This is a genomic window from Streptomyces sp. NPDC050161 (genome assembly GCF_044460025.1).
Lineage (GTDB): Bacteria > Actinomycetota > Actinomycetes > Streptomycetales > Streptomycetaceae > Streptomyces.
The window spans coordinates 1-56,277 of the sequence record NZ_JBITJM010000018.1 but is presented as its reverse complement, the minus strand read 5'-3'; the positions used below and the strand labels follow the sequence as shown (position 1 = coordinate 56,277).

The following is a 56,277-nucleotide window of genomic DNA, read 5'->3' as shown; positions in this document are numbered from 1 at the left end:
CTGTACATCGAGGACGGCGACAAGGTGGCGGCTCACCGGGATGCCTGGCAGCGGCTCACCTCCGCTGCCGAGTCGGTCGAGGCGTCGACGGATCTGATCACAGAGATAAGGAAGAACTCATGAGCCATGTTGGCGACGCCTCCACCCTTCCCGTGACGTGGTGGAAGTCCTCCCGGTCCGACAGTGGGGCGCAGTGCGTGGAGTGCGGCATCGTCTCCGAGGGGGCCGTCGCTGTTCGGGACAGCAAGGTTCCGGAGGGGCCGGCGCTGCTTTTCACCCGTGGGCAGCTGAGCGCGTTCGTGTCCGCGGTGGTTTCGGGGCGGTTCGGCGGTCTTGAGTAGCGACTCACATTGCGAAGGGGATTCATGGACAGGATTGACCTGAGCGCGGCTCGCTGGCAGAAGTCGAGCTACAGCAACGCCAACCAGAACTGCGTCGAGGTGGCGCCGGGCTTCCCGGGTGCGCTGCCTGTGCGTGATTCGAAGCGTCCGGAGGGGGAGGTCCTGATCGTTCCAGCCGGTTCGTGGTCGGCGTTCGTCGGGGCTGTCAAGGGCGGCAAGTTCGACGCCTGATCCGGGAGTTACGACGCGAGTATGTGCCCCCGTACCGGTCTGCGGCCGGTGCAGGGGCGCGCCCCATGTGGCGCCAATGCCCCCTTGACGCCCCGCCCCGCCAGCGCGATGGTCGGCAATCGGGAGCAATTGCATCGGCAGGGGGAGGACGGCATGCAGTTACGCTTCTTAGGGATCATCCCCAACACGCCCGTTGACGACTCTCCGACCATCTGGCTGGACCAGGACAGCGGAGATCTGCTGATCCAGTCCTATAAGGCCACGGGCGACGAGGTCGCAGCGTGCCAGGAGATCGGTTCGATTCCCGGCCACTCCACGGATGTACCGGATCACGAGACGATCATTCGGCTGCCGGCCGTGATGCTCAAGTACATCCCCCGACCGGAGGACGGAGACGGTGAAGTACCCCGTACGTGAAGGGATCGCCAAGGCGCGGCACTCCGCGGTGCACTTGGAGATGCGCGACATCTACACTCCGGACGACCCGGAATTCGCGCGCTGGCGAGCAGGGCACCGGTACGACAACGATCCGGCGAAGCTGCCGGACTATTGGGGGTCGTGGGGTGACCTCGCGACGGAGACAGTCCTGCGCGGAGTCGCCATCCGGCGGGCCCGCATCGTCTCGGAGCCGGTGACCGACTACATCAGGTATGAGCACGACCTGACGTTCGCCAACGTTGCGGCAGGGGAGCAGGTCCGATGGCTACCCCGCCGCGAGGCTGCTGACCTTCCGCTGCCCGGGACCGACCTGTGGATGTTCGACAAGGCGTCCGTGCTGTTCACCTACTTCTCCGGTGTGGGAGAGGTGGTTGACCGAGAGTGGAGCACTGAGCCGGCGGTCATCGAGTTGGTGAGTTCGGCGTTCGAAGCAGTGTGGGAACGGGCCACGCCGCACGAGGAGTACAAGCTCGTCTGAGTCATGGCAGCCTCGTCATCGTCCAGTGTCCAGGCGGCTCGGAAGGTTCTTGCGGACCGTCTCCGCGAGATGTGCCGGGACGCCGGCCTGGAAGGCAAACAGCTGGCTGCGGCCTGTGGCTGGCACCCGTCGAAGGTGTCCAGGATCGCCACCGCCAAGACCTCACCGTCCGCTGACGACATTCTGGCCTGGTGCCGGGCATGCGGTGCGGAGGAACAAGCGCAGGACCTCATAGCCTCGCTGCGGGCTGTGGAAGGCATGTGGATCGACTGGCGCCGGATGGAGCGCACCGGTCTCAAGCGCGCGCAGGAAGAACGACTGCCGCTCTTCAAACGCACCCGCTGGTTCCGGTGCTACGCGTCATGGCTCGTCCCTGGGCTGCTCCAGACCTATGGCTACACGGAAGACGTGCTGTGCGCAGTTCAGCGAAGGCGGGTGGCGATCGATGACGTAGCCGATGCCGTCGCCGTCCGTATGGACCGTCAGCGCGTCCTCTACGAGGGACAGAAGCGGTTCGCCTTCATGGTCGAGGAGTCGGTGCTGTACAACGCCATCGGCAACGTCGAAACGCAGACGGAGCAGCTTGAGCATCTACTGACGATCGGCGCGTTGCCCAATGTGAGCCTCGGAGTGATCCCGGCCGGGACCGGCCGGACGCGTATGCCGGTAGAAGGGTTCTGGATCTTCGACAAGGCCCAGGTCAACGTAGAGCTGGTCTCGGGCTACCTCACGCTCACACAGCCCAGCGAGGTGGGCGCGTACGCCGACACCTTCACCATGCTCGCCGGTCTTGCGGTCCACGGCGACAAGGCTCGTGGACTGATCACATCGGCAATGGCCTCGCTCAGGTGATTCCCGTGCAATCGCCTGCAATTGACTGGGAGTTGGGGCGCGCGGGTTCCTAGCGTTGTCGTCATCGAGGTGGCGCGCGAGGTGAGTGGTGGGGCCTGAGCGGGCCGCTTCGGCACAGTCGGCACCTGAAGACTCCCGCCCCGGCGGCGGAACCTGGACAGTCGAGCGGCCGGGGCGGGTGACCAACCGCAGAGGGAATCCCCTGCGGCCCTATGGGCCATGCCTTCGACGGTACGGCGGCATGGCCCCTCGCGAAAGAGGAGGTTGGTAGATGACCGTTGCCGTTGAGACGTATGAGACGCGCACGGCCGACGCGGAAGGGTGGCGCGGCGTCCCGTTCCGGTACCCGGCGGATATGGAAGCGGACGGCGGCAAGCACGATGGCGGCCCCATGCCCCCGGAGGCTCCGCGCGAGCCGTCCCCGCAGGGTGGGGACGGTAAGTAGCCTCGCCAGGAACGTCGAAAGCGCCCCTGCTCCGGTACGTGACCGGAGTGGGGGCGCGGTGCGTTCAGCGAATCGGCGGCCATGCGGACGGCGCGAGGGCGGGGCCAGGGCGACCAGGGCGGCGATGCCGGCCGCAGGCGCCGCACACGGCACGCGCCCACACCACCCCGTCCGATTCCCGCCAGCCCCCCGCCCCCCGGCCGTCCACCCTGGACGCATGACGACAACGACCTACCTCCCCCTGCCCATCGCCCCCGCCACTCTCAAGGAACTGCGCGAACTCGACGACTCCGGGCGGCCGTTGCGGCCGTATACGGCGCGGGAGGACGGGGTGCCGATCGACTCCGTCGGCAGTCCGCTGCGCTGCTGTCTGCGGGGGATCGAGGCCGGTGAGCGGGTCGCGCTCGTCTCGTACGCGCCGCTGCGTCGTTGGGCGGCGGAGAGCGGGGCCGAGCCGGGTGCCTATGACGAGGCGGGGCCGGTGTTCATTCATGCCGAGTCCTGTGCGGGGCCCGCCGACGGTCAGGGGTATCCCTTCACGCGGCCGGGGGCGCTGCGTACGCTGCGCCGTTACGACGCGCAGGGGCACATCGTCGGCGGCGAGTTGTTCGAGATCCCGGACGAGATCGAGGCCGGGTTCGCGCGGGCGCTCGACGCGGCGTTCGGGGCGCCGGAGGTGGCGGTGGTGCACGTGCGGGCCGTGGAGTACGGCTGCTTCCATTTCGAGGTGCGGCGCCCGTAGTCTCCGTGGGGCGGGCCGACGGGCGGTTGCCGCCGGTAAGCGGTGAAGAACACATCGCAAGGGCGTGACATACCAATTGGTATGCGTTGAGAATCGCAGCACACGACTACCCGCCCGTAACAAGCGGAGGCACCCGGTGCTCAGCACGATGCAGGACGTACCGCTCACGGTCTCGCGAATCCTGACGCACGGCTCGACCGTCCATGGCGAGTCGGAGGTCATCACCTGGACCGGAGCGGACCCGCACCGGCGCACGTTCGCCGAGGTCGGCCGCCGGGCCGCGCAGCTCGCGCACGCGCTCGGCGGCCTCGGGGTGGGCGAGGGGAGCCCTACGGGAACCCTGATGTGGAACAACGCGGAGCACCTGGAGGCGTACCTCGCGATCCCCTCCATGGGCGCCGTGCTGCACACCCTGAACCTGCGGCTGCCCGCCGAGCAGTTGACGTGGATCGTCAACCACGCCGAGGACCGCGTCCTGCTGGTCAACGGCTCCCTGCTGCCGCTGCTCGCCCCGCTGCTGCCGCGGCTGCCCGCCGTGGAGCACATCGTCGTCGCGGGTCCTGGTGACCGTTCCGTACTGGACGGCGCGCGGGCCCGGGTGCACGACTACGAGGAACTGCTCGCCGGCCACCCCGAGCACTACGACTGGCCCGAGGTGGACGAGCGGGCGGCGGCGGCCCTCTGCTACACCTCCGGGACGACCGGCGACCCCAAGGGCGTGGTCTACAGCCACCGTTCGGTCTATCTGCACTCGCTCCAGGTCAACACCGCCGAGGCGTTCGCGCTCGCCTCCCACGACGTCGCGCTGCCGGTCGTGCCGATGTTCCACGTCAACGCCTGGGGCCTGCCGCACGCCGCGTTCATGGCCGGCGCGTCCCTCCTGATGCCGGACCGCTTCCTCCAGCCCGCCCCGCTCGCCGAGATGATCGAGACGGTACGTCCCACCATCGGCGCCGCCGTGCCCACCATCTGGCAGGGCCTGCTCGGCGAACTGGACGCCACCCGGCGCGATGTGGCGTGCCTGAAGACCGTCATCATCGGCGGCTCCGCGTGTCCGCCCGTCCTGATGCGCGGCTTCGAGGAGCGGCACGGCATCCGCGTCGTGCACGCCTGGGGCATGACGGAGACGTCCCCGCTGGGATCCGTCGCGCACCCGCCGGCCGGGGCCACCGGGGACGAGGAGTGGGCCTACCGCACCACCCAGGGCCGTTTCCCCGCGTCCGTCGAAGCCCGGCTGATCGGGCCCGGCGGCGAGACGCTGCCCTGGGACGGCGAGGCCGCCGGCGAGCTGGAGGTCCGCGGGCCTTGGATCGCGGGCGGGTACTTCGGCGGCGCGGACGGTGAAGTGCAGCGCCCCGATGACAAGTTCAGCCCGGACGGCTGGCTGCGCACCGGCGACGTCGGCACCATCACCCCGAACGGCTACCTGACGCTGACCGACCGGGCCAAGGACGTCATCAAGTCCGGCGGGGAGTGGATCTCTTCGGTCGAGCTGGAGAACCACCTGATGGCCCACCCGGGTGTCGCGGAGGCCGCGGTGGTCGCCGTGCCGGACGACAAGTGGGGTGAACGCCCGCTGGCCACCGTGGTCCTGGCCGATGGTGCGACGGCCGGGTACGAGGAGCTGAAGGCGTTCCTCGGCGAGCGGATCGCGCGCTGGCAGGTGCCGGAGCGGTGGGCGCTGATCCCGTCGGTGCCGAAGACCAGCGTCGGCAAGTTCGACAAGAAGGTGCTGCGCAGGCAGTACGCGGACGGGGAGTTGGACGTCACCCGCTTCGGGGCGTAGGGCGTGGCCGGACGCGGCGAGGAGTTCACCGACGAAGGGCCTCGCGAAGGGCCCGCCCCTGGTCGGCCAGGTTGCGCTCGCTGATCCGGGCCTTCGGGAACAGCAGGTCGAATCCGTGCACGGCACCCGGGACCTGGATCAGCTCGGTGGTGACTCCGGCGGCGCTGAGACGCTCGGCGTAGCGCCGGCCTTCGTCGCGCAGCGGGTCGGCCTCTGCCACGACGACGAAGGCGGGAGGCAGTCCGCCGAGGTCGGCAGCCTGCACCGGGGAGGCGTAGGGCGCGAGGCTGTGGCCCCCGGTGTAGTGGCGCCAGGCCAGCTCCGCCGCGGCCCGGTTGAGGACCGGCGTATCGGTGCTCTCCCGCATCGAGGCACTCGTCATGGAGCTGTCCAGCGCGGGGTAGAGCAGCACCTGGAAGATCACCTTCGGCCCTTCGAGGTCGCGGGCGCGCAGGGCGGTTGAGGCCGCGATGTTCCCGCCTGCGCTCACTCCCGCGACGGCGATGCGCTCCGGGTCGCCGCCGACCTGCGCGGCGTGTCCGGCGAGCCAGGTCAGCGCCGCGTAGGCGTCGTCGGCCGCCGCGGGGTAGGGGTGCTCGGGCGCGAGGCGGTAGTCGACGGAGACGACGACGGCTTCGGCGTCCAGGGCGTACCGCAGGGCGTGCTCCTCCTCGGCTTCCGGAGAGCCGTAGGTGAAGGCGCCGCCGTGCAGGTAGAGGACGACCGGCAGAACGCCGTCCGTGGCGGGACGGTGGACGCGCAGCCGCAGTTGCCCTCCGGGCCCCGGGATGAACAGGTCCCGCACCTTCACGCGGTCGTCGACGGGCGTTTCGGGGTGCTCCCGCAGGCGCTGGTACAGCTCGGGCACGGCCAGGACGGAATCCAGGTCGTAGAAGGGGAAAACCCCTGCGTCGGACGTGTCGAGCAGCGACTGGATCTCGGCGTCGACAGGGGGGACGGGCATGACGGGCCGCCACCTTTCGTGTGGGAGGGCGGAAAAGGAACGTCATCAGCTTCTCCGGCTTCCGAGCACCACAGAAGTGGCCCGAGGGCCAGCATGTGCAACTATCGGGCCATGACTGTCGCGGCTCCTCATCAGGTGGTGGTTCTCGCCATCGCACCGGTGGTCGCGTTCGACCTCAGCATTCCGGCCCAGATGCTGGCCACGGTCACCGCACGCGCGGGAGGCGCGGCGTATCACGTGCGGACCGTCACGCCGGACGGCTCTCCGGTGCCGACGGCGAACGGGTACGGCGTCACGCCCCAAGGGGACCTGTCCCTGCTGGAGCACGCCGACACCGTGATCGTCGCGGGCACCCGCTCCCCTGACCTGCTCGACGACGGAGTGCTGGACCCGCGCATCGCGGCGGCGTTGCGGGCGGCCCGGCGCCGAGCCCGCATGGTGTCCCTGTGCACCGGGTCGTTCGTTCTCGCGGCCGCCGGCCTTCTGGAGGGCCACCGGGCCGCGACGCACTGGCGCTACGCCGACCGGTTCACGCGCCTCTTCCCTGCGGTCGACCTCGACACCAACCCGCTGTACGTCGCCGATCGCGGGGTCCTGACGTCCGCCGGCGGTGCGGCGGCCATCGACCTGTGCCTGCACGTGATCAGGGAAGACCACGGCAGCTCGGTAGCGAACCAAGTGGCCAGGTACAACGTCGTCGCGCCCATGAGGGAAGGAGGGCAGGCGCAGTACATCGATCAGCCGGTCGCGGAGGACGCGGGGATGTCGACCGCCGGGGCGCGCACGCTGATGACGGAGCGCCTGGACAGCCGGCTGTCACTCAAAGACCTCGCCGCGCACTGCCACATGAGCGTGCGGACGTTCACCAGGCGGTTCCGGCAGGAGACGGGCCTTTCCCCGGCTGAATGGTTCACCGCCGCCCGCTTGAAGCACGCGCGCCACCTGCTGGAATCGACAGACCTGCCCGTCGACGACATCGCCGCCAGGACCGGTCTGGGAAGCGGCACGAACCTGCGGCAGCACATGCGGATCACCCTGGACACCACGCCGTCCGCCTACCGGCGGGCGTTCCGCTCGGCGACCGCCACCACGGAACACCGGCCCTGACGACCACCACCACGGAACACCGGCCCTGACGGCCGCCCTCCGGCCCCGGGACGCTCAACGCCCCGCGGCACACCGTCAGTTCGTGCCGATCTTGGCGAGCAGGTCGACGATGCGGGCCTGCACCTCGGCGCTGGTGGAGCGCTCCGAAAGGAACAGCACGGTCTCGCCCGATGCGAGGCCGGTGAGCTGGGCCTGGTCCATGTCGGGGGCGGTGTAGACGACCAGGGGGGTGTGGTCGAGCAGGCCGTTGGCGCGCAGCCAGTCGATGATGCCGGCCCGCCTGCGGCGCACCTGCATCAGGTCCATCACCACCAGATTCGGCCGCGCCTGCGTCGCCAGGGCGACCGCGTCGGCGTCCGCCCCGGCCCGCGCGACGTGCATGCCGCGCCGCTCAAGCGAGGTGGTCAGCGCGCCCGCGATGGCGTCGTTCTGCTCGATCAACAGCACGCGGGGCGGGTGCTGTTCGCTGTCCCGCGGCGCCAGCGCCTTGAGCAGCACCGCCGGGTCGGCGCCGTACGCCGCCTCGCGGGTGGCCTGCCCCAGACCCGCCGTCACCAGCACCGGGACCTCCGCCGCGCCCGCCGCCTGGCGCAGCGACTGGAGCGCGGTACGGGTGATCGGTCCGGTCAGCGGGTCGACGAAGAGCGCGGCCGGGTACGCGGCGATCTGCGCGTCCACCTCTTCGCGGGAGTTGACGATCACCGGGCGGTAGCCGCGGTCGCTCAGCGCCTGCTGGGTGGAGACGTCGGGCGCGGGCCAGACCAGCAGCCGACGCGGATTGTCGAGCGGCTCGGGCGGCAACTCGTCGTCCATCGGCTGCGGTTGGTGGTCCAGCACCTCGACCGCGCCGTTCGGCCCGTCCAGCGGCTCGGGGCCCTCGCTGCCCTCGTCCGGCGCGGAGATCGCGAAGGCGCGGCCCTCGCCTGCGCCCAGCAGATGCTGCTGGTGCGGCTGCGCGGACTGGCCCGGAGGCGGCGTGTGCGGCTGGGGGCGCCCGGGGTGCGGACGGGTGTCGGCGGGAGCGGTGTCGGCCGCGGCCCGCTCGTCGTCCTGCGGGGGCGCGGCGAGCTTGCGGCGGCGGCCCGAACCCGCGGACGTGCCACCGGGCGGCGTACCGCCGGGCGGGGTGGATCCCGGGGCGCCCGCCGGGCGCTGCTGCTGGTCGGCGATCTGCTGGGCGAACGGCGCGCCCTGCCCGAGCGTGCGCACGCGGAACGCCCGCCCGTGGGACTGCCCGGCCGCGGGGCCGCCGTCCTCCTCGGGGAGCGGCTGCGCGGCGGCCTGGTCCTGCGGCTGCGCGTGGCCGCCGGAGTGCCCTGGCTGCGGCGCGTCGGCCGGGCTGGGACGCCCGCGGCGGCGGCCGGTCGGGGCGGGCGCCGTGCCGTCCGCGGCGGTGTCGGGTGCGGCGTCGGGCGCGGCCGGATCCGCGTCGCCGGTGGGCTGCGCGACGAGACCTTCAGGGCCCGCGACGAAGGTGCCCGACGCCTCCGCGTCGGCCATCGCCGCCGCCGCCCGCTCCTCGGCCGCGGCCCGCCGCGCACGCCGCCTGCCGGTCGGCTCGTCGTGCCAATCGGCCTGCGGCACACCGGAGTTGACCGCGGGCTCCAGTTCGAGGCCGGGCTGTGCTCCGTCCGCACCGGCCGGTCCTTCGGCGACCGGACGGCGGGCGCGGCGGCGGCCGGTGCCCTCGGACTGCTCGGGCATCCGGCCGGGGAGCGCGGGCAGCGCCGGCCGCGAAGAGGGGGCCTGATCGGCCGCGGCGGGCGGCAGCGCGAAGGGCGAGCGGGCGCCACCGGCGGGCAGCGGCTCCGCGGGCGCCAACTCGCCGGGCCCGTGCTGCCCTTGCTGCCGCTGCTGGTCCTGCTGCCGCCGCTGGTCCTGCTGCCGTGGCGACGACGGTCCGTCGCCGTCGCGCTCGCCCGGCACGGCGCGCTCGGGCGCCTCGGCCAGCGCGCGACGGGCCCGCCGGCCACCGGCCTGCTGCGACGGCCCCTGCGGCCCGCCCTGACCGGAAGCCTGGGGGTGACCCTGCCCCGGCACCTTGGGGCGCCCCTGAGACGGCGTCTGCGCCCCTGGTGAGGGCTGTGGCGTCTGCGACGGCCGGGGTGCCTGCGGCGGGAACCCGGCGGGGGTCAGCTGCGCGGGCCCGGAACCGTCGCCACCGGGCTGTCCACCGCCATCGGGTGCCCCTTGGCGCGCACGCCGCCGTCCGCTCGCCGGTACGGCCTCGCCGCCCGCCGTGCCGGGCGGCAGCCCCGCCCCGTCCGTTCCGGAACCGGCCGCTGGGCCGCCCTGTCCTTCGCCGCCCCGGGACGCCCCGGAGCCGTCCGTGCCGGGCCCCTGCCCGGGGCCCGAGTGCCGGGCACGCCGACGGCCGGTCGGGGACGCGCCGTCCGCCGCCTCCGCACCGTCAGCCGCGCCACCGTTCGTTCCACCGTCCACCGGGCCACGGCCTCCCGGCCGCCCGCCACCGGGCCCGGCGGCACCGTCCGCACCACCCGGCTCACCCGGCCCATCGGGACCGGCACCACGGGCACTCTCCGCGCTCCCGGCCTGCTGGGTGCCGCGCGCCCGCGCCGCGGGGGACGGCATCACCGTCGTCTCGTTCCCGGTCGCCTCGCGCGCCCGCTCCGCCTCCGACGGCACCGAGCCGTCCGGCGTCACCGGCAGCTCCAGCACGTACGCGCTGCCGCCCGCGCCGGGACCGCCAGGCACCTTGTGCGTCTGCATCAGCCCGCCGTGCTGCCGCACGATGCCGCGCACGATGGGCTCGTGGACCGGGTCGCCGCCGCCGTACGGGCCGCGCACCTCGATCCGTACGACCGCACCGCGCTTCGCCGCGGCGACCACGATCGTGGAATCCCCCGCCGGACCCCTACGGGCTCCCGCGACCTGCCCCGCAGGGGTGCCCGCGTCGCCACCGTCCTCAGCGGACGGCATCCGCCCCGTCGAGTCCACCCCCGCCACATCGGCGATCAGATGCGACAGCGCCTGCGCGACCCGCTCGGCGTCGACGGTGGCCTCGATCGGCGGCGCGTGCACGGCGAACTGGGCGCGCCCCGGCCCGATCAGCTCGATCGCGCCCTCCACACCGGCCGCCACGACCGTGTCGAGCGAGACCTTCGCCCGCTTCAGCCGCTCCGCCCCCGAGTCCAGGCGCTGATAGCTCAGGACGTTGTCCACCAGCGTCGTCATCCGGGAGTGCCCGGCCGCGAGATGGTGCAGGATCTGGTTGGCCTCGGGCCACAGCTGACCCGCCGGATCGGAAGCCAGCGTGCCCAGCTCGCCGGTCAGTTCCTCCAACGGCCCGCGCAGCGCCTGCCCCAGGACGGCGAGCAACTGCGCGTGCCGGGCGGCCAGCGCGTCGTACGGGCGGCGGTCGGTGAACGTCATCACCGCGCCGACGAGCTGATCGCCGTCCCGCACCGGAGCCGTCGTCAGATCGACGGACACCGAACGCCCGTCCTTCGCCCACAGCGCCTGCCCGCGCACCCGGTGCTTGCGCCCCGACCTGAGCGTGTCGGCGAGCGGCGTCTCCTCCCAGGGCAACGGCGAGCCGTCCGCCCGCGAGTGATGCATCAGCGGGTGCAGCTCCTTGCCGCCCAGCTCGCTCGCCCGGTACCCGAGAATCTGCGCGGCCGACGGGTTGACCAGGACGACCTTGCCCTCCGAGTCGACGCCCACCACACCCTCGGCGGCGGCCCGCAGGATCATCTCCGTCTGCCGCTGCTGACGCGCCAGCTCGGTCTCGGTGTCCAACGTCCCCGTCAGATCCCGCACCACCAGCATCAGCAGCTCGTCGCCGGTGTACCCGGTGCGGTGATCGGCGTACGCGGCCTCGAAGGCCGATTCGTACGGGGTCCTGCCGTCCTCAAGGTTGGCGCTGGTCACCTCGACCAGCAGCTCGGTTCCGTCCGTACGCCGTGCCACCATCCGCGTCGGCTTGGTGCGCCCGCCCTCGGACTCCTCGTCCCGGCGCCGCATGGAACCGGGGATGCGCTTGGAGTCGAACGAGGGGAGGAGATCGAGGAGTCCGCGTCCGACCAGGCCGGTACCGGGCGCCTCGAAGGTTTCCAGCGCGATGGTGTTGGCGTTGACGACGGTGCCGTTGCAGTTGACGAGCAACAGGGCGTCAGGGAGGGCGTCCAGTATGGCTGCGAGGCGAGCAGCGCCTCGGGATGGCCTGCTGCTCACGACGACGCTTCCTCCCTGGGACCACCCCGCAGTCGCGGGGCCGACCTCCCTGTTACGCACCTTGCCGACCCGTCGGGGCGGATCGCTGGAAGGGAGTCTACGGGCAGTTGCCCGGGACGCGGAGGCGGATGACGAGGAGGTGGTGCCACGGCACCGTGCGACTCGCCGCACGCCCGACATGTGCCCCGCGTCCTGACCTGCCCTCCCACTCCGGCACGAACCGGGTCGGGCATCCCGTTACGAACCGGTCTTCGGGAGCAGCGGCTCGAAGCGGTCCCAGCGGGCGATCTCACACCCGTCGGTACGCCGGAACTCGGCGTTCACCCGGCGTCCCGCCCAGGTTCCGGTGACCCGCGCGGTCGCCGAGCCGCCGTAGATCATCGTGCACTTCGCGCTCTGCGGAACCGGCGCGAAGGCGTCCCTGCCCCACCGCGTCATCCGGTCGAGCCGCTCGCACGCCTCCGCGGCGCGGAAATGATTTCCCCCGTCAGGGTGGCAATACAGCTCGAAGGTGCCATCCGTCCGTGCCGAACCGGAGCCGCGGACGGTCACGGTGAGGTGATCGGCGGCGTCCTGGAGACCCGGGGCACCCCAGAGGCGGCGGTGCCCCGTGGGCGGCCGGAGACCGGTGGAGTCGGAGGCGTCGGTGAGGTCGGTGGCGTCGGTGGCGTCGGCGGGGCCGGTGGGGTTCGGCCCGGTGGCGTTGCGCGGCTCGGACGCCGGGAGCGGGATCGGCGCGGCCGACGCGGCGGGCGCGAGCACGGCGAGCGCGGAGACGGTGGACGCGACGGAGACGGCGGCGGTGGCGGCAGCGGTCAGCAGGAACATCAGGCGGTGCGGCATCACGGGCTCCAGAGGACGGACCGAAGGCGGGTACGCGACACGTACGCGCCGGGGCACACGGCGGTTTGCCGGAGGAAACCCCGACTCTCCTAACGCGGCGCCGACCCCGACGTTGCGGTGCAGGAACGTCTTTGCCGGGGGGCCTGCCAGCCGAGTACCGTAGGGGGCGATTGGTGACAGCCCGCAGAGCTGTGCCATCATCTGGACACGCCACAGCGCGCAGACGCGCGTGAGGTGTGTGGAGGCGTCGCCTAGTCCGGTCTATGGCGCCGCACTGCTAATGCGGTTTGGGGCTTACCCCCCATCGAGGGTTCAAATCCCTCCGCCTCCGCTCCCTTCGTTCGGGCCCCGTTCTTCCGAGAACGGGGCCCGAACGCGTTCCCGGGCACCACTCGGGCCCCTCCCGACTTCCGGCTCTTCCGGGGCCCCTCCGCGATCTTGCGCCCCAGGAGGGGGCCGCCCGCCGCCCCTCCGCCGCCTCCGGCGGCCACCCGAGACCTTTGAGCCATCCGTCCGCCGCGGACTGGGCACCCGCCGCCCCGCGCGCCACGCTGGACCCATGACGAACGCCACCCCGGACCCCGCCGCCCCTCTCCACATCGCCGGCATCCCCGTCCCCGACAGCAAGCTGGCCCAGGAGGCCACCGAGCTGGTCCGCGACGTCACCGACGAGCTGATCTACCACCACTCCCGCCGCGTCTACCTCTTCGGCGCCCGGCACGGCATCCGGCACGGCCTGGAATTCGACGCCGAGCTGGTCTACGTGGGCGCGCTCTTCCACGACCTCGGCCTGACGGAGAAGTTCCGCACCTCACAGCAGCGCTTCGAGATCGACGGTGCCGACGAGGCCCGCGCCTTCCTGGCCGCCCGCGGCATCCCCGAGGACCGCACCCGCCTGGTCTGGGAAGGCATCGCCCTGCACACCACGCCGGAGATCCCGCACCACATGGCCCCGGAGATCGCCCTCGTCACCGCAGGCGTCGAGCTGGACGTCCTGGGCATCGGCTACGACACCCTCCCGCCGGAGACCCGCGAGGCGATCGTCGCCGCCCATCCCCGCCCCGACTTCAAGCGCCGCATCCTGCACGCCTTCCACGCCGGCATCGCCCACCGCCCCCAGACCACGTTCGGCAATGTGAAGGCCGACGTCCTGGACCGCTTCGAAGAGGGCTACACCCGCCCGAATTTCGTCCGGACTATCGAGGACTCCCCCTGGGACGATTAACCCCCAGAACCCGACCAAGAGGGCGTTTGTGCAGGTCAGAGGCGGTGCGGGCGATGGATTTCGCCTCACGGCGCGGTTCATGTAATGTTGTTCCCGCAACGCCGACCGGCAAGAAAAACCGCCGGGAAAGCCAAGCGCTCGTAGCTTAACGGATAGAGCATCTGACTACGGATCAGAAGGTTGCAGGTTCGAATCCTGCCGAGCGCACAGCAGTCGAAGGCCCCCTCGCTTCACGTGAGGGGGCCTTCGGCGTAGGCGGGTGACGTCAATACGGGGCGCTGGACCCGGCCCCGTCGAGCGGAGGGGGCCGAGGAGTTCGGGCGGTCTCCGGAAGGGCGTTTTGGTGAGGCGACTCCGCAAGATCTCGACCCCGTCGGCCAGGTGGTGACCATGACGGAGCTGATCACGGTCGTGACGGCCGTCCACGCGCCGTCCGCTCCCTATCTCGCCGATGCCTATGCGTCGCTGCTCGGGCAGGAGCTGCCGGACGGCTGGGACTGGCAGTGGGTCATTCAGGAGGACGGTGAGACGGGGGAGGTCGCTCCGTATGTGCCGGACGATCCTCGGATCAGTTTCGGGCAGGGGCGGCGGGGGCGTGCGGCGATGGCCCGTACGGTCGGGCTCTCCCGGGCCGACGGGCGGTTCGTGAAGGTTCTCGATGCCGATGACATGCTGGCGCCCGGTGCCCTCGCGCGGGATCTCCGGGCGCTGACGGACGATCCGTCGCTCGGCTGGGCCACCTGCCGCGTGCTCGACTACCTGCCCGACGGCAGCACCGTCGGCTTCGACGAGGATCCGCCTCAGGGGCCGATCGAGCGCGGCACCGTCCTGCGGTACTGGCAGGAGCACGACTACCGCGCCCAGGTCCATCCGGCGACCCTGTGTGTACGCCGTGAGCTGCTGCTCGCGCTCGGTGGCTGGATGGCGCTGCCGGCGTCCGAGGACACCGGTCTGCTCATGGCGCTCAGTGCGGTGAGCCGTGGCTGGTTCTCGGCGGACACCGGTCTGCTCTACCGGAAGTGGCCGGGGCAGGTCACGAGCCAGCCGTCGCACGCCGACGAGGCCGAGCGGAAGGCCCGGTTCGCGGTGGTGGAGGCGCGGGCGCTGGCGCTGGCTTCGCTGGGTGGGTGGCGGTTCGGCGGGGTGTAGGGAGTGGGAAGGGTGCGCCTTCTGGCCGGCCGCTGGAGGGCTTCTTTCAGGTGCGGGTGAAGATGAGTTCGGTCTCGTCGGTGAGGTCGTGCAGCGGGTGCTGCAGGGCGGTGGGTTTGGTCGGCGGTGTCCGGTGGGCGGTTGTCGCGTAGGCGCCGGGCGCGTAGCCGTTGGGGAGCCGGTGGGCGCGGAAGCCGTGGGATGCCAGGGTTTCCAGGAGTTCCGTGGCGGAGTCGCCCAGTTCGGCCATGCGCTGGGGGGTGACCTCGATGGCCAGCTCGGCGTCGGGGCGCAGGGTGCCCAGCATCGGGGCCAGGCCGCGCAGGACGGAGCCCTCGGCGCCCTCCACGTCGATTTTGATCACCCTGGCGCGGGCGATCTCCTCTGCCGTGACGATCTCGGGCAGGGGGCGGGCGACCGCGTCGAAGGTGGATTCCGCCGTGCCGTCGTACGGGACGATGCTGTTCGCGCCCATGTTCCGCGAGCTGGCGAGGATGAACCTGACCGTCTTCTCGCGGTCGGACACGGCGGCGTTCACGGCGCGGATGTTGTGGCAGCCGTTGATGCGGGCGTGTGTGCGCAGCCGTTGGTGGAAGGCCGGTGAGGCTTCGACGGAGACGACGACGCCGCCGGGTCCGACGAGCTGGGACGCCAGCACGCTGTAGTAGCCGATGTTGGCCCCGACGTCGATGAACACGTCGCCGGGCCCGAGGCGTTGCGCCAGCCAGTGCGTCAGATGCGGTTCCCAGACGCCGAACTCGTAGAGGTAGCGCTGGATCAGGTCCTGGGTGTCGGTGAGGAACGTCGCGCCGAAGCGGGTTCTGGCGCGGCGCAGCCGGGGGTGGTCGCGCAGGCCGGCGTTGAGGAAGCGTTCGGTGGCGGCGGCCTTGCCCGCGGTGCCGGGGGCGTGGCGGACGTACCAGCGGGTGAGGTCCAGGGCGATCTCGCGGGCGGCGGCGGATATGTCGGGGGTCACGGCAGCTCCTGGGGTCGGGCCGGTGGGGCGGTGCGGGACAGGGCCGACGGATCTTCCGGTGCGGTGGTCCGTCGCGGCCAAGTGTGCCGCGTACGCATCTTGCGGGCTCGCGCTCTTTGCGCTGAACTGACAGACCGTCAGATAGTGAGAAGCCGGGCAACTCCGCGGGAGGTCGCACGCCATGCAGACGATCTGGCTCGACGGCGCCGAATGGCTCGCCGTACTCCGCATCGGCCTCGGCCTGTGGTGGCTGGAGAGCTGGCGCCACAAGGACAAGAAGGAGTGGTTCACCGGAGGCGGCGTGAACTGGGCCGTCGGTATCGCGGAAAAGCACCGATGGGCGGTGGTGAGCCGAGGATTCGCGACGGTCGTCAAGCCGCGGCCGAAGGCGATGGCATACGTCGTCGCCTATGCCGAACTGGCCCTCGGCTTCGGTCTGGTGGCCGGTTTTCTGACCCCCGTCGCCCTGGTGGCGGGGCTGCTGCTCAACCTGCTGTATCTCGTGCTGATGATCCACGACTGGGCGGAGCAGGGGCAGAACCTGATGATGGCGCTCATCTCGGTGGTGGCGCTGTTCGGGATGAGCTGGCAGAGCTGGTCGGTGGATGGGGTGGTGGGGGTGTTTGTGTGAGGGGGGGCGAGTGGCCTGATCGGCAAGGCCCGGAGCCGGTGCCGCTGCCGTCGATCAGTTTTCTGAGGGGGGCAGGTGAGGTCGTTGATCTCCTGGATGGAGGTGCGCAGCGTGCCTCGGTCGCGCCCCGGCCGCCCCTCTCCGGCCGCCCCTGAGGGAAGCTCGCCCCCTCGGCGGACCGAGGGGGCTGCGGGTCGGGGCGGCGGGGTCAGCGGGGCGGTGGGATGGCGACCACCTGGTCCTGGTCCTCGTAGATGATCTGGCCGGGGGCGCGGGAGTGCAGGCGGTAGCAGGGGATGTGGTGGGTGCGGAGGATGGCGAGGTAGCCGTCGACGCGGGTGATCAGGTGCGTCGACGTCGACTTGAACCAGGCGGCGGCGCCGGGGTGCAGGGTGCGGTCGTAGACGTCGGGGTCGACGGTGGAGGGGTCCGGGTAGTTCGCGTCGTACCAGTCGTTGTGGGTGCGGCGGAAGCGTTCCTGGGCGGGGGTGAGCCGGCCTTCCTTGGCGAGGGTGTTGACGAGGGCGAAGACGCCGGGGAAGTGGCCTTTGCGGTGGCGGGTGGCGGCCTGGAAGCGGATGTAGTGGTGGGGTGGCACGGGGCTCCTGGGGTGGTGTGGCGGGGTGGGAGCGGTGTGTGTGAGGGGGGCCGGGGATAAGGATTAGGCGTTGGTGAGGAGTTCGCGTAGAGTCGTGTTTACCGACGCGGGGTGGAGCAGCTCGGTAGCTCGCTGGGCTCATAACCCAGAGGTCGCAGGTTCAAATCCTGTCCCCGCTACCAAGGCCGTAGGCCCGGTGGATTCGTCCACCGGGCCTACGGTTTTTTGTTGTGCCTGCGGTTCTCTCGTGCTTGCGGTCTGCCGTGCCTGCGGTTTTTGTCGTGCCTGCGTTTTTCGTGGGGTGGGGGGCGGTCCTGGCGTCGGCTTGGCCGGTGCTTCGGGGGCGGGGCGTATGTGCAGGTCAGGGTGTTGTGTCGGTGGTCGGTCGTACGCTTGCGGGGTGTGGCGATGTACGGGACCGCGGTGGTCGGACGGCGGTGGTGCGCGGGCCGCCGGGGGGTACGAGCAGCGGCTCGGGTGGTACTGCGCCGAGCGCGGTGAGGCGCGGACGAGTGCGCTGCCCGCGGGCAAGGTGCTGGCGTTCGCCGCGGAGGGGGAGCGGCGCTGCCTCGGGGTGTGGCGGGGCGGGCGGTGGATCGTCTGCCCGTATGCCGCGGTGATCGACGGGGCGGCGGCCAGGGACCAGTGCGCGGAGTGCGCCCGGCTCGACAGGTCGCGGTCGGTGGCCGCCGACACCATGGCCGACGACCCGCGCCCGTACGGCGTCTACCTCGCGTATTTCGGGCCCGGTCTGCTGAAGGTGGGCATCACGGCGGCGGCGCGCGGGCCGGCCCGGCTGGTGGAGCAGGGGGCGGTGGCGTACGCGTGGCTGGGGCGGGGGCCCTTGATGGCGGCGCGGCGGGCCGAGGCGCTGCTGGGGAGCGCGCTGGGGGTGCCCGACCGGTTCGCGAAGGCGGCGAAGCGGGCGGCCAGGGGCGTGCTGCCGCCGCTCGCGGAACGACGGGCCGAGCTGGCCCGACTGCACGCGCGGGCACGGGAGTTGGACGGCTGGCCGGAGACGCTGGCGCCGGCGGACTTCGTCTTCGGTGACCACTCCGTGGTGTTCGGGCTCGACCGGATTCCGCCGGGTGCGGGGGAGTTGGGCGCGCTGACGGCGGGTGCGGAGATCGTGGGTGAGGTGCTGGCGGGGGCGGGGGCGGACGTGTATCTGCGGCTTCGGGTGCCGGGGGGATCCGGTGGTGAGGAGGGCGCGAAGGGCGAGGAGGTGGTGGCGGTGCTGGACGCTCGGTTGTTGTCCGGGTGGGTGCTGGCGCCTGCCGTGGGGCGCGTGACGACGGTTTCCGTACGGGAGGTGCCGTACGGGGAGGTGGGGGACGGGGGGCAGGAGGGGTTGTTCTGAGGGGTTCCTGGGCGGGCGGGGGCGGACCGGCTTCGGTGCGTTCGGTGCCTGGGTGTCCGGTGTCCGGTGCCTGCGCGTTCCGTGCCTGTGTGTCCCTGCCTGCGCGTCCGGTGCCTGCGCGTCCCGTGCCGGGGTGTCCGGACGGTGGGCAGGTCTTACCAGGGTGGTGTGCGCTCTGATAGGGGTGGGGCGGCGGGGGCGGGTGTGGTGTGGAAGCGGGGCGGGAGGCCGGTGTGGCGGAGGGTGATGAGCGGGTCGGCGCGTTCTGGCGGGAGTTGGGGCTGCCGGGGCTGATCGATGTGCATACGCACTTCATGCCGGAGCGGGTGATGGCGAAGGTGCAGGCGTACTTCGACGCCGCGGGGCCGCTGGTGGGGCGGGAGTGGCCGATCGCGTACCGCATGGAGGGGGACGCGCGGCTCGCCGTCCTGCGCGGCTTCGGCGTACGGGCGTTCACCTCGATGATCTATCCGCACAAGCCGGGGATGGCGCGTTGGCTCAACGGCTGGGCGGCCGGTTTCGCGGCCCGCACGCCGGACTGCCTGCGGACGGCTACGTTCTTCCCCGAGGACGGCGCGGCCGACTACGTGGCGGCCGAAATCGACGGCGGGGCGCGGGTGTTCAAGGCCCACGTGCAGGTCGGCGGGTACGACCCGGGCGACGCGCTGCTCGATCCGGTGTGGGGCGCCCTCGCGGACGCGGGCACTCCGGTCGTCATCCACTGCGGGTCGGGGCCGGTGCCTGGCACGCACACGGGGCCGGGGCCGATCGGCCGGCTGCTGGCCCGCCACCCCGGGCTGCGGCTGGTCATCGCGCACCTGGGGATGCCCGAGTACACCGACTTCCTGGACCTCGCCGAGCGCCACCCCGACGTGCATCTCGACACGACGATGGCCTTCACCGACTTCGCCGAACACGACGCGCCGTTCCCGCGCGAGGCCCGGGGACGCCTGCGGGACCTCGGCGACCGGGTGCTCTTCGGCAGCGACTTCCCGAACATCCCCTACGGGTACGCCCACGCCCTGGAGGCGCTGACCCGGCTGGAATTGGGGGATTCCTGGCTGCGGGGGGTCTGTTACGGGAACGGGGCGCGGCTGTTCGGGATCTGAGCGGCGGGTACGGGCCCGGGGGCGCCCCGGGCCCCGTAGCGGATGCGGTTCAGGCCGTGGCGCCGGCCGCCGCCGTGAGGGCGGTGACGGCGGCGTGCAGGTCCTTGAGCGTCGCCTCGTCCGTGACGCGTCCCGTCGCCTGGTCGGTTTTCGGGCCGATGGCGGGGATCTCCAGGCAGGCAGCCGTGACGACCTCGCCGGTCATCATCCGCAGCACCTCGCGCAGTTGGGCGTTGGCGTGGTCGCCGCCGGTGGGGAACGGCGATGCGGTGATCACGGCGACCGGCTTGTGCACGCATTCGCCGCTGCTGACCATCCAGTCCAGGGCGTTCTTGAGGACGCCGGGCACGCCGTGCGCGTACTCGGGGCTGACGACGAGCAGTGCGTCGGCCGCCGCGGCGGCGGCGCGGAGTGCGGCGACGGGGGCGGGCGGGGTGGCGTCCTCGCCGTCCAGATCCGGGTTGAAGTGCGGCAGCGCGCCGATGTCCGCGGTGCCGGAAGGGCCGTCGAAGAAGTCGAGGGCGGAGCGCAGCACCGCGCCGTTCGACGACCGTGCCCGCAGGCTGCCCGAGAGGGCGAGGAGTCTCATGGGGCGACGGTACGGGGTGGGGGCCGAGGCGGTGGAGCGGGGCGGCGCGGGTTCCTGGGGCGGGCCGTGAAGAGGAGCATCGTTGCAGGTCAGGGCGATTGTCAGTGGGGGCTGAGATGCTGTGGGAGTGCTGGTCGGGCTGGACCGCGCGGGGGCGGCCCAGCTCGGTTGCACAGGACGGGGAGTGCTCGGTCGCACGGGCGGGGAGCGGGGGAAGCGGGGGCCTGACGGCTCGGAGGGAGGGGATTCTCAGGAGATTCACAGATACCGGCAAGGGGGCTCTCACGGGGGCGGGTCACGCTCTGGCGCATGACCGTGACTTCATCGCTGTCCTCTGATTCCCGGGTTCCTTCGGGTGCCCCGTCGTCCGGACCGGCCGCGGGTGCCGGGGGTGCGGCGCGGGCGGCCGGCAAGCAGCCGGAACTGCTGCGGAACGACGGCAGCCCGGTACGGGTACTGGTCGTGGACGACGAGTCGTCGCTCGCCGATCTGCTGTCGCTGGCCCTGCGCTACGAGGGCTGGGACATCAGGGCGGAGGGGAACGGCGCGAGCGCGCTGCGCTGTGCCCGCAGCTGGCGGCCGGACGCGGTACTGCTGGATGTGATGCTGCCGGACATGGACGGGCTGACCGTCCTCTCCCGGCTGCGTCGTGAACTCCCGGACGTACCGGTGCTGTTCCTGACCGCCAAGGACTCCGTCGAGGACCGGATCGCGGGGCTGACGGCGGGCGGGGACGACTACGTCACCAAGCCGTTCAGCCTGGAGGAAGTGGTCGCGCGGCTGCGGGGGCTGCTGCGCAGGGCCGGGGCCGCCGCCGCGCGCAGCGAGTCGCTGCTGACGGTGGGCGATCTGGTGCTCGACGAGGACAGTCACGAGGTGTCGCGGGCCGGTCAGGACATCCACCTGACGGCCACCGAGTTCGAACTGCTGCGGTATCTGATGCGCAACCCGCGTCGGGTGCTCAGCAAGACGCAGATCCTGGACCGGGTCTGGAGCTACGACTTCGGCGGCCAGGCCAACGTCGTCGAGCTGTACATCTCGTACCTGCGGCGGAAGATCGACGCCGGGCGCGAGCCGATGATCCACACCCGGCGGGGCGCGGGATACCTGATCAAGCCGGCGGGGTAGCGGGCCCGATGAGCAGGTGGCGCTGGTCGCTGCGGAACCGGCTCGTGGTGTCGGCGGTGGCGCTGATCGCGGTGGTCGGCGCGGTCATCGGGACGGTGACGACCCTCGCCCTGCACTCGTACCTCCAGCACCAGTTGGACGGTCAGCTGCGCGACGCGGTGGTGCGCGCGCAGGCGCCGCGACCGCACGAGCCGCCGCACGCCGGGAGCCTCGACTTCGTCGCGCTGGGCAGCCAGCACTGGGGGACCGTCGGTGCCCGGGTGGAGCCTGACGGTGCGATACGGGCCGGGGCGCAGAGCAACGACTCGACCAGCAGGATCCCGTCCGAGCGGCTGGACGCGCTGTCCGGGGCGCAGGTCGCGGCGCTGAACTCGGTGGTGCGGGACGGCCGGGCGCACACCACCGAGCTGCCGGGACTCGGCGACTTCCGGGTGGCGTCGGCCGATGACGGCTCGCTGGTGCTGGGCCTGCCGATGAGCGACGTCGAGGACACCGTGGGCACCCTGGTGCTGGTCGAGGCGTGTGTGACGGGTGCGGGTCTGGTGGCGGCCGGTATCGCCGGAGTGGCCATGGTGGGGATCGCGCTGCGCCCGCTGCGCCGGGTCGCCGCCACCGCCACCCGGGTCTCCGAACTCCCGCTCCACCAGGGCGAGGTGGCGCTGCACGTCCGCGTTCCCGCGGGCGAGTCGGACACCCGTACCGAAGTGGGGCAGGTGGGCGCCGCGCTGAACCGGATGCTCGGGCACGTCGGCTCGGCGCTGTCGGCGCGGCAGGAGAGCGAGATGCGGGTGCGGCGGTTCGTCGCCGACGCCAGCCACGAACTGCGCACCCCGCTCGCGTCGATCCGCGGCTACGCCGAGCTGACCCGGCGCGGCACCGAGCGCCCCGGGCCCGAGACCCGGCACGCGCTGGGCCGCATCGAGTCCGAGGCGGAGCGGATGACCGGCCTGGTCGAGGACCTGCTGCTGCTCGCCAGGCTCGACGCGGGGCGCCCGCTGTCGTACCGGAGCACGGATCTGTCCCCGCTGGTCGTGGACGCGGTGAGCGACGCGCGGGCGGCGGGCCCCGCGCACCGGTGGCGGCTCGAACTGCCCGCTGAGCCCGCGCTGGTGCACGGCGACGGCGGGCGGCTGCACCAGATCCTGGTCAACCTGCTGGCCAACGCCCGTACGCACACGCCCGACGGGACCGTCGTCACGGCACGGGTGCGGACCGGGGACCGCGACGGCGTCCGCCTGGAGGTCGAGGACGACGGGCCCGGTATCCCCGCGGCGCTCATCCCCGACGTCTTCGAACGGTTCGTGCGCGGCGACGCCTCGCGCTCCCGGGCGGCCGGCAGCACCGGACTCGGCCTGGCCATCGTGCAGGCCGTGGTGGCGGCGCACGGCGGCACGGTCGGCGTCGCCAGCGTCCCGGGCCGTACGGTCTTCACCGTCACGCTGCCGCCCGCGCGGGGCGGGTCCTGCGACTCACAGCGGGGGCACAGCGTCAGCACACCGAGGTGACAGCGGGGTTGGCGAGTGTCGTCGGCATGACGACGACTCAGCCGGCCCACGATCCTCTGGGATCCCTGCCGCCCCGCGCGCCTCTGCGGCTCGGTGAGATCACGACGGTGCTCGACGTCGTGATCCCCGTGTACAACGAGGAGACCGACCTCGAACCGTGCGTGCGGCGGCTGCACGCGTACCTGACCCGGACCTTCCCCTACGGGTTCAGGATCACGATCGCCGACAACGCGAGCACGGACCGCACGCCGGACGTCGCGGCCCGGCTCGACGACGCGCTGGACGGGGTCACGGCCGTGCGCCTGGAGCAGAAGGGGCGCGGGCGGGCGCTGCGCACCGTGTGGTCGCTGTCCGCCGCGCCGGTGCTCGCGTACATGGACGTGGACCTGTCCACCGACCTCAACGCGCTGCTGCCGCTGGTCGCGCCGCTGATCTCCGGCCATTCGGACCTGGCGATCGGCTCGCGTCTGTCGCGCACCTCGCGGGTGGTGCGGGGCCCGAAGCGGGAGTTCATCTCGCGGACGTACAACCTCATCCTGCGCGGTTCGCTGGCCGCCCGGTTCTCCGACGCGCAGTGCGGGTTCAAGGCGATCCGCGGTGACGTCGCCGAGCGGCTGCTGCCGATGGTCGAGGACACCGGCTGGTTCTTCGACACGGAGCTGCTGGTGCTGGCGGAGCGCGCCGGGCTGCGGATCCACGAGGTGCCGGTGGACTGGGTGGACGACCCGGACAGCACGGTGCACCTCGTGCGGACCGCGACCGACGACCTCAAGGGGGTCTGGCGGGTGGGGCGGGCGCTGGCCACCGGCGCCCTGCCGCTCGACCGGCTCGCCCGGCCCTTCGGCGACGATCCGCGGGACCGCGCGCTGCCGGGCGTGCCGGGCGGTCTGGCCCGCCAGCTCGTCGGCTTCTGTGCCGTCGGCGCGCTCAGCACCCTGCTCTACCTCGCCCTCTACTCCCTCTTCCGGATCGCCGCAGGTCCCCAACTCGCCAACGCAGCCGCCCTGTTGGTGTCGGCGATCGGCAACACCGCGGCCAACCGGCGGCTGACCTTCGGCGTACGCGGGCCGGGCCGCGCGGTCCGCCACCAGGCACAGGGCCTGGTCGTCTTCGCCATCGGCCTTGCTCTGACCAGCGGCTCCCTCGCGGCGCTCGACGCCGCGGCGGGCAGCCCCTCGCACGAGACCGAACTCGCCGTCCTGGTGGCGGCCAACCTCGCGGCGACGGTGCTGCGCTTTCTGCTCTTCCGCGCCTGGGTCTTCCCCGACCGCGAGCGGCGCGACGGCCCGAACGACGCGAACGACGCGAATGAGCCGACCAACGCAAACGACGCGAACGACCCGACCAACGCGAACGATTCGAACGACGTGAACGACCCGATCAGGAGCGCCTGATGATCCCCCACCCGCAGACCGCGGCCGTCCCGCAGACCGCGGCCGTCCCGCCCCTCCCGCACGACGGGCCGCGACCCGGCCCGCGCGGGCTGCCGGGCCGGATCCTGCACGGCCACCCGGACGACCCCCGCTGGGCCAGGCCCGCGCTGCTCGCCCTGCTGGCCGTCACCGCCGTGCTCCTCCTCTGGGACCTGTCGGCTTCCGGCTACGCCAACCAGTTCTACTCGGCGGCCGTCCAGGCGGGCAGCGGGAGCTGGAAGGCGTTCTTCTTCGGCTCGTCGGACGCGGCGAACTCCATCACCGTCGACAAGCCGCCGGCCGCCCTGTGGCCGATGGCGCTGTCCGTCCGGCTCTTCGGGCTCAGCTCCTGGGCGGTGCTGGTGCCCGAGGCGCTGATGGGGGTCGCGACGGTCGGGGTGCTGTACGCGGCGGTTCGGCGCAGGTTCGGCGCGGGCGCCGGGCTGCTGGCCGGTGCGGTGCTGGCGCTGACGCCGGTCGCCGCCCTGATGTTCCGCTTCAACAACCCCGACGCGCTGCTGTGCCTGCTGATGACCTGCGCGGTCGCCTGCGTCCTGCGGGCCCTGGAGGACGGGCGGACGCGGTGGCTGCTGCTGGCCGGCCTCTGCTTCGGGTTCGGCTTCCTCACCAAGACGCTCCAGGCGTGGCTGATCCTGCCGCCGCTCGCCGCGGTGTACCTGTGCTGCGGTCCGGTGGCGGTGCGCCGCCGGGTCGGCCAGGTGCTGCTCGCCGGGCTCGCGATCGTGGTGTCGGGCGGCTGGTGGGTGGCGGCCGTCGAGCTGTGGCCTGCGTCCTCGCGGCCGTACATCGGGGGCTCGCAGACCAACAGCTTCCTGGAGCTGACCTTCGGCTACAACGGCTTCGGCCGGATCACGGGGAACGAGACCGGCAGCGTCGGCGGTGGCGGCGGCCGGCGCGGGGGCGGTGGCTGGGGCGAGACCGGCATCACCCGGCTGTTCTCGTCGGACATGGGCGGGCAGATCTCCTGGCTGCTGCCGGCCGCGCTGATCCTGCTGGCCGCCGCGGTGCTGGTGCTGTGGCGGGCCCGGCGGGCGACGGCGGCCCAAGAGGCGGCCCAGCGCGCGGAGTTCCTGGTCTGGGGCGGGGCGCTGCTGATGACGTTCGTGACGTTCAGCTTCATGTCCGGGATCTTCCACCAGTACTACAACATCGCGCTGGCGCCCTACATCGCGGCGCTGACCGGCATGGGGGCGACGCTGCTGTGGCGGCGCGGCGGGCGCACGGCGTCGCTGGTCCTGGCGGCGGCGGTGGCGGCGACCGCCGGCTGGTCGTACGTGCTGCTGGACCGCTCGCCCGACTGGCTGCCGTGGCTGCGCTGGACGGTGCTCGCCGTCGGCCTCGTCGCGGCGGCGGGTCTGCTGCTGCCCGCACGGGCGGGCCGCCGTGTAGCGGCCGTGGCGGCTGGGCTCGGGGTGGCGACGGCGCTGGCGGGCCCGCTCGCGTACACGCTCGACACCGTCACCACCGCACACGGCGGCTCGATCATCACGGCCGGGCCCTCGGTACAGGGCGGCGGCGGGTTCCCCGGGGGACGGCACCGCGGCATGGGCGGCCCGCCCGGCATGAAGGGCGCGAAGGGCGCATCGGGGGCGGCGCAACCCTCGGGCGGCGGCCAGGGCGCGGGGCCCGGCTTCCCCGGCGGTCCCGGCGGCTTCACCGGGCACGGCCGCGGCCACCGGGGCGCGGGCGGCGGCATGGGCGGACTGCTCGGCGGCAGCAAGGTGGCCGCCAAGGCCGAGGCGCTGGTGAAGAAGGACGCCGGCCGCTACACCTGGGCCGCGGCGGCGATCGGCTCGCAGAACGCCGCGAGCTACCAACTGGCCACCGAGCGCCCCGTGATGGCGATCGGCGGCTTCAACGGCAGCGACCCGTCACCGACCCTCGCCCAGTTCAAGAAGCTGGTGGCGGACGGCAGGATCCACTACTTCATCGCGGGCGAGCGCGGCGAACGCGGCGGCCCCGGCGGGCGCGGCGGTCCGGGCGGCGGCCAGGGCACCGCGTCGCAGATCTCCGCCTGGGTGGAGAAGTCCTTCACAAAGGTCACGGCGGGCGGCGCCACGTTCTACGACCTGACGGCTCCGGCGGGCTGATCTGCCGGTTCCTCCCCGTGCCGGGCGGCAGGCCGACTCCGCCCGCCGCCCGCCGCCCGCCGCTCCCTGGGCTCCGGAAAACGCGTTGTACGCCGCACACCCCGCCCTTGTACGGTGTACAACGCTTCGTCCCCGCCACTGGGGCGCCGCCCTCATCCCGCCCGGTCCGCGGCGGACGGCAGGGCCGACGGCGCCCCCGCTCACCCGTACAGGGAGCCCGTATGCCACCCGTGGCCACCGCTGCCACCCCTCTTGGCTCGCCCGACAGATCCGCGACCCGCTGGCTGGTGCTCGGGGTCATCTGCCTCGCTCAGCTCACGGTCGTCCTCGACAACACCGTTCTGAACGTCGCGATCCCCTCGCTCACCGAAGAGCTGGGCGCGACCACCGCCGACGTTCAGTGGATGATCAACGCCTACTCGCTGGTGCAGTCGGGACTGCTGCTCACCGCGGGCAACTCAGCCGACCGCTACGGCCGCAAGAAGATGCTCGCCGTCGGGCTGCTGCTGTTCGGTGCCGCCTCGCTCGGTGCGGCGCTCGCCCAGTCGCCAGGACAGCTGATCGCCGCCCGCGCCGGCATGGGCGTCGGCGGCGCGCTGCTGGTCACCACGACGCTCGCCGTCGTCATGCAGATATTCGACGACGCGGAGCGCCCGAAGGCGATCGGCATCTGGAGTTCGGTCAACTCGCTCGGCTTCGCCGCCGGGCCGCTGATCGGCGGCGTGCTCCTCGACCACTTCTGGTGGGGCTCGCTGTTCCTGGTCAACCTGCCGGTCGCGGTGTTCGCGCTGGTCGCGGTACTCGCGCTGGTGCCGGAGTCGAAGAACCCCAGCGGTGAGAAGCCCGACCCGCTCGGCGCGCTGCTGTCCATGATCGGCATGGTCGGGGTGGTCTTCGCGATCATCTCGGGCCCGGTCGACGGCTGGCTCTCCGGGAAGGTGCTGCTCTCCGCCGCCGTCGGCATCGTCGGCCTCGCGCTCTTCGCGCTGTGGGAGCTGCACACCCCGCACCCGATGCTGGACATGCACTTCTTCCGCAACCGCCGCTTCATCGGCGCCGTGTCGGGCGGCATCCTCGTCGCGTTCGGCATGGGCGGCTCGATGTTCCTGCTCACCCAGCATCTCCAACTGGTGCTCGGCTACGGCCCGTTGGAGGCCGGTCTGCGGATGGTGCCGCTGGCCGTCACGGTCGTCCTGGTCAACTTCACCGGTCTGAGTGCCCGGCTGGCCGCCAGGATCGGCACCCCCGGCATGATCGTCTCCGGCATGTCGCTGCTGGCCGCCGGGCTCGTCCTCATCTCCACCCTCGGCGGCGACGGCTACGGCGGCATGCTGGCCGGCCTGATCGTCATGGGCGTCGGCGTCGCCCTGGCCATGCCGACCATGGCCAACGCCATCATGTCCGCGATACCGCCCGCCAAGGCCGGCGTCGGCGCGGGCGTCAACGGCACCCTGATGGAATTCGGGCAGGGCCTGGGTGTCGCGGTGCTCGGCGCGGTGCTCAACTCCCGCTTCGTGGCGCTGCTCCCGGTCGTCGCCGCCGGCGCGGGATCGCTGCCCGCGGCGCTGGGTCTGGCCCGTACGGAGGCCGAGCGGACCGCCGTGCACGACGCGTTCGCCGCCGGCATCGGCACCAGCCAACTGGTGGGCGCCGCCGCCGTGTTCCTCGGCGGTCTGGTCGCCGCCGTGCTGCTGCGCAGGGCCGAGCGCGCCGCGGCGGACGGCGGGACGCCGACGGCGGCGCAACAGGCCGCGGCCCCGGCCGAATAGCATCGGCGGTGCGTGCCCACGGGCGTGCACCGCGGGCGGCGTACCGGCCACGGCCGGGAACGGCAGGGCCGGTTCGCCGCCTCCGTACCACCAGTTCAGCAAGAGGGAGGGCGCCATGGCGGCGAGGGAAGGCCGCGCGGGCAAGCGGCCGAAGAGCGTCTGGCTGACCGAACACCCCCCGCTCAAGCGGAAGGCGGACCAGCCGGCCGGACTCGACCTCGACAAGATCGTCGGGGCGACGGTGCGGCTGCTGGACGCCGAGGGCCTGGCGAAGTTCTCCATGCGCCGCCTCGCCGCCGAGCTGGGTGTCACCGCGATGTCCGTCTACTGGTACGTCGACACCAAGGACGACCTCCTGGAGCTGGCCGTCGACGCGGTGGCGGGCGAGATGCGGCTGCCGGACGAGAGCGACGCCGCCGCCGACTGGCGCGACCAGCTGCGGGTGCTCGCCTGCGCCTACCGCGACATGCTGCTGCTGCACCCCTGGGCGGCCCGGCTGCTCGGCGAATTCCTCAACATCGGCCCGCACTCCACGGCCTTCTCCAACGCCACGCTGCGCGTGATGGCCCGCAGCGGCCTCGACCCGGAGCGGACGTCGGGCGCGCTGGCCGCGGTCTTCCACTTCGTCTACGGCTTCGCCACCATCCGCGCCCTGCACGAGGCCCGCTGCCGGGCCGCAGGCATCAGCCTCGACGACTACTTCGCGCAGGTCGTCGAGGCCATCGCGGACCGCCCCGAGCACGCCGAGACGATGGCGCTCTCCCAGCGGGCCGGCCACGCGCGACAGGGCCACAGCGCCGTGGAGATGCTGAACCGCGAGTTCACCTTCGCCCTCGACCTCCAGATCGCCGGTGTCGAAACGATGCGGGACCGGGCCGGAGGCTGAGCACCCCTGAAGGTGCCGGCTCCCGGCCCGGTCCCGTACCGGTCGGCCGCGGCGGTGCGGCCGGTTCCCGTGCTGTCAGCCCGTCGGCAGCGAGTCGCCCTGCACCGCCTGGATGTCGAGCTGGACCCGCAGCGTCGTGCCGATCGCCGCGATACCGGCCGCGACGACCTGGTTGTAGTTCATCTTGAAGTCCTCGCGGCGCAGCTCGGCGGTGGCGCTGAAGGCCGCGCGGGTGCCGCCCCACGGGTCGGGCCCGGTGCCGAGGTAGCTGAGGCTGAGGTCGACCGGCCGTACGACGCCGTGCAGCGCCAGCTCGCCGTGGACCGTCCAGCGGTCGGGCCCGGCCGGTTCGAGGCCCGAGCTGCGGTAGGTGAGGTCCGGGTACGTCTCCACGCTCAGGAAGTCGTCGGACCGCAGATGGCCGTCCCGCATGCCGTTGCCGGTGTCGATCGACGCGGCCTTGATGACCGCGTCGACACGGGACTTCTCCAGGTCCTCGGCGATCTCGATCCGGCCGCTGAAGTCGGTGAACCTGCCGTGCACGCTGGTGATGCCCAGGTGCTGGGCGGTCGCGGCCACCGTCGAGTGCATCGGGTCGATCGTCCAGACACCGGGCGGCGGCAGCTCGGCGCCGCCCTGCCGTGCCAGCACCACGTTCCCGATGTCCATCCGGCCGCTGGCCGTGACGATCGAGCTGGAGGCGACCGGCGCGTAACCGACCGCCGTCACGATGACCGTGTAAGGGCCTGGTGCCAGCGGCTGTGCGCTGCGGATGGCGCCGTCCTCGTCGGCCGATTCGCGCAGCACCTGCGCGCCCGTCATGTCGGTGACGGTCAGTACGGCGTGCTGGACCGCCCAGCCGTCCCGTGTGCGGACCTGCGCCCGTACTCCCGCAGCTCCCGCGCCCGTCGAAGTCATTCCCACTCCCGATTCTTGCCTGGTACATGGCGGGCTCCGGCGGCGGCCTGCAGGCCGTCCCCTGCCTGTGCGCAGTGCCGCCGCCGGAGCCCTGGGGTCCGGTCCCGGACGCGTCTCCGCTCAAAGTCGCGTCCCGGTCCGGGGTTTGGTTACCCGGGTGGTCGTCCCGGGATCCGGGTCAGTCCCCGGGGTGGGCGAGTTCGACGTCGTAGCCGTCGACCCCGCGTGCGTCGATCTGCAGGCCGTTGGCGACCGGCGGGTAGCCGCTCGCGATGACCGTGTAGTCGCCGGCGTCCAGGTCGGTGAAGGCGTACGCGCCGTCCTCACCGGTCGTCGAGGTGGCGACGACGTTGCCCGCCGCGTCCACCAGGGTGACCCGGGCGTCGGGCAGCGGGCGCCGTGCGGAGCCGGCCCGGACGACGCCCTGGACCCGTGCGCCGGACAGCAGCTCGATCTCGACGCGGGTGGTGCCCTGGCCGCCGACCTCGACCGGCAGCGCGGTCGGCCGGAAGTCCGCGGCGTTCACCGCGACGGTGAAGGTACCCGCGGGCAGCTCGTCGAAGGAGAAGTAGCCTTCGGCGCCGGTCTTGCCGGTGGCCAGCACCTCGCCGCGGACGTCGGTGACGACGACCATCGCACCGTCCACCGGGGCACCGGTGACCGCGCTGCGGACCTGGCCGCCGAGGCCGCTGGTGCCGCTGAGCAGGATGTCGTAGCCGAGCGGCTGCTCGCCGACGACGACCGTGGACGCCTGCGGCTGGTGGCCGTCGGCCGCCGCGATCAGCACGTACGAGCCGGCGCCGGGGGCGCTGAGCACGTACGAGCCGTTGGCCTGCGCCACCGAGCGGCCGAGCTGGCGCCCGCTGAGCGAGATCAGCGTGACCGCGGAGCGCGGCACGGGGTGGCCCTCCGGGTTGCGCACGAATCCGTGGATCGCGGGCCCGGTGGGGAGGTCACCGCCGCCGGCCGACGCGTACGCCGCCAGGGGCTGGGTGGCCGCGGCCGGCTGCGCCCACGAGGGGGTGTGATCGTCGTCGGAAGGAACGGAGGGGGCGCCCACCAGGGCGGGCTCCCGCTCCTCGACAGGGGCCGCGGCTGCGGCTGCCGGAGCGTCGGCCCCGGACGGTATGCCGGCCGGTGTCGCCTCCTCGCCGTCCGCGTTCTGGGCCAGTCCGCCGCGAGTCTTCAACGCGACCTCCTTGATGAACAGGGTGAGCAGGAAAGCGAGCAGCGCACAGGGCGCGGCGATCAGGAAGACGTCGCCGACCGCGTGACCGTACGCGCTCTCCATGACGGTACGGAGCGGTGCCGGGAGCGCGTCAAGGTCCGGGATGCCACCGCCGCCGCCGGCCGATGCCGCCGCCTTCGCCGCCTTCGGCCCGAGCTCGGCGATGCCGTCCTCGACGTAGTGGGTGACGCGGGTGGCGAGCACCGCACCGAGCGCCGAGACGCCGACCGCACCACCGAGGGAGCGGAAGAAGGTGACGACGGACGAGGCGGAGCCGAGGTCCTCGGGAGCGACCTGGTTCTGCGTGCAGAGCACCAGGTTCTGCATCATCATGCCGATGCCCAGGCCCATCAGGGCCATGAAGATCGCGACGTGCCAGTACTCGGTGTCGTACCGGATGGTGCCGAGCAGCCCCAGACCCGCGGTGATCAGGACGCCGCCGGAGACCAGCCACGCCTTCCACCTGCCGGTCTTGGTGATGATCTGGCCCGAGACGGTCGACGAGATGAACAGGCCCGCGATCATCGGGATCGTCATCACGCCGGACATCGTCGGCGACTTGCCGCGCGCCAGCTGGAAGTACTGGCTGAAGAAGACGGTGCCGGTGAACATCGCGATACCGACGAACAGCGAGGCCAGCGAGGCGAGGGTGATCGTCTTGTTGCGGAACAGCCGCAGCGGGATGATCGGTTCCTTCGCCTTGGACTCGACGAGGATGAAGATCGCGCCGAGCACGACCGAGCCGCCGACCATCGCGGCGGTCTGCCACGACAGCCAGTCGTACTTGTCGCCGGCCAGCGTCACCCACACCAGCAGCAGCGAGACCGCCGCGCTGATGAAGAAGGCGCCCGCCCAGTCGACCTTGACACCCTCGCGCTTGACGACCGGGAGCTTCAGGGTCTTCTGGAGCACGATCAGCGCGATCACCGCGAAGGGCACGCCGACGTAGAAGCACCAGCGCCAGCCCATCCAGCTGGTGTCGGTGATGACGCCACCGAGCAGCGGGCCGCCGACGGTGGCGACGGCGAAGGTGGCACCGAGGTAGCCGCTGTAACGCCCGCGCTCACGCGGGGAGATCATCGCGGCCATGACGATCTGGGCCAGGGCGGACAGGCCGCCCACGCCTATGCCCTGCACGACACGGCAGGCGATCAGCATCCCGGAGTTCTGCGACAGACCGGCGACGACCGAGCCCGCCACGTAGATGACCAGCGCGATCTGCACCAGCAGCTTCTTGCTGAACAGGTCGGAGAGCTTGCCCCACAGGGGAGTGGTCGCGGTCATCGCCAGCAGCGAGGCCGTCACGACCCAGGTGTAGGCGCTCTGCCCGCCGTGCAGATCGTGAATGATCTCCGGCAGCGCGTTCGAGACGATCGTCGAGGACAGAATGGCGACGAACATCCCGAGCAGCAGCCCGGACAGCGCCTCCATGATCTGACGGTGCGTCATGGGGGCTCCGCTGGAGGGGGCGCCGCCGCCTCCATGCTTGGCGTGGCCGCCCCGCACACCGGCTGGTGTGGTCGTAGCCATGTAGTTCCTTTTCATCCTGCGGGTGTACGGGTGGTGGAGTCGTGATGCGCCCGGGTCCGGCAGTCGCCGAAGCTCGTACGGAGCCTGGCGAGCAGTTCGATCAGGTTGCCGACGTCGCTGTCGGTCCAGTCGTCCAGATACCGGGCGAGTGTCTGGGTGTAGCGCTCGGAGAGCTCCGTGAGGAGTTCCTTGCCGCTCGGGGTCAGGCGCAGCAGCCGCGACCGCTTGTCCGCCGGGTCGGGCTTCCGCTCGATCCAGCCGCGCTCCGCGACGTGGGCGACGTGCCGGCTGGTCACCGACATGTCGATCGCGAGCAGCTCGGCCAGGTAGCTCATCCGCATCTCACCGTGCCGGTCGAGAAGGGTGAGCACACCGGCCGAAGCGGGCGGGCAGTCCTGGGGGAGGATGCGCCCCATTTCGCGCTTGACGGCTCCGATGGCACTGAGTTGCCTGGCCAGCTCTTCGTATTGAGTCTGAGCGGCCATGGGCTCCTCCACGCATGTTTTTGTTGCTTGGGGCAACCATAAACTCAGTTGGTTGCTGAAGGCAAACGTATGGAGACGCTCCGGGTAAAGGGACGCCAAAGCACTCCTACGCGTCCGGTCAAGCCATCCGATCGCCGCCAGGAAAGCCACAGGTCAGGGCCGTCACCCCGCTGTGCGCCTGCTGTGTGTCCACTGTGAGCAGGCTCTCTTTCCCCGGTGCCGGACGCCGCCCGGCGCCCCTCCCGCGCCCGTCCGCCGACCTCACGTATCGCCGGGGCGATCCGCGGCCCGCGAACCGCCGCCTCACCGCTGCCCCGCGAGCCGAACTGCGAGCCGTCCGGGCGCCGTTCCGCGCGTCGTCCCACGCGCGCCCCTGGGGTGCTCCGACGCCCCTGGTTCGCTAGGGTCCTTGCCCATGGCGACCAACCCGCAGAACCAGGCCGAGGGCAACTACGACCCGGCGGGCAGCACGCAGATGTTCCGAGCCTTCGTGGACGAGGGCGCCCCGGCCCCCACCGTCGGCGGACGCCGCGCCGCGGCCCCCCAGCCGGCGTCCTCCGGGCCGCGCGTCGGCCTCATCGTCGGCGTGATCGTCGCCCTGGTGGTCGTGGCAGGCGCCGCCTGGCTGGCCCTGGCGTAACACCCGCCCACGCGTCCCCTCCCCTCTGCCTCTCCCTCCCCTCTGTCTCTCCCTCACCCACCCCGTACGCACAAGGGGCCCGGAGCTGTCTTCCGGGCCCCTTTCCGCTTGTCAGCCGCCGATGCGGGGGCCGGGGTGAAACCGCCGGGCCCGTCCGCGGCGTCCTTGTCCCGCAAGATCGCGGCCGTCCCGCAAGGGCGGCCCCGAAGACTCCCCGTCCACCAGTGGAGAGGACGACATGAAGAACACCGGAGCACGTCCGTCCCGTCGTGCGGTACTCGCCTTCGGCACCGGAACGGCGCTGGCCGCGGGGCTGGCCGCGGCCACCGGCGCGAACGCCGCGACACCCGGCGGGACTTCGGCCGCCGGCGGGATCTCCCGGCAGCTGCGGGGGCTGGAGCAGGAGTACGCCGCCCGGCTGGGGGTGTTCGCCCGCGACACGGCCACCGGCAGGACGGTCGCCTACCGCGCGGACGAGCGCTTCCCGATGTGCTCGGTGTTCAAGTCGCTCGCCGCCGCGGCCGTCCTGCGGGACCTCGACCCGCACGGCGAGTACCTGGCCCGGCGCATCCGGTACACCGAGAAGGACGTCAAGGAAGCGGGGTACACCCCGGTCACCGGCCTGCCCGAGAACCTCGCGCACGGCATGACCGTGGCCGAGCTGTGCGCCGCCACGGTCGGCCGGAGCGACAACGCCGCGGGCAACCTCCTCCTGCGGGAGCTGGGCGGCCCGACCGCGATCACCCGCTTCTGCCGCTCGCTGGGCGATGGGACGACCCGGCTCGACCGCTGGGAGCCGGAGCTGAACTCGGCGGAGCCCTGGCGGGTGACGGACACCACCAGCCCCCGCGCCATCGGGAGCACCATCGGCGACCTCGTCGTGGGCGACGCGCTCACCGCGGGCGACCAAAAGCAGCTGACGGACTGGCTGGTGGCGAACAACACCAACACCGAGCGCTTCCGCGCCGGCCTCCCCGCGGACTGGATCCTCGCGGACAAGACCGGCGGCGGCGAGGCGTACGGCATCGCCAACGACGTGGGTGTCGTCTGGCCGCCGAACCGCCCGCCGATCGTGCTCTCCGTCCTGTCGACCAAGTTCGACGCGGCGGGGCCGACGGACAACCCGCTGGTCGCCAGGGCCGCCGGGCTGGCGGCGGCGGCCCTCACCTGACGCGCGGCACGGCCGGTCCGGGCGTCACTTCCAGGTGAACGTGACGTCCTTGGTGTCGAGGTGCATGCCCAGGGGCACCCGCCAGGCGTCCACGCAGATCCGGTAGGCGGCGGTGCGGAGTTGGCCGGATCCGATCGGTAGCGGAAGGGCGCGGGACGAGGTGACCGTGGCCCAGTCGACGCCGAGGCCGCCGATGATGTGGGTGCCGAAGGTGACGGTGCCGGTGGTGACCGGCTGCTTCCCGGTGTTCAGCACGTCGAAGCTGACCTTTTCGCACCAGCGCTCGCCGGTGTCGTCGAGGCGGGGCTTGCCGATCACCAGGCCCACGGGCGCGCCGGGGCCCGCGGGGATCGTGGGGGACGGCGGCTTCGGGGCGGGGGATTCGCCGTCCGGGGCACCGGGTCCTGGCGAGCCGCCGGGGGAGCCGGGACCGCCGTCGGCGCCGCCGGGCGGGGCGGTGTCGTCGCCCGGAGCGGAAGGGCTCGGCGAAGTGGCCGGATCAGTCGGAGAGTTGGCCGGATTCCGACCGTTGTCCGAGGGGGTGCCGCCGGGCCCCGAGGGGTGTCCCGGTTTCGGGTCCGGGGTGCCGGGAGTTCCGGAGTGCGGCGCTTCGGTGCCGTCCAGCGGGGTCAGCTCGACGCCGTCGTCGGGCGGCACGGCCTTCGTCGGTGCCCGGCTGGGGCCCGCGGCGGCCGGCGCCAGATAGCCGGTGTCCGTGGGGCTGGCGCAGCCGGTGAGCAGGGCGCCCAGGCAGAGCGCGACGGCCGCGGAGGCGGCGCGTGCGGGTGTCCGTGGCGTGCGGGGCGCGAGGCGGGCGCGCCGGGGCGGCGGGATGCGTCGTAGGTGCGCAGCGGGTATGCGGGGCAACTGTCGCATCGGCACAGTGTCGATGACGGCCCGTCAGATTCCTAGGGTCGCGCGGCACCGCGCTTCACTGCTGTCCGCCGAGTGGTGCTCGATGGCCTCAACGACCTCTCGGCGGACCGTTCCTCATTCCGCGATGAGCCCTTCGCGCAGCTGCGCGAGAGTGCGGGTGAGCAGCCGGGAGACGTGCATCTGGGAGATGCCGACCTCCTCGCCGATCTGGGACTGCGTCATGTTGGCGAAGAAGCGCAGCATGATGATCTGCCGCTCGCGGGCCGGGAGTTTGGCCAGCAGCGGCTTGAGCGACTCGCGGTACTCCACACCCTCCAGGGCGCTGTCCTCGTAGCCGAGGCGGTCCGCGAGGGAGCCCTCGCCGCCGTCGTCCTCGGGGGAGGGCGAGTCCAGCGAGGAGGCGGTGTAGGCGTTGCCGACCGCCAGGCCGTCGACGACGTCCTCCTCCGACACCCCGAGGCAGCGGGCGAGTTCGGGGACGGTGGGCGAGCGGTCGAGCTTCTGGGCCAGTTCGTCACTGGCCTTGGTGAGCGCGAGCCGCAGCTCCTGGAGGCGGCGCGGTACGCGTACCGACCACGAGGTGTCGCGGAAGAACCGCTTGATCTCGCCGACGACCGTCGGCATCGCGAACGTCGGGAATTCCACGCCGCGTTCGCAGTCGAAACGATCGATGGCCTTGATCAGACCGATCGTGCCGACCTGGACGATGTCCTCCATCGGCTCGTTGCGGCTGCGGAATCGGGCCGCCGCGTACCGCACGAGCGGGAGGTTCAGCTCGATGAGAGTGTCGCGTACGTACGTACGCTCCGCGCAGTCCTTGTCGAGCGTGGCCAGCCGCAGGAACAGGGAGCGGGAGAGCGTGCGGGTGTTGATGGCGTCGTCGTCGTGCACGTGCGGTGCGGGCGCGGGAATCGCGGAAAGCACCTTTGAGCTGCCCAGTTCTACGGACATGCCACCCCCTTGAGGTCGCGGGTCGGGTCGCTGCGGCGTCCCCGGACCGAGGCGGACCGGGAAGTGATACCTCCACCTGAATACCGGAGGCAGCGCCGTGGCAAACGCGGTTCCTGCAGAATGTCACATGTCGGCAACACGCTGTAGCGCCAAGTCGACATATCTGCGCAGGAACGCGGGGCCCTCGGTACCCCGTCCCGGTTACGCCTCGATCCTGTTTGCGGACCGCAGCCGAGCGAAGCTCCGTGACAGTAGCCGCGAGACATGCATTTGCGACACCCCGAGCTCCGCGCTGATCTGAGATTGCGTCAAGTTGCTGTAGTAGCGGAGCAGCAGGATCCGCTGCTCGCGCTCGGGCAGCTGGACGAGGAGATGGCGCACGAGATCGCGGTGCTCGACACCGGCCAGCTCGGGGTCCTCGTAGCCGAGGCGGTCCAGCAGACCGGGCAGCCCGTCGCCTTCCTGGGCCGCTTCGAGAGAAGTGGCGTGATATGACCGCCCGGCTTCCAGGCAGGCCAGGACCTCTTCCTCGCCGATCTTGAGGCGGTCGGCGATCTCGGCGGTGGTGGGGGAGCGGCCGTGCAGCACCGTCAGGTCCTCGGTCGCGCCGTTGACCTGCACCCAGAGTTCGTGCAGCCGGCGCGGTACGTGCACGGTGCGGACGTTGTCCCGGAAGTAGCGCTTGATCTCGCCGACGACGGTCGGCATCGCGAAGGTGGGGAACTGCACGCCGCGGTCCGGGTCGAAGCGGTCGATCGCGTTGATCAGGCCGATGGTGCCGACCTGGACCACGTCCTCCATCGGCTCGTTGCGGCTGCGGAAGCGGGCGGCGGCGTAGCGGACCAGCGGCAGGTTCGCCTCGATCAGGGCGGCCCGGACCCGGGTGTGCTCGGGCGTGCCGGGTTCGAGCCCGGCCAGCTCGGCGAACAGCACCTGCGTGAGCGCCCGCGTGTCCGCGCTCCGGCTCTCGCGGGATGGAGCCTTGGGCGCAGTACGGGCCGTCACGGTCACGCCACCCTTCACAGTGCATGTATCCGGCAAAAGCGGTCATAGCATCACAAGACATGTGCAGTATGCGCAAGCACCGCATAACGCCGTGTTGGGTGGTGAGTTGAAGGGCGCGCGAAGGGGCGTGAAGGGGGTGCGGGCGCCTGTGGCGGCGCGACGCGTGACGGCGCGGACGCGCGTGCGGAGCGCGTGAGTGGCGCGCAGAGGCGCGCGGGCGTACGCCGTGGCGTTGCGGGTGCTCCGGACCGTCGCGGGCGCTCTACGGGCCGTCAGGAGGCGCGTGCGGGCCGGAAGGTGGCCGAGGGGCCGGGCGGTGGCCGGGTGTGGCGACGGACGGGGCCGCCGGGCGCGCTCAGAACTCGTAGTCGGCGATCACCCAGGTGGCGAAGGCGCGCCACTGCGCGGCTGCCGCCCGATGGGCCGGGTGTTCGATGTAGCGGGTGAGGGCTTCCCGGTCGGCGACGGCCGAATTGATCGCGAAGTCGCGGGCGATCGGGCGGTCGGTGATGTTCCAGCCGCACTCCCAGTGGGTCAGCTCCGGGATCTTGTCCCCCAGTTCCCTGAAGGCCCGTGCGGCGTCCTGCACGCGCGGCTCGTCGCGGGAGACGCCTTCGTTGAGCTGGAACAGGACCAGGTGGCGGATCACTGGGACCTCCGAGCGGGCGGGCGGACGGTGTGCGGCCGGTCCTGGCCGGCCGTGGCGGCAGCGGTCAGCTGACCAGCTGCGTCATGAACTCGCCGACACCCTGAGCTGCGGACGAGATGCCCTCGAAGCCTATCTGGACGAGATCGGCGGCCCGCCCCGGGGAGGTGATGATCGTGTAGAGCACGAAGACGATGACCAGATACAACGCGATCTTCTTCGCTTGCGCCATCAGTCCCGTCTCCCCTACGGCAGTCCCTGCAGTTCCCCGGTGCAGTCGGGCGAGTTTAACCACACCGGCGCGCCGGTACCCCGGGGAGATCCCCGCCCGGCACCGGACGGGCCCGGCGGGTGCGGTGCGCCGTGTCCGGTCCGTCCGGTTCGTGCACCCGCGGCGCGGACGGCGTCCTCATCTGGTCTTTAGGGACCAAAGGCCCCCGGGGGGAGGTCCTTTGCCTGCCGCGCGGGGTGTGCGGCGGAGGCAGGATGGAAGTGCCCCGGCGGGTCTGGCAGGAGTCCGCAGGGCCGGGATCCGGACCTCACTGCGGGGTCCGCGCCGCGCGATCCCCCCTGACCGCGGCGTGGACTTGGAGGTCCGGTCCCCTCCGGGGGAGGCGGCCGGTCCCCCGACGAGGCCGTCTCCCCCGACCCCCGCCCGTGGCGTATCGCCCGGTATGTACCGATTTTCGCTGCCGCTCGCGCCCTTGGACGGCCCCCGGCCCGTGCCGCTGAAGATCCACGGGCTGACGGAGAAGGCCGGCACATTCAAGATCGCCACGCTGTCGGCGAACCTCCTCGTGGTGCTCCACATCCTGCTCGCCGAGCGGCTGTTCGGGCTGCGCGGCGGTCGACGAGGAGCGGTACGGCGTCTGTCCGGCGGAGGTGGAGACCTCGGCCGGGGTGTCCGTCGTCACCGCATAATGGCTGACGACCCGCGGGCGTCCGAGCCCGCGACGTACGGCACGACCCACCGACCAAGGGGGAAGACGACCATGGACACGCACTCCGCGCACGGAGTGGCCGACGAGGGCGGCACGAACAGCATGAATGGGGCGAACTCCGGCCGCCGCCCGGCCGGTTCGGCCGCCGCGCGCCGGCCCGCGCTGGTGCTGGCGCTGCTCTTCGGCCTGCTCGCCGCGGCCGTCTCGCCGGCCGCCGCGGCGGTGCGCGGCGAGGTCCCGCGTACCGCCGCCGTACATCAGGTGGCGGCGCCGCACGGCACGTCGGCGCACGCCGCGCAGGCGCCGGGCGCCCTGAACGCCGGCGCGCGGACGGCGGGTGCGGCTCCGGCCGACGCGTCGGCGGTGGCCGCGAAGGCGATGGGTACCGAGCCGGTGGCCCTGGCCAAGGACAAGTCGAAGAAGAAAAAGAAGGGCTTCTTCAAGAAGCTCGGCATCTTCCTGATCGTGCTCTTCGTGATCTTCCTGCTGGTCATCGTCCTGGTGATCTGGCTGATCATCCACTTCATACGGCGCGCCTTCCGCCGCCGCAGGGACTGAGAAGGCGACGCACCTGCGGTCACCCCTCCGGCCCGGTTCTCTCCGGGGCGGAGGGGTTTTTCGTGCGCGGGGTTGGAGGGGGCGGACGGTCAACTCCCGGTGTGTGTCCGGGTGTTGGTTGGTATCGGCGGGCGACGGTGGTGCGGGTGCGGGCCGTTCCTCCGTGCGGATGCCCGCGTCGGTGAACCGTGGGGCCGTGTCCGGCGTCTTCCTCTTCATGCCCGTGGTGCCGCCGAGAGGTGCTGCCCGCGCCCGCCGGCGGGAGATGACAGGAGAGCTGACGATGGCCCGTGACGGATCCGCCGAGCGTGACGACCGGCCTGCCGGGGACGGTCCCTGGTGGGCCGGGACCGGGCCGGTCGGCGCCGTCGGCCTGATCGTCGCCGGTGCCGGGCTGGGCCTGTGGTTCACCCTCCGCCTGCCCGGCACCCCGGACGAGCCGGGCACCGCCTCCTACGGGGCGGCCAAAATCCTCGCCATCGGCCTGGTCCTGGCGGGCACCGCCCTGATGGGACGCCTGCGCGCCCGCGCCGGGGGAAAGCGGCAGGGTGAGGGGGAATGACGGGCGCCGCCCCGTACGCAGCTTGGGGCAACGGCTGACTCTCGGTAAAGCAGGCGTCATTGTCGGTGGCCGACCGTAAGATCGTGGTATGCCTCAAACCTCCTGGTCCTCCTCGGTCACGGCGCAGTCCGTGAGTGCGGCGAACGAGGCCATACGCACCTTTATGGCCGAGCGCGCCGGCCGCGGCCTGTGGCCCGAGGAGCAGGACGCCTACGAGCAGCTGCTCACGGACTGGGCCGCCGCCGTCGGACAGGAGCCCGCCAGGACCGATCCGTGCGCCGAATCCCCCGAGGTCAGCCGGAGTTGCCGCCGCGACCGGGGCGATCGTCTGCCATGCCCGACGCCAGCAGCCCGGCCACGTGCGTGACGGTGCGGTCGGCCAGGTAGGGCCCGATGAGCTGGACGCCGAGCGGGAGCCCGTCGGCGGTGCTGCCCACGGGGACGGTGGCCGCGGGCAGGCGTACCGGGCCCGCGAGGTTGAGCCAGGCGGTCTGCTCCCAGTACCCGCGGCGCTCGCCGTCCACGGTGAGGTACCGCTCGGGTACGGGCACGCCGGACAGGTCGGGCAGCGCGGCGGTCGGTGCCGCCGGGGTGATGAGGATGTCGATGCCGTCGAAATAGGCCGCCCACCGCTTCCGCAGCAGCGCGCGCTCCTCGTCGGCGAGCAGCCAGTCCCGGTGGCGCATGGTGCGGGCACGGAGGAAGGCCGCACCGGGTGACACCTTCTCGGGCGGGAGGTTCCCGGCGGCCGTGACCTCGGAGGCGAACGCCTCAGGGGCGGCGCCCGCGGCGGACGCGGCGAACATCAGGCGCTGGAAGAGGCGGTCGGAATCGGCCATGCCGACCGGGCGCGTGGTGGCGTCGACGCGGGCGCCGGCGCCGTGCAGGGCCTTGGCGACGTCGTCGAGCAGTGCGCGGGTCTCGGCGTCCACCCGGCAGTACGGATCGTCAGCCCAGATGCCGATGCGGTACTCGTGGAGCCGCTCGTGCCGGGGGGCGGGCAGCTCCAGGCGCCATGCGACGCCGTCGTCGGGCGACGGGCCCGCCAGGGCGTCGAGGGCCAGATCGAGGTCGGCTGCGGTGCGGGCGAGCGGGCCGACGGTGAGCATGTCCGTCGGCGTCAGCCAGCCGGGCGAGCGGGGGATGTGGCCGCGGGTCGGCACGATGCCGTGGCTGGGCCGCAGGCTGTGGACGCCGCAGTAGTGGCCGGGCAGCCGCAGCGATCCCGCCAGGTCACTGCCGATGCCCAGGGGGCTCAGGTGGGTCGCGACGGCCGCGGCCTCGCCGCCCGACGAGCCGCCCGCGGTGCGCCGCGGGTCGACCGGGTGGGGCGTGGTGCCGAACAGCGGGTTGCTCGTCTGGAGGTCCTGGCACATCGGCGGCGTGTTGGTCTTGCCGATGACGACCGCGCCCGCGGTCCGCAGCCGCGCCACGGCGTCGGCGTCCCGTTCGGGCAGGTGCGCGGCCAGGTCCTGTGATCCGCAGGTGGTGCGCAGGCCCGCGGTCTCCAGCGAGTCCTTGACGGTGACCGGAAGGCCGAGCAGCGCACCGCCGGTGCGGCCCGCGGCCCGCCGCTCGTCGGCCGCCGCTGCTGCGGCCATGGCGCCGTCGTGGTCGACGGTGACCACCGCGTGCTGCTCAGGGTGCCGGGCGATGCGCTCCAGGTGCGCGGCGGTCAGCTCGCGGCTGGAGACCTCGCCCCTTTCCATGGCGCGCAGTTGGTCGGCTGCCGGGCGGTGCGTCAGGTCCATGAGGGTGTCGTTTCCTGTTCTGCGGGTGCGGGGGTGAAGTGGGCGGCGATACGGAGCAGGGCGCGGACGTCGTCGTCCGGGGTGCGCACGTCCTCGCGGGTGCCGGCGTCGGCGTACTCGGCCGGGGTCTGCGGTGCCACGTCGTGGCGGTGGGCGGCGAGCGCGGCGCGGAGCTGGTCGGCGGTGACGGCGCAGGCCAGTTCGGCGCCGTCGAGTCCGGCCGCGCGGTGGCGCCGTTCGGACGCGGTGCGTACCGACTCCTCCAGGCGGTGCCGCAGCGCCCATTGGCCGTCCCGGATCTCCACGGTGCGGCGGTAGAGGTGCCAGGTGGTGTCCCACAGCCGCAGCCGGGACGCGGCGCGGGTGCGGGCGGGCTGGAGGGCGACGGTGGGTACGGCGTGGTGCACCGCGTCCCACAGCGGCGCCAGGGTCCGGTGGTCGCGGCGCGCGCGGCTCCAGGCCCGCAGGCGCGGGACGACGTGCACCGCCAGGGTCGGGAGGAAGAACCCGGTCAGCACGAGCGCGTTGCCGCCGTCGGCGCAGAGCCACGCGAGGCTCTCGACGGCGGGCGCGGGGCGGTCCAGGCCGAACAGGGCGGATCCGACACCGGCGATGCGGATGGCGCTGTAGCCGAAGGTCAGCACCGCTCCGGCGCCGACGATGCGCAGCCCGCGGGCGATCCACGGCTGGTCCGTACGGCGGGCGGCGGCCCGGCAGCCCAGTGCGAGCACGGCCTGGCCCGCGCAGTAGACGACGAGGTAGAGCGCCAAGTACGCCTGGTAGACGCCGGAGTGGAGGTACGCGGCGGTGATGCCCTGCGGGGTGGTGCGGTCCGTGGCGGGGAGCTGGAGGAACAGTGCCGCCAGGGCCGCGATCACCGCGGCTCCCGCCCCGCGGTACAGGCGGGCCCGCCGGCGGGCCTTCTCCGGCGGCAGTACCCAGTGGGCGAGGACGACCGGTTGGTGGGAGACCTGGGCCACCACGGTGCCGAAGGCGGCGAGGATGCCGAAGGCGGGGCGTCCCGTGGCGTCGCCGAGCAGCGTCCACACCGGTGCGATGGACACCAGGAAGGAGACGGCGCAGAAGCCGTAGACGCAGGTCAGCGCGGCCAGCGCGGGGTCCTGGCGCAGCCGCCGCGGCGGCCAGAGCAGCAGCAGGAATCCGGCCACGGCCAGCACCGCGCACAGGGGGTGGAGGAGTTGCTGCACGCGCCCGCTATCCCCTCTTGCGCAGTAACGTCGCCGCCACGAGGTCGTGGCCGCCGGTGCGCCGCCCCGGGTGGTGCACGTGACGCTGGAGGTAGGAGCCGATCAGTTCGGCCTCCCGCTCGTCCTGGTACGTGTAGTCGCTGCGGCCCAGCATCATCTTCACCGCCGACGGGTCGAGGGTGGTGATCAGCCGGTCCGTCAGCGGCTTCGAGCCGGGGGTGTCCAGGCTCTCGTGATGGGCGCACAGGATGTGGGCCAGCTCGTGGGCGAGGATGTGGTCCTGGTGGGCGCGGCTGGTCTTCCGGTGGACGAAGACGTAGTCGATGCCTTCCACGGTCCGTATCCACATGCCGCAGACACCCTGCACGCTGTCCACGGGGGCGGGCGCGACGCGGATCGGGTGGCCCGACCGTTCCTCGATGGCAGGCAGCAGGTCCCGAATGCACGCCGCCTGCGGGAGGTTGAGGTCACGGACGAAGCGCCGGCAGTCGCGCCGTGTGGTGTCCCTGCGCCTCACCTGCACTCGTCCGTCCGCTCGCCGGCCGGTCCTGGACACAGTCCTTCCCGCTCGCGGATGTGCTCGATGGTGTCGAGTACCTGCTCCACGCTCTGCGGGGAGAGCCCGGCGACGCGGGTCGCCACGCGCCGCACCCCGCACTCGCGCAGCTGCCTGACGAAGCCGAGTTCGCCCTCGACCTTGGCGGCGACGTCGTCGTCGAAGAAGTAGGACACCGGGACGCCGAAGAACTTCGCCAGCGTCTCCAGATGGCGTCGGGTGGGGTTGTCCCGCCGTCCGGTGCGCAGCTGCCACAGGTAGACGTGGGAGAGCGTCGGGCCGCCGCGGTCGACCAGCATCCTGGCGACTTCCTGGTTCGTGTAGGGACCGCGGTCCGGCGGGTGCACCTCCTCAAAGAGCCTGTTCAGGCGCCCGCCGAATGCGTCTACCGGCACGGAGGCCCCCCGGGTGGCGTGTGTTGACGTTGCATCGCAGGGTGTGTCAGATTCATCAGCGGCAGACTAGCTGAGGTTAATCACGCCAACCAGTCCGTACCGCAGTAATACGCCGTTCCCGAATCAACCGAGGCGAGGTCCATGTCATCGCGCACCTCGCACAGTTGCCTGTAATAAAGACCTCCTGCACGCCAGGACGTTTGTATACAGCCACCTCATTGTGCTGCCCCTGGGGGAGGAGCAAGCAGTGCCATGAACGATTCCCACGACTCCTTGTGGAGTACCCGGAGCGGCCGAAGGCGACAGGGTCTGCCGGCCGCGGGCGTATGTCAGGTCAAGCTCATTCCACCGTACGGACGTTGGCGTTTCCCGGGCGGTATTCCCTATGGCGGCCTTTGTTCCGGACCGCGTCACGTGACACGTGGCCGGAATGCGGACCGGGCCCCCACGCGGCAGCGGTGCCCCGGCGGGCCGGCCGCGAGGGTTCTGCCGTAGCGGGAGCCCCTGTTGTGACGGGAGCCCTGCCGTAGCGGGAGCTTCGCCGTACCTGTTCTCGTGCGGGCGCCCGGTTCGCCGGTGCCCCCTCACCCTTCGTCGCCGCACTCCGCGGATTTCTCTGGAGCGATTCAGGGCATGTGGTGCGCAATTTCCGTGACGTGGCGGGCCGATGAAGAGTACGCGGCGAATTGTTGAGGTGGGAATCAACGCTGTGTGAGCCCGGGAGATGGTGTTCCGGCGCGCGCAAGAGTCCCGTCAACAGATGTTTGGCACAGTGCTGTGCATTCCTCTTCGACAGTAGCGTTTGAGCCATCCACTGACGTCGCACATATGACAGGGGCACATGGGGGCATCGGCCGGAAACGGACGATGGGCCCGGAGCGGCCGATACCGCACAGCGAATTCATCCGGATATGACCACGGATTCCATCCTGCGTGACGTACGGGAGACAGCACTCCGCCGTCTCCGATACGTCGCGTGAACAGAGAGGAAATGACATGGATGCTCTGGTGAACGAATGCTCGGTGACCGGCGGGACCTCGATGGAACTCACGTCGGCGGAGTTAGCGTCCTACCAGCGCATTGCCGAGCAGGGGCCGGTACCCATCGGTGAGATGACGTCCGACGGGCAGGGTGGCATCAGCGTCCACGCGGTGGACAATCTGATCGCCGCGGGCCTGGTGCGACGGCTGGGAAACGACCATCTGGCGGCCGTCGACCCCGCCGGAGTGTCGGATCAGCTCCTGGAGAAATGGGAGGAACGGGTGCGCGGCGCGCAGTTCGACTTACTGTGGATGCGCAGCCAGTTCGCCGAGCTGAAACTGATCTACGCGACGCAGCAACAGCCGGTCCAAGGGCCGCAATTGGAACGGATCGACTCGCACGAAGAGCTGGTCAGGGCCCTGGAGCGGCAGGCGGCCGAATGCCGCCAGGAAGTGCTGTCCGCCAGACCCGGCGGGCCACGCCAGGACGCGGAGCTGCTCGAAGCCCGCCACCGCTACCAGTCGCTGCTCGGGCGCGACGTACGGCTGCGCACCCTCTATCAATATTCCACGCGCTTCGACCCGTTGACGGCCCAGGAAGCCGTCGACGCGGGGGCCGAGGTCAGGACCGTGACGGGGGATCTCGCCCGGTTCATCATCTTCGACCGCAAGGTGCTCTTCATTCCGCTCCAGGACGGACCGGGCGGTGCGCTCGTGATCCGGAACTCCGATCTCATCACCTTCGCCGCCGAGATGTTCAACTCGCTCTGGCTGACCGGCGATCTCCTGAACAAACCGCGGGACAGAACGTTCATCCACACGCTGGCGAACCAGACGAAGCAGTCCATCCTGCAACACCTGATCGACGGCGCCGACGACCGGACGACGGCCCGCGCCCTGGGCATCTCGGTGCGTACCTGTCAGCGCCACGTCTCGGAGATGATGCGGCAGGTCGGCGCCTCCAGCCGCCTCCAACTCGGATTTCTGCTGCGCGAGCAGGAGATGGTGGCGTGGTGAGCGGGGCGATCGACCGGGGCGGCTGACGGGATGGCCGGCGCCAGGGGCGAGAATCGGCCATTCATCGGCGGGAGTTGACCGCTGATCCACACCGACGGATGCGCATCCGCAGGGGGACGCGCATCCGTCGGCTGTCGTTCTGCCGCCGGCCGGTGCCTCAGACCGTCGAGGCCAGGCGCGGGGATTCCACCGGGCTCTCGGACTCCGGGCGCTCCCGGCAGAGGGCGACGAGCAGGGCTCCGGCGATGGTGAGGGCGCCGGAGATGGCCGCCGCGTAGGTCAGTCCCGCGCCCATCTCGTGGGCGGCGCCCCCGCCGCGCGGCGCGAGCGCCAGGACGGCCGCGACCAGCGCGACACCCAGCGACGAACCGAGGTAGCGCGAGGCGTTGTTCGCCGCGGAACCCACGGCGACCCGGTGGGCGGGCACGCTCCGTACGGCCAGCCCGGCGAGCGCCGCGTTGACCACGCCGCTGCCGAGTCCGGCCAGTACGAGGCCCGGCACGAACCGCCACCACGAGGACTGCTCGGTGATCCCGATCAGGACGAGTTCGCCGACGCCGCAGACGACCAGACCGGCCGCGACCTGAAGGCGGTCCCCGACGAGGGCGACGAACCGGCGGGCCTGCGGCGCGGCCACGAAGGACAGACCGGACCAGAACGCGAGCAGGGCGGCGCTGGCCAGGGGGCTCATACCGAGCATGGTCTGCGCCGCGATCGGCACGTACGTCATGAGGCCGATCACGCCCATGCCGGTCATCAGCGCACCGACGATCGACGCGACGAACGCGGGGCGGCGCAGCAGCCCGAGGTCCAGCATCGGTTCCGCGACGCGCTTCTCGACCACCACGAAAGCGGCCAGCAGGAGCACCGCGGCCACCAGGAGGATCAGTACGTGCGGCTGGGTCCAGCCGCTGCGTCCCTCGGTGAGGCCCGCTATCAGCAGCATGATGCCGCCGCCGAGGGTGAGCACACCGGCCAGGTCGAAGCTGCGCCGGTGCGCGCTGCGGGACTCCTCCAGCGCCCGGCTGCCCCAGAGCATGACCAGCGCGGCGGCGACGGCGATGACCCAGTAGGTGGCCCGCCAGTCGGTGACCTTGCCCAGGAGCGCGGAGTACACCGGGCCGATGGCGATGCCGCCGCCGACCATCGCGCCCCACAGGCCGGTGGCGCGTGCCCGCTCGGGGCCTGGCGGGAAGACGTGGCCCAGGAGGCCGAGGCTGGACGCCAGGAGTGCGGCGCTCGCCGCGCCCTGCACGATGCGGCCCAGGACGAAGACCGGGGTGACGGGGGCGACGGCGCACACCACGGTGGCCAGCGCCAGCAGCCCGCCGCCGATCACGAACATCCGCTTGCGGCCGAAGTCGTCGGCGAGGGTGCCGGCCATCATCAGGCAGGCCGCGAGGCCGACGCTGATGCTGCCCAGGATCCAGGTCTGGCCCGCCGCTCCGGAGTCGAGCGCGGTCCTGATGGTCTGCACGGTCGATACGGGGGCGGTGAAGTTGATCAGCACGAGCAGGGTGGCCACGCACGACAGCGCGAGGGTCGCGCGTGCGGAGGAACTGCGGGCGACCGGTTCGGTCGTCACTACTACCCCCAAGGGTTGATGTACCGGACGAGAGACCGCACTCTAGCAGGGTAGTTCATTCACTGAACTGAACAGTTCGGTGAATGTACTGTTAAACTGAGCGGGTGGCATTGGGACGTGGCTACGCGGGTCAGGACTGTTCGATGGCCCGCGCACTTGAGGTGGTCGGGGAGCGCTGGACGCTCCTCGTACTCCGCGATTGCTTCTACGGGGTGCGGCGCTTCGGCGATTTCCACGCCCACCTCGACATCCCCCGCGCCGTGCTCGCCGACCGCCTCAAGGCCCTGGTGACCGTCGGGGTGATCGAGCGCCATCCGCACGTCACGGGTGTCGAGGTCGACTACGTCCTCACCGAGCGCGGGGCCGACCTCTGGCCGATGGTGTACTCCCTGGCGCAGTGGGGCGAACGCTGGCTCGCCCCCCGGGGCGCCCGGCGGATCTTCAGCCACGCGCCGTGCGGCACGGACATTGACTCCGGCGGTGAGTGCCCCGCCTGCGGCGTCGTCCCCCCGCCCGCCGACCTCGCGGTACGCCAAGGTCCCGGCGCCGACCCGGGGTTGCGCGACGACCGGGTCAGCGCGGTGCTGCGCGGCGGCCCGCACCGGCTGATGACGGACCTGTTCCCGGAGCCGGCCCGCACCGGCCCTGCCGCCTCCTGAGCGACGGCGCCGCGGGCCGTACGCCGCCCGCCGTTGCCTTCAGGGCACGGTGGCGCGCCCCGGCGGGCCGCCGCGGCCGGGCCGTGTGAAATGCCCGCCTTGTCACTCTCCTGTTTACGACAGTCCTGATCACGACAGTTGCCTGGCCTGTCGGCGCCGCATGCCTTTCTGCCAGGCTTTTCTCCGAGGGCACGGCGGCGGCTCCGGGGGAGACACCCCGCCCTTGAGGACGCGAATCATTCCATGGCGTTTCGGGGGAGGGGATCACGCATGCGTGGATCCGATTGGGAGAACGGCGATGCACTACGGCGCGAAGTCCTGGGAGACGCCTATGTCGACGGCGTTTCCGATGCCTGGGCCGGCGCAGCCGAGTTGCAGGACCTGGTCGTGCGATTCGCCTGGGGAACCGTCTGGCAGCGGCCGGCGTTCGACCGGAAACTCAAAAGCCTGCTGACGGTCGCCATGCTGACCGCGATGAACCGTAAGCACGAGCTGGAACTGCACATCGGCGGCGCGCTGCGCAATGGATGCACCGTCGACGAACTCGTCGAGGTCGCCGTCCATTCCGCCGTGTACTGCGGGGTTCCCGCCGCGATCGACACCGTGCGGTCGATCAAGCAGATCAGCGATGAAGTGTGCTGAACCGACGGCCCTGAAAGATCCGGCCGGGGCCATGCGCCCGCCGCGGGCCCGTCGGCCCACCACGTTCCGCACCAACTTAATTGGGAAAACCTGACGGAGTCCCATCATGAAACAGAGGACAGTGCACACAGTCGGCATCATCGGCGTGGGCCCCCGCGGTCTGTCCGTCCTGGAGCGCATTGTGGAGAACGCGCGGGACCGGGTCGACACCCCGATCGTGATCAACCTCTTCGAACCCTGGAATTTCGGCTCCGGTGACGTCTGGCGGACCGATCAGTCCCCCGACCTCATCATGAATATCGTCTCCTCCCAGATCACCGCCTTCGCGGACGACAGCGTGCAGATATCAGGTCCGGTCCGTTACGGTCCGAGCCTGTACGAATGGTCGGTCAAACTGGCGGCCGGTGACATTTCCGGCACCTACGGCGCCGAGGTCATCGCGGAGGCCGCCGATGTGCACGAGAACACCTACTGCCGCCGGTCCTTCTACGGGCACTATCTCGAATGGGCATACCGCGAGCTGGTGCGCAACCGCCCGGCCACCATCGACATACGCGAACACCGCTGCAAGGTCGTCTCGGTGCTCGACACCGACAGCGGCGGCCAGTTGGTGACCGGCGACGGCGGGCAGGCGGTCGAGGTCGACGAGCTGGTGCTCGCCACGGGGCACGGCGCGGTGGGCCTGTCCGCCGCCGAGCAGCGGCTGCGGAGCTTCGCCGACGGCGTGGGCGGTCTGTTCCAGCCGCCGGCCAACCCCGCCGACGTCGACCTCGACCGGATCGCCCCTGGCCAGCGGATACTCGTCCGCGGCCTCGGGCTGTCCTTCTTCGACTACATGTCGCTGCTCACCGCGGGCCGCGGCGGCAGGTACGAGCGACACGACGGCACGCTCCGCTACCTCCCGTCCGGCAAGGAGCCGCACATCGTCTGCGGATCGCGCCGCGGCGTGCCGCTGCACGGCCGGGCGGACAACGAAAAGGGCGACCGGCGCTACGAGCCGAAGGTGCTCACCGAGGCGCACATCGACAAGCTGCGGTCGAATGCAGGACCCGACGGCGCACTGGATTTCCGGCGCGACTGCTGGCCGCTGGTCGCCAAGGAAGTCGAGACCGTCTACTACACGCGCCTGGTGGAGATCAGGGAAGGGAAGGAAGCGGCGGACGAATTCAGCACGCTCTACACCTTCCTCCCCTGGTCCTGCGACTCCGAGGGTGTCGTCCTGCGCAAGTTCGACGTGCCGGAAGAACAGTACTGGGACTGGTCCAGGGTGGCGCAGCCGTGGACCGGAACCGATATCGCGTCGAGCAGGTCATGGACCGAATTCCTCATGTCCTACCTGGCCGCCGACGTATTCGAGGCACGCCAGGGAAACATCAGCAGCGCCGTGAAGTCCGCGCTCGACGTGCTGCGCGACATCCGCAACGAGATGCGTTACGTGATGAAGAACGGCGGCATCGAGGGCAGTTCGTACCAGAACGACGTGGAGGGCTGGTTCAATTCGCTGCACGCGTTCTTGTCCCTGGGCCCGCCGTGGAGCCGGATCGAAGAGCTGATGGCCCTGATCGACTGCGGTGTGGTCGAGGTGGCGGGCCCGCGTTTCTCGGTGGAATTCGACGAGGCGGAAGGCGTGTTCGTCGGACGTTCGGCAGTACCCGACGACGTCCACCGGAGCACCGTACTGATCGATGCGCGGCTGCCCAAGGTGGATCTCGCCAGGACGAGCAACTCGATTCTGGTCCACCTGAAAGAGCAGCAGCAGGTCAAGCACTTCACCGTGCGGACCGCTTCCGCCGGTGAATACATCACCGGGGGCGTCGCGGTCACCGAGCGGCCTTTCCGTGTCATCAGGAGCGACGGTTCGATCCATGCCAAACGCTATGTGTTCGGCGTCCCGACGGAGGGCGTGAACTGGGTCACCGAGACCGGCATCCGCCCGCACGTCAACTCCATCACGGTCGGCGACAGCGATTCCATCGCCCGTGCCGTACTGGGTCTTTCCGCGTGACCGTATTCCTGACACGAGAAGGAAGTGAAACATGAGCCCGCTTTCCGTCGCGGAGCCCGACCCCCTGGACATTCTCGCGGTCGACGACGAACTCGGCGAGACCGAACGGGACATCAGAGACACCGTGCGGTCCTTCGCCAGGACGGAGCTGGCCCCGTACATCGCCGAGTGGTTCGAAGCCGACACGATGCCGCGTGACCTCACCAAGCGGTTCGGGGCGCTGGGACTCCTGGGCATGCACCTGGACGGGTACGGCTGCGCGGGCACCAGCGCCACCGCGTACGGCGTGGCCTGCCGCGAACTGGAGGCCGTCGACTCGGGGTTGCGTTCCTTCGTCTCGACGCAGGGCTCACTGGCCATGTACGCCATCCACCGGTGGGGGTCGGATGAGCAGAAGCAGCAGTGGCTGCCGGCCATGGCCGCCGGAGACGCGGTCGGCTGTTTCGGCCTGACGGAGCCGGACGCCGGATCGGATCCCAGCACGATGCGGACCCGGGCCAGGCGGCAGGGCGACGACTGGGTGCTCGACGGCTCGAAACTGTGGATCACCAACAGCCCGATCGCCGAGGTGGCCGTGATCTGGGCGCAGACCGATCCCGAACAGGGCACGAAGGGCATCCGCGGCTTCGTCGTCCCGACGGACACCCCCGGATTCACCGTCAACAAAATCACCAGGAAGCTTTCCCTGCGCGCTTCCGTGACCGGTGAACTCGTCCTGGAATCCGTACGGTTGCCGGGAAATGCGATGCTGCCCGAAGCCAGGGGCCTTTCCGGGCCGCTGAGCTGTCTGAGCGAGGCGCGTTTCGGAATCATCTGGGGCGCGGTCGGCGCCGCCCGTGCCTGTTACGAGACGGTGCTCGACTACGCCGGTCAGCGCGAGCAGTTCGGGCGGCCGATCGCCGGATTCCAGCTGACCCAGCAAAAGCTGTCGGAGATGGCCGTACAGATCACCCAGGCATCGCTGCTGGCCGCCCGGCTCGGCCGGCTGAAGGACAACGGCACGCTCCAGCCGGTGCAGATCAGCGTCGGCAAGCTGGCCAACGTGCGGGCGGCACTCGACGTCGCGCGCAGTGCCCGCACCATTCTGGGCGGCAACGGAATCACCCTGGAATACCCGGTGTTCCGGCACATGGTCAATCTGGAGACGGTGCTGACCTACGAGGGCACCGAGGAAATGCACCTGCTCTCCATCGGCAAGGCGGTGACCGGTGTCCAGGCATTCCGCTGACCTGACAACCGCCGAGGAACGGGCCGGAACGGTGCGCAACCGTACGACCGGGACCGCGCTGCCCGACTTCGCGCTCCGCGCCGCCGGTGAATTCGCCGCTGCCGCCGGGCTGGTCATCGACGCGGCGGACGGCACCTTCGTACGCGGCCATATCGACCTCGGCGCGGACCACCACACGCCGTGGGGAATCGTGAACGGCGGCGTGTACACCACGGCCGTCGAAAGCGCCGCCACCGTCGGCGCGTCCCTCGCGGTGGCGGGAAACGGGCAGCGCGCCGTCGCCCTGCACATCTCCACCGACCTGCTGCGCTCGCGGACCGAAGGCCGCGCCGAGGTCATTGCCGAGCCCGTGCACCAGGGACGCACCCAGCAGATCTGGGCGGTCACGATCTCGGATGAACGGCCCCTCGCCCGCGGGCAGATCCGCTTGCAGAACGTCGACCTCGACCGGGGTCCTGCTTGACCCGCACGCAGCCGTTACAGGAGAGAGCATGGCCACATTCCCCGAGATGAGTCTCGACAAGGCGAGCCGCTTTCTGGCCGCGCTCGGCCTGGAATTCGACGAGATCACCGCGGACGCGGTGGCGGGACGTATCGAACTCGGCCCGCAGCACCACAATCCGTGGGGCGTCGTCCACGGCGGCGTCTACAGCACCGTCGTCGAACGCGCGGCCAGCGTGGGCGCCTCACGCGCCGTGCACGACCAGGGCCTGTTCGCCGTCGGCGTGCACAACATGACCGACGTATTCGTCACGACGGTGCAGGGCCCGGCAGTGGTCACCGCCTATCCGGTATTCCAGGGCGAACTCCAGCAGGTCTGGTCGGTGGACGTGTCCGCCGACGGGAGCGGCACCCTGCTGGCCCGCGGACAGCTGCGGCTCCAGAACGTCCCGGCGCGGAATTCCGGCAACGGCTGACCACGCCCCGAAATCCGACGCATACGACGCACGCCTCCACCGGGCGTGCGGACCGTGAACCACCACGGAACCCGGACGCCCGGGAACGTGGGAACCCTGAAAGGAAAGCGCATGACTGCGTCACCGACCCGCAAGGTACTGGACCTGATGATCGGCTACTGGGCATCGCAGAGTGTCTACGTGGCCACCAAGCTGAACCTCCCCGAGCACATCGCCGCGGGACACACGACCAGCCATGAACTGGCCGCGGTGACCGGTACCCACGAGCGCTCCCTTTTCCAGCTGATGCGTTTCCTCGTGGGCCTCGGCGTGCTCCAGGGCGACGACGAGACCGGCTTTTCCCTCACGCCGTCCAGCGAACTCCTCAAGGAAGACGCCCCGGATTCGCTGCGTGATCTCGTGCTGATGTACGGCGAGGAGTTCTACCAGACCTGGGGGAATCTGCTGCACAACGTCCAGACCGGTCAGCCGGCGTTCGAGGCCACCTTCGGCGCCTCGATGTACCCGTACTTCACCGCCAATCAGGAATCCGCCCGCCGGTTCGACGGCACCATGGCCGGCGGCGCGTTCTTCACCGATCTGCCCCGCGTCTTCGATTTCTCCGCCACCTCCACCGTGGTGGACATCGCGGGCGGCACCGGCGGCCTGCTTTCCGAGGTTCTCAAGGCGTCCCCGCAGACCAAGGGCGTGCTGTTCGACCAGGCGCACGTGATCGAGGCCGCGAAGGAAGCCATGGCGGACCGCGGTCTGACGGACCGGGTTTCCTACGCCGAGGGCGACTACACCGAGGCGCTGCCGGACGGCGGCGATGTCTACCTGTGGTCGCGCATTCTGCACAGCCGCTCCGACGCCTCCTGCGTGGACCTGCTGAAGCGCTGCCGCGACGCCATGAACCCGGACGGCACCGTCATCGTGCTGGAGCGCACGATCCCGCCGACCGGCGAATCCTCGCTCGGGCTCTGGTTCGACATGCAGATGATGGTCCTGGTTGGCGGAACCGAGCGCAGCGAAAAGGAATACGCGGACCTTTTCGACCGCTCGGGACTCGCCCTCCACTCCGTGCTTCCGCTGTCCCTCGACATGTTCGCCATAGTCGCGAAGCGCGCGTAACCATGGCGCCCACATCCGCGACCGGCCAGGCATTCACCGAGCTGACACCGGTTTCGTTCCTGCGTCGCGCCGCCGCTGTGTTCGCCGACCGCCCCGCCGTCGTCGACGGAGAATTCCGTTGCACCTACGCGGAGTTGTGGGAGCGGGCCCAGCGGCTGGCGGGACTGCTCGCGCGGCACGGTGTGCAGCCGGGTGACCGGGTGTGCGTGTTCGCGCCCAACACCCATCTGACGCTCGAAGCGCATTACGGGGTGCCGCTGGCCGGCGCGGTGCTGGTCGCCTTGAACACCCGGCTTTCCGCCGGCGAAATCGGCTACATCATCGAACACAGCGGCGCCCGCCTGGTTCTGGCGGACACCGAACTGCTGCCACTGCTCGGCAACGCCATTGCCGAGCTGAGCGACCGGCCCGGCGTCATCACCTCGGACGATTATGACCAGTTGGTCGCCGAGTCCCCCCGACACCGCGTCGAGGTGACCGATGAGCGGGGGCTGCTCGCGATCAATTACACCAGTGGGACCACCGGCCGCCCGAAGGGCGTGATGTACCACCACCGGGGCGCCTATCTGAATGCGCTCGCCATGGCATTCCACACCACCATGGACACCGCGACGCGCTATCTGTGGACCCTGCCGATGTTCCACACCAACGGATGGTGTTTCCCGTGGGCGGTCACCGCGGCAGGCGGAGTGCACCACTGTCTGCGCAAGGTCGATCCCGTCGAAATCTGGCGGGCCCTCATATCCGACGGCGTGACGCATCTGTGTGCGGCGCCGACCGTGCTGTCGATGCTCGCCGACCACCCCGACGCGACCCCTTTGGCGCACCCCGTGCGGGTATTCGCCGGCGGGGCGCCGCCGCGCCCGACACTGCTGGCCCGGGTGACCGAACTCGGCTTGGACGTCACGCATTTCTACGGGCTCACCGAAACCTTCGGAAACGCGTTGCTGTGCGTCGGGCAACCCGAATGGGAGGACCTGGCCCCCGGTGACCGGGCCGGACGGGTCGCCAGGCAGGGCATCGCCAATGTCGTCGGCGAACCCGCGCGAGTGGTCGACCGGGCAGGCAACGACGTGCCGGCCGACGGCAGTTCACTCGGCGAGATCCTGCTCCGCGGCAACAACGTCATGCTCGGCTATTTCCGGGACGAGCAGGCCACCGCCGACGCGACGGCCGGTGAATGGTTCCGTACCGGAGACCTCGCGGTGCGCCATCCCGACGGCTATGTGGAGATCAAGGACCGCGCCAAGGACGTCATTATCTCCGGCGGCGAGAACATCACGTCGGTGGAAGTGGAGAACGCGCTGACCGCGCACCCGGAAGTGGCCGACGCGGCCGTGGTCGCCGGTCCGCACGACGTCTGGGGCGAGGTCCCGATCGCTTTCGTCACCCACCGTCCCGGCGGCTCCGTCGGCGAACGGGAGTTGATCGAATTCGTGCGGTCCAGGCTGGCCCGTTTCAAGGCACCGCAGCGCGTTTTCTTCGGCCGGCTGCCCACGACGTCGACCGGAAAATTGCAGAAGAACCTGCTGCGTGAGCGGGCCCGTGGACTCGTTTCCGAAGAGAAAGTCACCACTCCATGACGGGAGCCGTCCCCCGTCCCGTCTCTTGAACTGCCAGGAAAGGATGAGTAGATGTCCCGCCGCCTGTTCACCTCGGAGTCCGTGACCGAGGGCCACCCCGACAAGATCGCTGACCAGATCAGCGACACGATTCTCGACGCGCTTTTGAAGGAGGACCCGTCTTCGCGGGTCGCGGTCGAGACGTTGATCACTACCGGCCTGGTGCATGTGGCCGGTGAGGTGACGACGAAGGCGTATGCCGACATTCCCAGTCTGGTGCG

53 protein-coding genes and 3 tRNA genes (1 of these 56 only partly in view) are annotated in these 56,277 nt (G+C 71.3%); 37 read left to right on the top strand and 19 right to left on the bottom strand.

Annotated elements, in window-relative coordinates; all coding sequences use genetic code 11:
- The 8 genes from ACIBK8_RS26260 to ACIBK8_RS26225 form a co-directional block, all read left to right on the top strand.
- Positions 1-123: the end of a DUF5753 domain-containing protein gene (locus tag ACIBK8_RS26260; protein WP_399044323.1), read on the top strand. Its footprint begins 741 nt before the window's first position; the window shows 123 of its 864 coding nt (coding positions 742-864); its start codon lies beyond the left edge, outside the window; its stop codon occupies positions 121-123.
- On the top strand, positions 120-341 hold the full coding sequence (locus ACIBK8_RS26255) for a DUF397 domain-containing protein (RefSeq protein ID WP_399044322.1): 222 nt from the start codon (positions 120-122) through the stop codon (positions 339-341). Before ACIBK8_RS26260 ends, ACIBK8_RS26255 begins: the two co-directional genes overlap by 4 nt.
- A gap of 24 nt (positions 342-365) precedes the next feature.
- Complete coding sequence (locus ACIBK8_RS26250; RefSeq protein ID WP_399044321.1) at positions 366-572, top strand: DUF397 domain-containing protein; 207 nt, start codon at positions 366-368, stop codon at positions 570-572.
- Positions 573-725: 153 nt separating this feature from the next.
- Complete coding sequence (locus ACIBK8_RS26245) at positions 726-989, top strand: hypothetical protein (RefSeq protein WP_399044395.1); 264 nt, start codon at positions 726-728, stop codon at positions 987-989.
- Entirely contained in the window at positions 970-1,488 is a 519-nt protein-coding gene (locus ACIBK8_RS26240; protein WP_399044320.1) for a DUF6879 family protein, read from the top strand. The genes ACIBK8_RS26245 and ACIBK8_RS26240 overlap by 20 nt, the downstream gene beginning before the upstream one ends.
- A 3-nt stretch (positions 1,489-1,491) precedes the next feature.
- Positions 1,492-2,340 (top strand): helix-turn-helix domain-containing protein, encoded by an 849-nt coding sequence (locus tag ACIBK8_RS26235; RefSeq protein WP_399044319.1) that lies wholly within the window; start codon positions 1,492-1,494, stop codon positions 2,338-2,340.
- Positions 2,341-3,002: 662 nt separating this feature from the next.
- Positions 3,003-3,527, top strand: coding sequence for a DUF1203 domain-containing protein (locus tag ACIBK8_RS26230; protein WP_399044318.1), 525 nt, complete (start codon positions 3,003-3,005; stop codon positions 3,525-3,527).
- Between the two features lie 136 nt (positions 3,528-3,663).
- Entirely contained in the window at positions 3,664-5,313 is a 1,650-nt protein-coding gene (locus tag ACIBK8_RS26225) for a long-chain fatty acid--CoA ligase (RefSeq protein ID WP_399044317.1), read from the top strand.
- Positions 5,314-5,338: 25 nt separating this feature from the next.
- On the opposite strand, the gene ACIBK8_RS26220 is transcribed toward ACIBK8_RS26225, so the two are convergent.
- Positions 5,339-6,277: an alpha/beta hydrolase gene (locus ACIBK8_RS26220; RefSeq protein ID WP_399044316.1), complete on the bottom strand. Its 939-nt coding sequence runs from the start codon at positions 6,275-6,277 to the stop codon at positions 5,339-5,341.
- A 111-nt stretch (positions 6,278-6,388) separates the two neighbouring features.
- Here ACIBK8_RS26220 and ACIBK8_RS26215 point away from each other — a divergent pair, with 111 nt between their 5' ends.
- Positions 6,389-7,384 carry a GlxA family transcriptional regulator gene (locus tag ACIBK8_RS26215; RefSeq protein WP_399044315.1) on the top strand — a complete coding sequence of 332 codons (996 nt, stop codon included), beginning with the start codon at positions 6,389-6,391 and terminating at the stop codon, positions 7,382-7,384.
- Positions 7,385-7,459: 75 nt separating this feature from the next.
- Here ACIBK8_RS26215 and ACIBK8_RS26210 read toward each other — a convergent pair whose 3' ends face one another.
- Positions 7,460-11,578 carry a PAS domain-containing protein gene (locus ACIBK8_RS26210; protein WP_399044314.1) on the bottom strand — a complete coding sequence of 1,373 codons (4,119 nt, stop codon included), beginning with the start codon at positions 11,576-11,578 and terminating at the stop codon, positions 7,460-7,462.
- 237 nt (positions 11,579-11,815) lie between these two features.
- Positions 11,816-12,421 carry an SSI family serine proteinase inhibitor gene (locus tag ACIBK8_RS26205; protein WP_399044313.1) on the bottom strand — a complete coding sequence of 202 codons (606 nt, stop codon included), beginning with the start codon at positions 12,419-12,421 and terminating at the stop codon, positions 11,816-11,818.
- Between the two features lie 240 nt (positions 12,422-12,661).
- On the opposite strand from ACIBK8_RS26205, the gene ACIBK8_RS26200 reads away from it, so the two are divergent.
- The 4 genes from ACIBK8_RS26200 to ACIBK8_RS26185 all read left to right on the top strand — a co-directional run bounded on the left by ACIBK8_RS26200 (position 12,662) and on the right by ACIBK8_RS26185 (position 14,795).
- Positions 12,662-12,752, top strand: a tRNA-Ser gene (locus tag ACIBK8_RS26200).
- A 228-nt stretch (positions 12,753-12,980) separates the two neighbouring features.
- Entirely contained in the window at positions 12,981-13,646 is a 666-nt protein-coding gene (locus ACIBK8_RS26195; RefSeq protein ID WP_399044312.1) for an HD domain-containing protein, read from the top strand.
- Between the two features lie 134 nt (positions 13,647-13,780).
- Positions 13,781-13,853 (top strand) — tRNA-Arg (locus ACIBK8_RS26190).
- 183 nt (positions 13,854-14,036) lie between these two features.
- Positions 14,037-14,795, top strand: coding sequence for a glycosyltransferase family 2 protein (locus tag ACIBK8_RS26185; RefSeq protein ID WP_399044311.1), 759 nt, complete (start codon positions 14,037-14,039; stop codon positions 14,793-14,795).
- A 46-nt stretch (positions 14,796-14,841) separates the two neighbouring features.
- On the opposite strand, the gene ACIBK8_RS26180 is transcribed toward ACIBK8_RS26185, so the two are convergent.
- Entirely contained in the window at positions 14,842-15,771 is a 930-nt protein-coding gene (locus ACIBK8_RS26180; protein WP_399044310.1) for an FkbM family methyltransferase, read from the bottom strand.
- Positions 15,772-15,952: 181 nt separating this feature from the next.
- Between ACIBK8_RS26180 and ACIBK8_RS26175 the strand changes: the two genes are divergently transcribed.
- Positions 15,953-16,402 carry a DoxX family protein gene (locus ACIBK8_RS26175; protein WP_399044309.1) on the top strand — a complete coding sequence of 150 codons (450 nt, stop codon included), beginning with the start codon at positions 15,953-15,955 and terminating at the stop codon, positions 16,400-16,402.
- A gap of 208 nt (positions 16,403-16,610) precedes the next feature.
- Here ACIBK8_RS26175 and ACIBK8_RS26170 read toward each other — a convergent pair whose 3' ends face one another.
- Entirely contained in the window at positions 16,611-17,000 is a 390-nt protein-coding gene (locus ACIBK8_RS26170; protein WP_399044308.1) for a hypothetical protein, read from the bottom strand.
- Positions 17,001-17,105: 105 nt separating this feature from the next.
- On the opposite strand from ACIBK8_RS26170, the gene ACIBK8_RS26165 reads away from it, so the two are divergent.
- From ACIBK8_RS26165 to ACIBK8_RS26155, 3 genes are all read left to right on the top strand, one after another.
- Positions 17,106-17,182 (top strand) — tRNA-Met (locus ACIBK8_RS26165).
- A 218-nt stretch (positions 17,183-17,400) separates the two neighbouring features.
- Positions 17,401-18,360: a DUF2797 domain-containing protein gene (locus ACIBK8_RS26160; protein ID WP_399044307.1), complete on the top strand. Its 960-nt coding sequence runs from the start codon at positions 17,401-17,403 to the stop codon at positions 18,358-18,360.
- Positions 18,361-18,593: 233 nt separating this feature from the next.
- Positions 18,594-19,469 carry an amidohydrolase family protein gene (locus ACIBK8_RS26155; protein ID WP_399044306.1) on the top strand — a complete coding sequence of 292 codons (876 nt, stop codon included), beginning with the start codon at positions 18,594-18,596 and terminating at the stop codon, positions 19,467-19,469.
- Between the two features lie 49 nt (positions 19,470-19,518).
- Here the strand turns inward: ACIBK8_RS26155 and ACIBK8_RS26150 are convergent, their stop codons facing one another.
- Positions 19,519-20,058, bottom strand: a complete 540-nt coding sequence (locus tag ACIBK8_RS26150; protein ID WP_399044305.1) for an NADPH-dependent FMN reductase — start codon at positions 20,056-20,058, stop codon at positions 19,519-19,521.
- A gap of 309 nt (positions 20,059-20,367) precedes the next feature.
- On the opposite strand from ACIBK8_RS26150, the gene ACIBK8_RS26145 reads away from it, so the two are divergent.
- From ACIBK8_RS26145 to ACIBK8_RS26120, 6 genes are all read left to right on the top strand, one after another.
- Positions 20,368-21,186, top strand: coding sequence for a response regulator transcription factor (locus tag ACIBK8_RS26145; protein ID WP_399044304.1), 819 nt, complete (start codon positions 20,368-20,370; stop codon positions 21,184-21,186).
- 8 nt (positions 21,187-21,194) lie between these two features.
- Entirely contained in the window at positions 21,195-22,691 is a 1,497-nt protein-coding gene (locus ACIBK8_RS26140; protein ID WP_399044303.1) for a sensor histidine kinase, read from the top strand.
- Between the two features lie 26 nt (positions 22,692-22,717).
- Complete coding sequence (locus ACIBK8_RS26135; RefSeq protein WP_399044302.1) at positions 22,718-24,085, top strand: glycosyltransferase; 1,368 nt, start codon at positions 22,718-22,720, stop codon at positions 24,083-24,085.
- Positions 24,085-26,214, top strand: a complete 2,130-nt coding sequence (locus tag ACIBK8_RS26130) for an ArnT family glycosyltransferase (protein WP_399044301.1) — start codon at positions 24,085-24,087, stop codon at positions 26,212-26,214. Before ACIBK8_RS26135 ends, ACIBK8_RS26130 begins: the two co-directional genes overlap by 1 nt.
- A 221-nt stretch (positions 26,215-26,435) precedes the next feature.
- Positions 26,436-27,983, top strand: a complete 1,548-nt coding sequence (locus tag ACIBK8_RS26125) for an MFS transporter (RefSeq protein ID WP_399044300.1) — start codon at positions 26,436-26,438, stop codon at positions 27,981-27,983.
- A gap of 115 nt (positions 27,984-28,098) precedes the next feature.
- Positions 28,099-28,869: a TetR/AcrR family transcriptional regulator gene (locus tag ACIBK8_RS26120; protein WP_399044299.1), complete on the top strand. Its 771-nt coding sequence runs from the start codon at positions 28,099-28,101 to the stop codon at positions 28,867-28,869.
- 75 nt (positions 28,870-28,944) lie between these two features.
- Here the strand turns inward: ACIBK8_RS26120 and ACIBK8_RS26115 are convergent, their stop codons facing one another.
- The 3 genes from ACIBK8_RS26115 to ACIBK8_RS26105 form a co-directional block, all read right to left on the bottom strand.
- Positions 28,945-29,787 (bottom strand): YceI family protein, encoded by an 843-nt coding sequence (locus ACIBK8_RS26115; RefSeq protein ID WP_399044298.1) that lies wholly within the window; start codon positions 29,785-29,787, stop codon positions 28,945-28,947.
- Positions 29,788-29,965: 178 nt separating this feature from the next.
- Positions 29,966-32,545, bottom strand: a complete 2,580-nt coding sequence (locus ACIBK8_RS26110; RefSeq protein ID WP_399044297.1) for an MFS transporter — start codon at positions 32,543-32,545, stop codon at positions 29,966-29,968.
- Between the two features lie 11 nt (positions 32,546-32,556).
- Positions 32,557-33,030, bottom strand: a complete 474-nt coding sequence (locus ACIBK8_RS26105) for a MarR family winged helix-turn-helix transcriptional regulator (protein WP_393689490.1) — start codon at positions 33,028-33,030, stop codon at positions 32,557-32,559.
- 415 nt (positions 33,031-33,445) lie between these two features.
- On the opposite strand from ACIBK8_RS26105, the gene ACIBK8_RS26100 reads away from it, so the two are divergent.
- On the top strand, positions 33,446-33,670 hold the full coding sequence (locus ACIBK8_RS26100; protein WP_399044296.1) for a hypothetical protein: 225 nt from the start codon (positions 33,446-33,448) through the stop codon (positions 33,668-33,670).
- Between the two features lie 238 nt (positions 33,671-33,908).
- Positions 33,909-34,841, top strand: coding sequence for a class A beta-lactamase (gene bla / locus ACIBK8_RS26095; protein ID WP_399044295.1), 933 nt, complete (start codon positions 33,909-33,911; stop codon positions 34,839-34,841).
- 24 nt (positions 34,842-34,865) lie between these two features.
- Here bla and ACIBK8_RS26090 read toward each other — a convergent pair whose 3' ends face one another.
- The 5 genes from ACIBK8_RS26090 to ACIBK8_RS26070 all read right to left on the bottom strand — a co-directional run bounded on the left by ACIBK8_RS26090 (position 34,866) and on the right by ACIBK8_RS26070 (position 38,551).
- On the bottom strand, positions 34,866-35,717 hold the full coding sequence (locus ACIBK8_RS26090; RefSeq protein ID WP_399044294.1) for a hypothetical protein: 852 nt from the start codon (positions 35,715-35,717) through the stop codon (positions 34,866-34,868).
- Between the two features lie 114 nt (positions 35,718-35,831).
- The gene (locus ACIBK8_RS26085; protein ID WP_399044293.1) at positions 35,832-36,668 is read right to left on the bottom strand and encodes an RNA polymerase sigma factor SigF; all 837 of its coding nucleotides are present in this window, start codon (positions 36,666-36,668) and stop codon (positions 35,832-35,834) included.
- 201 nt (positions 36,669-36,869) lie between these two features.
- A complete protein-coding gene (locus tag ACIBK8_RS26080; RefSeq protein WP_393689499.1) occupies positions 36,870-37,679 on the bottom strand; it encodes an RNA polymerase sigma factor SigF in 810 nt (269 codons plus the stop codon).
- Positions 37,680-38,028: 349 nt separating this feature from the next.
- Positions 38,029-38,322: a Dabb family protein gene (locus ACIBK8_RS26075; RefSeq protein ID WP_399044292.1), complete on the bottom strand. Its 294-nt coding sequence runs from the start codon at positions 38,320-38,322 to the stop codon at positions 38,029-38,031.
- A gap of 64 nt (positions 38,323-38,386) precedes the next feature.
- A complete protein-coding gene (locus tag ACIBK8_RS26070) occupies positions 38,387-38,551 on the bottom strand; it encodes a hypothetical protein (RefSeq protein WP_227049380.1) in 165 nt (54 codons plus the stop codon).
- Between the two features lie 442 nt (positions 38,552-38,993).
- Between ACIBK8_RS26070 and ACIBK8_RS26065 the strand changes: the two genes are divergently transcribed.
- Together ACIBK8_RS26065 and ACIBK8_RS26060 are read left to right on the top strand one after the other, a co-directional pair.
- Positions 38,994-39,818 carry a hypothetical protein gene (locus ACIBK8_RS26065; RefSeq protein WP_399044291.1) on the top strand — a complete coding sequence of 275 codons (825 nt, stop codon included), beginning with the start codon at positions 38,994-38,996 and terminating at the stop codon, positions 39,816-39,818.
- A gap of 196 nt (positions 39,819-40,014) precedes the next feature.
- On the top strand, positions 40,015-40,380 hold the full coding sequence (locus ACIBK8_RS26060) for a hypothetical protein (RefSeq protein ID WP_399044290.1): 366 nt from the start codon (positions 40,015-40,017) through the stop codon (positions 40,378-40,380).
- Positions 40,381-40,673: 293 nt separating this feature from the next.
- Here the strand turns inward: ACIBK8_RS26060 and ACIBK8_RS26055 are convergent, their stop codons facing one another.
- Genes ACIBK8_RS26055 through ACIBK8_RS26040 form a run of 4 tightly spaced genes read right to left on the bottom strand, consistent with a single transcriptional unit; the run spans position 40,674 to position 44,290 of the window.
- On the bottom strand, positions 40,674-42,131 hold the full coding sequence (locus tag ACIBK8_RS26055; RefSeq protein ID WP_399044289.1) for an amidase: 1,458 nt from the start codon (positions 42,129-42,131) through the stop codon (positions 40,674-40,676).
- Positions 42,122-43,339 carry an MAB_1171c family putative transporter gene (locus ACIBK8_RS26050; RefSeq protein ID WP_399044288.1) on the bottom strand — a complete coding sequence of 406 codons (1,218 nt, stop codon included), beginning with the start codon at positions 43,337-43,339 and terminating at the stop codon, positions 42,122-42,124. Before ACIBK8_RS26050 ends, ACIBK8_RS26055 begins: the two co-directional genes overlap by 10 nt.
- 7 nt (positions 43,340-43,346) lie before the next feature.
- Positions 43,347-43,856 (bottom strand): hypothetical protein, encoded by a 510-nt coding sequence (locus tag ACIBK8_RS26045; protein WP_399044287.1) that lies wholly within the window; start codon positions 43,854-43,856, stop codon positions 43,347-43,349.
- On the bottom strand, positions 43,853-44,290 hold the full coding sequence (locus ACIBK8_RS26040) for a helix-turn-helix domain-containing protein (RefSeq protein WP_399044286.1): 438 nt from the start codon (positions 44,288-44,290) through the stop codon (positions 43,853-43,855). The genes ACIBK8_RS26045 and ACIBK8_RS26040 overlap by 4 nt, the downstream gene beginning before the upstream one ends.
- Positions 44,291-45,286: 996 nt before the next feature.
- Between ACIBK8_RS26040 and ACIBK8_RS26035 the strand changes: the two genes are divergently transcribed.
- Positions 45,287-46,288: a LuxR C-terminal-related transcriptional regulator gene (locus ACIBK8_RS26035; RefSeq protein WP_399044285.1), complete on the top strand. Its 1,002-nt coding sequence runs from the start codon at positions 45,287-45,289 to the stop codon at positions 46,286-46,288.
- 157 nt (positions 46,289-46,445) lie between these two features.
- On the opposite strand, the gene ACIBK8_RS26030 is transcribed toward ACIBK8_RS26035, so the two are convergent.
- Positions 46,446-47,873, bottom strand: coding sequence for an MFS transporter (locus ACIBK8_RS26030; RefSeq protein WP_399044284.1), 1,428 nt, complete (start codon positions 47,871-47,873; stop codon positions 46,446-46,448).
- 104 nt (positions 47,874-47,977) lie between these two features.
- Between ACIBK8_RS26030 and ACIBK8_RS26025 the strand changes: the two genes are divergently transcribed.
- The 9 genes from ACIBK8_RS26025 to ACIBK8_RS25985 all read left to right on the top strand — a co-directional run.
- On the top strand, positions 47,978-48,532 hold the full coding sequence (locus tag ACIBK8_RS26025) for a winged helix-turn-helix transcriptional regulator (RefSeq protein ID WP_399044283.1): 555 nt from the start codon (positions 47,978-47,980) through the stop codon (positions 48,530-48,532).
- A 270-nt stretch (positions 48,533-48,802) separates the two neighbouring features.
- Positions 48,803-49,174 carry a carboxymuconolactone decarboxylase family protein gene (locus ACIBK8_RS26020; RefSeq protein WP_399044282.1) on the top strand — a complete coding sequence of 124 codons (372 nt, stop codon included), beginning with the start codon at positions 48,803-48,805 and terminating at the stop codon, positions 49,172-49,174.
- 106 nt (positions 49,175-49,280) lie between these two features.
- Positions 49,281-51,179 (top strand): FAD/NAD(P)-binding protein, encoded by a 1,899-nt coding sequence (locus tag ACIBK8_RS26015; RefSeq protein WP_399044281.1) that lies wholly within the window; start codon positions 49,281-49,283, stop codon positions 51,177-51,179.
- A gap of 31 nt (positions 51,180-51,210) precedes the next feature.
- Positions 51,211-52,407 carry an acyl-CoA dehydrogenase family protein gene (locus ACIBK8_RS26010; protein ID WP_399044280.1) on the top strand — a complete coding sequence of 399 codons (1,197 nt, stop codon included), beginning with the start codon at positions 51,211-51,213 and terminating at the stop codon, positions 52,405-52,407.
- Positions 52,388-52,870 (top strand): PaaI family thioesterase, encoded by a 483-nt coding sequence (locus tag ACIBK8_RS26005; RefSeq protein ID WP_399044279.1) that lies wholly within the window; start codon positions 52,388-52,390, stop codon positions 52,868-52,870. Before ACIBK8_RS26010 ends, ACIBK8_RS26005 begins: the two co-directional genes overlap by 20 nt.
- Before the next feature lie 28 nt (positions 52,871-52,898).
- Entirely contained in the window at positions 52,899-53,324 is a 426-nt protein-coding gene (locus tag ACIBK8_RS26000) for a PaaI family thioesterase (RefSeq protein ID WP_399044278.1), read from the top strand.
- A gap of 111 nt (positions 53,325-53,435) precedes the next feature.
- Positions 53,436-54,434, top strand: a complete 999-nt coding sequence (locus ACIBK8_RS25995) for a methyltransferase (RefSeq protein ID WP_399044277.1) — start codon at positions 53,436-53,438, stop codon at positions 54,432-54,434.
- A gap of 2 nt (positions 54,435-54,436) precedes the next feature.
- Complete coding sequence (locus ACIBK8_RS25990; protein WP_399044276.1) at positions 54,437-56,017, top strand: AMP-binding protein; 1,581 nt, start codon at positions 54,437-54,439, stop codon at positions 56,015-56,017.
- A gap of 51 nt (positions 56,018-56,068) precedes the next feature.
- Positions 56,069-56,277 (top strand): S-adenosylmethionine synthetase N-terminal domain-containing protein (locus ACIBK8_RS25985; RefSeq protein ID WP_399043187.1); only part of this gene is annotated, 209 nt, incomplete at its 3' end.

Bases quoted from the DNA above. Each gene is read 5' to 3' on its own strand.
- ACIBK8_RS26010 (WP_399044280.1), top strand. From the start codon at position 51,211: ATGAGCCCGCTTTCCGTCGCGGAGCCCGACCCCCTGGACATTCTCGCG.
- ACIBK8_RS26255 (WP_399044322.1), top strand. From the start codon at position 120: ATGAGCCATGTTGGCGACGCCTCCACCCTTCCCGTGACGTGGTGGAAG.
- ACIBK8_RS26020 (WP_399044282.1), top strand. From the start codon at position 48,803: ATGCGTGGATCCGATTGGGAGAACGGCGATGCACTACGGCGCGAAGTC.
- ACIBK8_RS26215 (WP_399044315.1), top strand. From the start codon at position 6,389: ATGACTGTCGCGGCTCCTCATCAGGTGGTGGTTCTCGCCATCGCACCG.
- ACIBK8_RS26145 (WP_399044304.1), top strand. From the start codon at position 20,368: ATGACCGTGACTTCATCGCTGTCCTCTGATTCCCGGGTTCCTTCGGGT.
- ACIBK8_RS26055 (WP_399044289.1), bottom strand. From the start codon at position 42,131: ATGGACCTGACGCACCGCCCGGCAGCCGACCAACTGCGCGCCATGGAA.
- ACIBK8_RS26065 (WP_399044291.1), top strand. From the start codon at position 38,994: ATGTACCGATTTTCGCTGCCGCTCGCGCCCTTGGACGGCCCCCGGCCC.
- ACIBK8_RS26115 (WP_399044298.1), bottom strand. From the start codon at position 29,787: ATGACTTCGACGGGCGCGGGAGCTGCGGGAGTACGGGCGCAGGTCCGC.
- ACIBK8_RS26140 (WP_399044303.1), top strand. From the start codon at position 21,195: ATGAGCAGGTGGCGCTGGTCGCTGCGGAACCGGCTCGTGGTGTCGGCG.
- ACIBK8_RS26150 (WP_399044305.1), bottom strand. From the start codon at position 20,058: ATGAGACTCCTCGCCCTCTCGGGCAGCCTGCGGGCACGGTCGTCGAAC.
- ACIBK8_RS26245 (WP_399044395.1), top strand. From the start codon at position 726: ATGCAGTTACGCTTCTTAGGGATCATCCCCAACACGCCCGTTGACGAC.
- ACIBK8_RS26120 (WP_399044299.1), top strand. From the start codon at position 28,099: ATGGCGGCGAGGGAAGGCCGCGCGGGCAAGCGGCCGAAGAGCGTCTGG.
- ACIBK8_RS26135 (WP_399044302.1), top strand. From the start codon at position 22,718: ATGACGACGACTCAGCCGGCCCACGATCCTCTGGGATCCCTGCCGCCC.
- ACIBK8_RS26015 (WP_399044281.1), top strand. From the start codon at position 49,281: ATGAAACAGAGGACAGTGCACACAGTCGGCATCATCGGCGTGGGCCCC.
- ACIBK8_RS26195 (WP_399044312.1), top strand. From the start codon at position 12,981: ATGACGAACGCCACCCCGGACCCCGCCGCCCCTCTCCACATCGCCGGC.
- ACIBK8_RS26230 (WP_399044318.1), top strand. From the start codon at position 3,003: ATGACGACAACGACCTACCTCCCCCTGCCCATCGCCCCCGCCACTCTC.
- ACIBK8_RS26070 (WP_227049380.1), bottom strand. From the start codon at position 38,551: ATGGCGCAAGCGAAGAAGATCGCGTTGTATCTGGTCATCGTCTTCGTG.
- ACIBK8_RS25990 (WP_399044276.1), top strand. From the start codon at position 54,437: ATGGCGCCCACATCCGCGACCGGCCAGGCATTCACCGAGCTGACACCG.
- ACIBK8_RS26000 (WP_399044278.1), top strand. From the start codon at position 52,899: ATGGCCACATTCCCCGAGATGAGTCTCGACAAGGCGAGCCGCTTTCTG.
- ACIBK8_RS26205 (WP_399044313.1), bottom strand. From the start codon at position 12,421: ATGCCGCACCGCCTGATGTTCCTGCTGACCGCTGCCGCCACCGCCGCC.
- ACIBK8_RS25995 (WP_399044277.1), top strand. From the start codon at position 53,436: ATGACTGCGTCACCGACCCGCAAGGTACTGGACCTGATGATCGGCTAC.
- ACIBK8_RS26235 (WP_399044319.1), top strand. From the start codon at position 1,492: ATGGCAGCCTCGTCATCGTCCAGTGTCCAGGCGGCTCGGAAGGTTCTT.
- ACIBK8_RS26175 (WP_399044309.1), top strand. From the start codon at position 15,953: ATGCAGACGATCTGGCTCGACGGCGCCGAATGGCTCGCCGTACTCCGC.
- ACIBK8_RS26185 (WP_399044311.1), top strand. From the start codon at position 14,037: ATGACGGAGCTGATCACGGTCGTGACGGCCGTCCACGCGCCGTCCGCT.
- ACIBK8_RS26220 (WP_399044316.1), bottom strand. From the start codon at position 6,277: ATGCCCGTCCCCCCTGTCGACGCCGAGATCCAGTCGCTGCTCGACACG.
- ACIBK8_RS26250 (WP_399044321.1), top strand. From the start codon at position 366: ATGGACAGGATTGACCTGAGCGCGGCTCGCTGGCAGAAGTCGAGCTAC.
- ACIBK8_RS26090 (WP_399044294.1), bottom strand. From the start codon at position 35,717: ATGCGACAGTTGCCCCGCATACCCGCTGCGCACCTACGACGCATCCCG.
- ACIBK8_RS26130 (WP_399044301.1), top strand. From the start codon at position 24,085: ATGATCCCCCACCCGCAGACCGCGGCCGTCCCGCAGACCGCGGCCGTC.
- bla (WP_399044295.1), top strand. From the start codon at position 33,909: ATGAAGAACACCGGAGCACGTCCGTCCCGTCGTGCGGTACTCGCCTTC.
- ACIBK8_RS26085 (WP_399044293.1), bottom strand. From the start codon at position 36,668: ATGTCCGTAGAACTGGGCAGCTCAAAGGTGCTTTCCGCGATTCCCGCG.
- ACIBK8_RS26110 (WP_399044297.1), bottom strand. From the start codon at position 32,545: ATGGCTACGACCACACCAGCCGGTGTGCGGGGCGGCCACGCCAAGCAT.
- ACIBK8_RS26105 (WP_393689490.1), bottom strand. From the start codon at position 33,030: ATGGCCGCTCAGACTCAATACGAAGAGCTGGCCAGGCAACTCAGTGCC.
- ACIBK8_RS26100 (WP_399044296.1), top strand. From the start codon at position 33,446: ATGGCGACCAACCCGCAGAACCAGGCCGAGGGCAACTACGACCCGGCG.
- ACIBK8_RS26035 (WP_399044285.1), top strand. From the start codon at position 45,287: ATGGATGCTCTGGTGAACGAATGCTCGGTGACCGGCGGGACCTCGATG.
- ACIBK8_RS26125 (WP_399044300.1), top strand. From the start codon at position 26,436: ATGCCACCCGTGGCCACCGCTGCCACCCCTCTTGGCTCGCCCGACAGA.